The organism is Halorussus amylolyticus, assembly GCF_004143485.2.
Lineage (GTDB): Archaea > Halobacteriota > Halobacteria > Halobacteriales > Haladaptataceae > Halorussus > Halorussus amylolyticus.
The window spans coordinates 1-55,310 of record NZ_RXOB02000022.1; the positions used below are offsets into that span (position 1 = coordinate 1).

At 66.3% G+C, this 55,310-nt stretch carries 54 protein-coding genes, 2 tRNA genes and 1 pseudogene; 25 read left to right on the forward strand and 32 right to left on the reverse strand.

The features are described 5' to 3' along the window. Positions 1-336 (reverse strand): chemotaxis protein CheW (locus EKH81_RS16175; protein ID WP_162224656.1); only part of this gene is annotated, 336 nt, incomplete at its 3' end. Between the two features lie 113 nt (positions 337-449). Between EKH81_RS16175 and EKH81_RS16180 the strand changes: the two genes are divergently transcribed. The 6 genes from EKH81_RS16180 (at position 450) to EKH81_RS16205 (ending at position 6,187) form a co-directional block, all read left to right on the forward strand. After that, a complete protein-coding gene (locus tag EKH81_RS16180; protein WP_132059360.1) occupies positions 450-788 on the forward strand; it encodes a helix-turn-helix domain-containing protein in 339 nt (112 codons plus the stop codon). A 31-nt stretch (positions 789-819) separates the two neighbouring features. Continuing rightward, positions 820-1,101 carry a DUF7521 family protein gene (locus tag EKH81_RS16185; protein WP_132059359.1) on the forward strand — a complete coding sequence of 94 codons (282 nt, stop codon included), beginning with the start codon at positions 820-822 and terminating at the stop codon, positions 1,099-1,101. Positions 1,102-1,292: 191 nt separating this feature from the next. Then, complete coding sequence (locus EKH81_RS16190) at positions 1,293-1,916, forward strand: archaellin/type IV pilin N-terminal domain-containing protein (RefSeq protein WP_162224657.1); 624 nt, start codon at positions 1,293-1,295, stop codon at positions 1,914-1,916. A 67-nt stretch (positions 1,917-1,983) separates the two neighbouring features. Next, positions 1,984-3,204: a HEAT repeat domain-containing protein gene (locus EKH81_RS16195; protein WP_132060341.1), complete on the forward strand. Its 1,221-nt coding sequence runs from the start codon at positions 1,984-1,986 to the stop codon at positions 3,202-3,204. A gap of 66 nt (positions 3,205-3,270) precedes the next feature. Then, the gene (locus EKH81_RS16200; RefSeq protein ID WP_238392218.1) at positions 3,271-5,214 is read left to right on the forward strand and encodes a methyl-accepting chemotaxis protein; all 1,944 of its coding nucleotides are present in this window, start codon (positions 3,271-3,273) and stop codon (positions 5,212-5,214) included. Positions 5,215-5,320: 106 nt separating this feature from the next. Further along, positions 5,321-6,187: a CheF family chemotaxis protein gene (locus EKH81_RS16205; protein WP_132060343.1), complete on the forward strand. Its 867-nt coding sequence runs from the start codon at positions 5,321-5,323 to the stop codon at positions 6,185-6,187. 362 nt (positions 6,188-6,549) lie between these two features. Here the strand turns inward: EKH81_RS16205 and EKH81_RS16210 are convergent, their stop codons facing one another. The 5 genes from EKH81_RS16210 to EKH81_RS16230 all read right to left on the reverse strand — a co-directional run bounded on the left by EKH81_RS16210 (position 6,550) and on the right by EKH81_RS16230 (position 14,164). Beyond that, positions 6,550-7,959: a S8 family peptidase gene (locus EKH81_RS16210; protein ID WP_132060345.1), complete on the reverse strand. Its 1,410-nt coding sequence runs from the start codon at positions 7,957-7,959 to the stop codon at positions 6,550-6,552. 154 nt (positions 7,960-8,113) lie between these two features. Beyond that, complete coding sequence (locus EKH81_RS16215; RefSeq protein WP_132060347.1) at positions 8,114-9,043, reverse strand: NAD-dependent epimerase/dehydratase family protein; 930 nt, start codon at positions 9,041-9,043, stop codon at positions 8,114-8,116. A 9-nt stretch (positions 9,044-9,052) separates the two neighbouring features. Beyond that, positions 9,053-10,642, reverse strand: a complete 1,590-nt coding sequence (locus tag EKH81_RS16220; RefSeq protein ID WP_132060349.1) for an alkaline phosphatase family protein — start codon at positions 10,640-10,642, stop codon at positions 9,053-9,055. A 260-nt stretch (positions 10,643-10,902) separates the two neighbouring features. After that, on the reverse strand, positions 10,903-12,369 hold the full coding sequence (locus EKH81_RS16225) for an oligosaccharide flippase family protein (RefSeq protein ID WP_132060352.1): 1,467 nt from the start codon (positions 12,367-12,369) through the stop codon (positions 10,903-10,905). A gap of 1 nt (position 12,370) precedes the next feature. After that, entirely contained in the window at positions 12,371-14,164 is a 1,794-nt protein-coding gene (locus EKH81_RS16230; protein WP_132060354.1) for a glycosyltransferase family protein, read from the reverse strand. A gap of 232 nt (positions 14,165-14,396) precedes the next feature. Between EKH81_RS16230 and EKH81_RS16235 the strand changes: the two genes are divergently transcribed. From EKH81_RS16235 to EKH81_RS16255, 5 genes and pseudogenes are all read left to right on the forward strand, one after another. Then, complete coding sequence (locus tag EKH81_RS16235) at positions 14,397-14,663, forward strand: AbrB/MazE/SpoVT family DNA-binding domain-containing protein (protein ID WP_132060356.1); 267 nt, start codon at positions 14,397-14,399, stop codon at positions 14,661-14,663. 2 nt (positions 14,664-14,665) lie between these two features. Next, a complete protein-coding gene (locus EKH81_RS16240) occupies positions 14,666-15,058 on the forward strand; it encodes a PIN domain-containing protein (RefSeq protein WP_132060358.1) in 393 nt (130 codons plus the stop codon). A gap of 114 nt (positions 15,059-15,172) precedes the next feature. Continuing rightward, positions 15,173-16,018, forward strand: a pseudogene (locus EKH81_RS16245) (ubiquinol-cytochrome c reductase iron-sulfur subunit); the annotation flags it as partial. Between the two features lie 284 nt (positions 16,019-16,302). Further along, positions 16,303-16,518: a type II toxin-antitoxin system HicB family antitoxin gene (locus EKH81_RS16250; RefSeq protein ID WP_132060360.1), complete on the forward strand. Its 216-nt coding sequence runs from the start codon at positions 16,303-16,305 to the stop codon at positions 16,516-16,518. A 132-nt stretch (positions 16,519-16,650) separates the two neighbouring features. Beyond that, positions 16,651-18,045 (forward strand): M20/M25/M40 family metallo-hydrolase, encoded by a 1,395-nt coding sequence (locus EKH81_RS16255; protein ID WP_238392219.1) that lies wholly within the window; start codon positions 16,651-16,653, stop codon positions 18,043-18,045. A 31-nt stretch (positions 18,046-18,076) separates the two neighbouring features. On the opposite strand, the gene EKH81_RS16260 is transcribed toward EKH81_RS16255, so the two are convergent. The 3 genes from EKH81_RS16260 to EKH81_RS16270 all read right to left on the reverse strand — a co-directional run bounded on the left by EKH81_RS16260 (position 18,077) and on the right by EKH81_RS16270 (position 19,848). Then, positions 18,077-18,150 (reverse strand) — tRNA-Thr (locus tag EKH81_RS16260). Positions 18,151-18,167: 17 nt separating this feature from the next. Further along, complete coding sequence (locus EKH81_RS16265; RefSeq protein WP_132060364.1) at positions 18,168-18,647, reverse strand: GNAT family N-acetyltransferase; 480 nt, start codon at positions 18,645-18,647, stop codon at positions 18,168-18,170. A gap of 1 nt (position 18,648) precedes the next feature. Continuing rightward, positions 18,649-19,848 carry a phosphoglycerate kinase gene (locus EKH81_RS16270; RefSeq protein ID WP_132060366.1) on the reverse strand — a complete coding sequence of 400 codons (1,200 nt, stop codon included), beginning with the start codon at positions 19,846-19,848 and terminating at the stop codon, positions 18,649-18,651. Between the two features lie 330 nt (positions 19,849-20,178). Between EKH81_RS16270 and EKH81_RS16275 the strand changes: the two genes are divergently transcribed. From EKH81_RS16275 to EKH81_RS16295, 5 genes are all read left to right on the forward strand, one after another. Continuing rightward, positions 20,179-21,489 carry an ABC transporter substrate-binding protein gene (locus EKH81_RS16275; RefSeq protein ID WP_132060368.1) on the forward strand — a complete coding sequence of 437 codons (1,311 nt, stop codon included), beginning with the start codon at positions 20,179-20,181 and terminating at the stop codon, positions 21,487-21,489. Between the two features lie 161 nt (positions 21,490-21,650). Next, positions 21,651-22,235 carry a class IV adenylate cyclase gene (cyaB, locus tag EKH81_RS16280; protein ID WP_132060370.1) on the forward strand — a complete coding sequence of 195 codons (585 nt, stop codon included), beginning with the start codon at positions 21,651-21,653 and terminating at the stop codon, positions 22,233-22,235. A 103-nt stretch (positions 22,236-22,338) separates the two neighbouring features. After that, complete coding sequence (locus EKH81_RS16285; RefSeq protein ID WP_132060372.1) at positions 22,339-23,550, forward strand: methionine adenosyltransferase; 1,212 nt, start codon at positions 22,339-22,341, stop codon at positions 23,548-23,550. Positions 23,551-23,880: 330 nt separating this feature from the next. Further along, positions 23,881-25,074: a tRNA sulfurtransferase gene (locus tag EKH81_RS16290; RefSeq protein ID WP_132060373.1), complete on the forward strand. Its 1,194-nt coding sequence runs from the start codon at positions 23,881-23,883 to the stop codon at positions 25,072-25,074. A gap of 381 nt (positions 25,075-25,455) precedes the next feature. Continuing rightward, on the forward strand, positions 25,456-25,911 hold the full coding sequence (locus EKH81_RS16295; RefSeq protein WP_132060375.1) for a DUF5804 family protein: 456 nt from the start codon (positions 25,456-25,458) through the stop codon (positions 25,909-25,911). 60 nt (positions 25,912-25,971) lie between these two features. Here EKH81_RS16295 and EKH81_RS16300 read toward each other — a convergent pair whose 3' ends face one another. Continuing rightward, positions 25,972-26,949 carry a PLP-dependent cysteine synthase family protein gene (locus EKH81_RS16300; protein WP_132060377.1) on the reverse strand — a complete coding sequence of 326 codons (978 nt, stop codon included), beginning with the start codon at positions 26,947-26,949 and terminating at the stop codon, positions 25,972-25,974. A 185-nt stretch (positions 26,950-27,134) separates the two neighbouring features. On the opposite strand from EKH81_RS16300, the gene EKH81_RS16305 reads away from it, so the two are divergent. Further along, complete coding sequence (locus EKH81_RS16305; protein WP_132060379.1) at positions 27,135-27,506, forward strand: thioredoxin family protein; 372 nt, start codon at positions 27,135-27,137, stop codon at positions 27,504-27,506. On the opposite strand, the gene EKH81_RS16310 is transcribed toward EKH81_RS16305, so the two are convergent. Both EKH81_RS16310 and EKH81_RS16315 read right to left on the reverse strand, forming a co-directional pair. Further along, the gene (locus EKH81_RS16310; RefSeq protein ID WP_132060381.1) at positions 27,503-29,632 is read right to left on the reverse strand and encodes a CHAT domain-containing protein; all 2,130 of its coding nucleotides are present in this window, start codon (positions 29,630-29,632) and stop codon (positions 27,503-27,505) included. The two genes, EKH81_RS16305 and EKH81_RS16310, sit on opposite strands and share 4 nt — an antisense overlap. 9 nt (positions 29,633-29,641) lie before the next feature. Next, positions 29,642-30,400 carry a DUF7504 family protein gene (locus EKH81_RS16315; RefSeq protein ID WP_132060383.1) on the reverse strand — a complete coding sequence of 253 codons (759 nt, stop codon included), beginning with the start codon at positions 30,398-30,400 and terminating at the stop codon, positions 29,642-29,644. A gap of 143 nt (positions 30,401-30,543) precedes the next feature. Here EKH81_RS16315 and EKH81_RS16320 point away from each other — a divergent pair, with 143 nt between their 5' ends. Then, entirely contained in the window at positions 30,544-30,687 is a 144-nt protein-coding gene (locus EKH81_RS16320) for a rubrerythrin-like domain-containing protein (RefSeq protein WP_132060385.1), read from the forward strand. 39 nt (positions 30,688-30,726) lie between these two features. On the opposite strand, the gene EKH81_RS16325 is transcribed toward EKH81_RS16320, so the two are convergent. Further along, positions 30,727-32,892, reverse strand: coding sequence for a thioredoxin domain-containing protein (locus EKH81_RS16325; protein ID WP_132060387.1), 2,166 nt, complete (start codon positions 32,890-32,892; stop codon positions 30,727-30,729). Between the two features lie 72 nt (positions 32,893-32,964). Continuing rightward, positions 32,965-34,920 carry a CocE/NonD family hydrolase gene (locus EKH81_RS16330; protein WP_238392220.1) on the reverse strand — a complete coding sequence of 652 codons (1,956 nt, stop codon included), beginning with the start codon at positions 34,918-34,920 and terminating at the stop codon, positions 32,965-32,967. Between the two features lie 466 nt (positions 34,921-35,386). Between EKH81_RS16330 and purD the strand changes: the two genes are divergently transcribed. The 3 genes from purD (at position 35,387) to EKH81_RS16345 (ending at position 37,732) form a co-directional block, all read left to right on the forward strand. Further along, on the forward strand, positions 35,387-36,679 hold the full coding sequence (gene purD, locus EKH81_RS16335) for a phosphoribosylamine--glycine ligase (RefSeq protein WP_132060389.1): 1,293 nt from the start codon (positions 35,387-35,389) through the stop codon (positions 36,677-36,679). Between the two features lie 141 nt (positions 36,680-36,820). After that, the gene (locus tag EKH81_RS16340) at positions 36,821-37,165 is read left to right on the forward strand and encodes a DUF7344 domain-containing protein (protein WP_132060390.1); all 345 of its coding nucleotides are present in this window, start codon (positions 36,821-36,823) and stop codon (positions 37,163-37,165) included. A 51-nt stretch (positions 37,166-37,216) separates the two neighbouring features. Further along, positions 37,217-37,732 carry an acyltransferase gene (locus tag EKH81_RS16345; RefSeq protein ID WP_132060392.1) on the forward strand — a complete coding sequence of 172 codons (516 nt, stop codon included), beginning with the start codon at positions 37,217-37,219 and terminating at the stop codon, positions 37,730-37,732. A 3-nt stretch (positions 37,733-37,735) separates the two neighbouring features. Here EKH81_RS16345 and EKH81_RS16350 read toward each other — a convergent pair whose 3' ends face one another. The 4 genes from EKH81_RS16350 to EKH81_RS16365 form a co-directional block, all read right to left on the reverse strand. Next, positions 37,736-38,239, reverse strand: coding sequence for a hypothetical protein (locus tag EKH81_RS16350; RefSeq protein ID WP_132060394.1), 504 nt, complete (start codon positions 38,237-38,239; stop codon positions 37,736-37,738). Between the two features lies 1 nt (position 38,240). Beyond that, positions 38,241-39,026, reverse strand: a complete 786-nt coding sequence (locus EKH81_RS16355) for a mechanosensitive ion channel domain-containing protein (RefSeq protein WP_132060396.1) — start codon at positions 39,024-39,026, stop codon at positions 38,241-38,243. Then, the gene (gene dacZ, locus EKH81_RS16360; protein WP_132060398.1) at positions 39,026-39,841 is read right to left on the reverse strand and encodes a diadenylate cyclase DacZ; all 816 of its coding nucleotides are present in this window, start codon (positions 39,839-39,841) and stop codon (positions 39,026-39,028) included. The genes EKH81_RS16355 and dacZ overlap by 1 nt, the downstream gene beginning before the upstream one ends. A gap of 487 nt (positions 39,842-40,328) precedes the next feature. Beyond that, positions 40,329-40,413, reverse strand: a tRNA-Leu gene (locus tag EKH81_RS16365). Between the two features lie 82 nt (positions 40,414-40,495). On the opposite strand from EKH81_RS16365, the gene EKH81_RS16370 reads away from it, so the two are divergent. Beyond that, positions 40,496-40,819, forward strand: a complete 324-nt coding sequence (locus EKH81_RS16370; protein ID WP_132060400.1) for a transcription initiation factor IIB family protein — start codon at positions 40,496-40,498, stop codon at positions 40,817-40,819. Between the two features lie 37 nt (positions 40,820-40,856). Here EKH81_RS16370 and EKH81_RS16375 read toward each other — a convergent pair whose 3' ends face one another. The 6 genes from EKH81_RS16375 to EKH81_RS16400 all read right to left on the reverse strand — a co-directional run bounded on the left by EKH81_RS16375 (position 40,857) and on the right by EKH81_RS16400 (position 46,000). After that, complete coding sequence (locus tag EKH81_RS16375) at positions 40,857-41,921, reverse strand: sensor histidine kinase (protein ID WP_132060402.1); 1,065 nt, start codon at positions 41,919-41,921, stop codon at positions 40,857-40,859. Positions 41,922-42,044: 123 nt separating this feature from the next. Further along, positions 42,045-42,536 (reverse strand): phosphopantetheine adenylyltransferase, encoded by a 492-nt coding sequence (locus EKH81_RS16380; protein ID WP_132060404.1) that lies wholly within the window; start codon positions 42,534-42,536, stop codon positions 42,045-42,047. A gap of 60 nt (positions 42,537-42,596) precedes the next feature. After that, a complete protein-coding gene (locus EKH81_RS16385) occupies positions 42,597-43,220 on the reverse strand; it encodes a winged helix-turn-helix domain-containing protein (RefSeq protein WP_132060406.1) in 624 nt (207 codons plus the stop codon). 66 nt (positions 43,221-43,286) lie between these two features. Continuing rightward, the gene (locus EKH81_RS16390) at positions 43,287-44,369 is read right to left on the reverse strand and encodes a glutamate--cysteine ligase (protein WP_132060408.1); all 1,083 of its coding nucleotides are present in this window, start codon (positions 44,367-44,369) and stop codon (positions 43,287-43,289) included. Positions 44,370-44,456: 87 nt separating this feature from the next. Continuing rightward, positions 44,457-45,092 (reverse strand): fibrillarin-like rRNA/tRNA 2'-O-methyltransferase, encoded by a 636-nt coding sequence (locus EKH81_RS16395; RefSeq protein ID WP_132060410.1) that lies wholly within the window; start codon positions 45,090-45,092, stop codon positions 44,457-44,459. Then, on the reverse strand, positions 45,089-46,000 hold the full coding sequence (locus EKH81_RS16400; protein ID WP_132060412.1) for an NOP5/NOP56 family protein: 912 nt from the start codon (positions 45,998-46,000) through the stop codon (positions 45,089-45,091). Before EKH81_RS16400 ends, EKH81_RS16395 begins: the two co-directional genes overlap by 4 nt. Before the next feature lie 68 nt (positions 46,001-46,068). Between EKH81_RS16400 and EKH81_RS16405 the strand changes: the two genes are divergently transcribed. After that, positions 46,069-46,440, forward strand: coding sequence for a hypothetical protein (locus tag EKH81_RS16405; protein WP_162224658.1), 372 nt, complete (start codon positions 46,069-46,071; stop codon positions 46,438-46,440). Positions 46,441-46,567: 127 nt separating this feature from the next. Beyond that, a complete protein-coding gene (locus EKH81_RS16410) occupies positions 46,568-46,735 on the forward strand; it encodes a DUF7331 family protein (RefSeq protein ID WP_162224659.1) in 168 nt (55 codons plus the stop codon). Positions 46,736-46,780: 45 nt separating this feature from the next. Here EKH81_RS16410 and EKH81_RS16415 read toward each other — a convergent pair whose 3' ends face one another. The 8 genes from EKH81_RS16415 to EKH81_RS16450 all read right to left on the reverse strand — a co-directional run bounded on the left by EKH81_RS16415 (position 46,781) and on the right by EKH81_RS16450 (position 54,245). Then, entirely contained in the window at positions 46,781-47,863 is a 1,083-nt protein-coding gene (locus EKH81_RS16415) for a GNAT family N-acetyltransferase (RefSeq protein WP_132060416.1), read from the reverse strand. A 28-nt stretch (positions 47,864-47,891) separates the two neighbouring features. Further along, a complete protein-coding gene (locus EKH81_RS16420; RefSeq protein WP_238392221.1) occupies positions 47,892-48,872 on the reverse strand; it encodes a polysaccharide deacetylase family protein in 981 nt (326 codons plus the stop codon). Beyond that, positions 48,865-49,926: a non-hydrolyzing UDP-N-acetylglucosamine 2-epimerase gene (wecB, locus tag EKH81_RS16425; protein ID WP_132060418.1), complete on the reverse strand. Its 1,062-nt coding sequence runs from the start codon at positions 49,924-49,926 to the stop codon at positions 48,865-48,867. The genes EKH81_RS16420 and wecB overlap by 8 nt, the downstream gene beginning before the upstream one ends. Further along, positions 49,923-50,075, reverse strand: coding sequence for a hypothetical protein (locus EKH81_RS16430; RefSeq protein WP_162224660.1), 153 nt, complete (start codon positions 50,073-50,075; stop codon positions 49,923-49,925). The genes wecB and EKH81_RS16430 overlap by 4 nt, the downstream gene beginning before the upstream one ends. 142 nt (positions 50,076-50,217) lie before the next feature. Beyond that, positions 50,218-51,564 carry a nucleotide sugar dehydrogenase gene (locus EKH81_RS16435; protein ID WP_132060420.1) on the reverse strand — a complete coding sequence of 449 codons (1,347 nt, stop codon included), beginning with the start codon at positions 51,562-51,564 and terminating at the stop codon, positions 50,218-50,220. Next, the gene (locus EKH81_RS16440; RefSeq protein WP_202935180.1) at positions 51,561-52,562 is read right to left on the reverse strand and encodes a Gfo/Idh/MocA family protein; all 1,002 of its coding nucleotides are present in this window, start codon (positions 52,560-52,562) and stop codon (positions 51,561-51,563) included. Before EKH81_RS16440 ends, EKH81_RS16435 begins: the two co-directional genes overlap by 4 nt. Then, the gene (locus EKH81_RS16445) at positions 52,552-53,640 is read right to left on the reverse strand and encodes a DegT/DnrJ/EryC1/StrS family aminotransferase (RefSeq protein WP_132060422.1); all 1,089 of its coding nucleotides are present in this window, start codon (positions 53,638-53,640) and stop codon (positions 52,552-52,554) included. The genes EKH81_RS16440 and EKH81_RS16445 overlap by 11 nt, the downstream gene beginning before the upstream one ends. Next, complete coding sequence (locus tag EKH81_RS16450) at positions 53,637-54,245, reverse strand: acyltransferase (protein WP_132060809.1); 609 nt, start codon at positions 54,243-54,245, stop codon at positions 53,637-53,639. The genes EKH81_RS16445 and EKH81_RS16450 overlap by 4 nt, the downstream gene beginning before the upstream one ends. A 497-nt stretch (positions 54,246-54,742) precedes the next feature. On the opposite strand from EKH81_RS16450, the gene EKH81_RS16455 reads away from it, so the two are divergent. Then, positions 54,743-55,303 carry a DUF7344 domain-containing protein gene (locus EKH81_RS16455; RefSeq protein ID WP_132060424.1) on the forward strand — a complete coding sequence of 187 codons (561 nt, stop codon included), beginning with the start codon at positions 54,743-54,745 and terminating at the stop codon, positions 55,301-55,303. The last annotated feature ends 7 nt before the right edge of the window (positions 55,304-55,310 follow it).

The following is a 55,310-nucleotide window of genomic DNA, read 5'->3' on the forward strand; positions in this document are numbered from 1 at the left end:
GCTCTCGACGCTCTCGTCTACCGTCTCGTCGTGGAGGCTGATTACTTCGTCCACCGCATCGATGAGCCATCCCACGGTTCCGTCGCCGTCGGTTTCGAGGACGACCACCCGGTCGCCGGTCTCCGTTTCGTCCAAATCGAGTACCTTCTTCGGGTTGATGATAGTGGTCGTCGCGCCGCGAAGGTCCATCACGCCTTCGACACGAGGCTCGGCGTTCGGGAGCGGTGTCAGTTCGCCCTTGTCCACGATTTCATCGACGTGTGCGATGTCGATGCAGTATTTTCGGTCCTCGAGCCGAAATTCGAGGACTTGCACGTCGCCAACTGTCTTCGACATGGGTAGAACCTCCCGCGGCGGTCACTTATCTGTTCCGACGCCGACCAGTCCGTGTCGGCTGACTGGTCTCCTACGGTATCTTTTTAACGTCCCGTTATCAAACGCGATAACTGATGGAGTCCGTGGAGCTCCTCCGGGTGCTCGGCAACAAGTACAACGCCGAGATACTCCGGGCTACGAGCGACCCGAAATCGGCCCAGGAGCTGAGCGACGAGCTCGAAATCCCCATCGCGACGAGCTACCGTCGCATCGAGGAACTCACCGAGGCCGAACTCCTCGAACTGTCGGGTCGGGAGTTCTCCGAAGAAGGTCGCCGAACCAAGGTGTACCGCCGAAACGTCGAGGCGCTCGAAGTGTCGTTCGAGGAGACCACCATCGACGTGGACCTCGACGACCGCCCCGACGTGGACAACTCGCTCGCGGACGTGTGGCGCGACCTCAAGGGAGAGTGACCGTCGAACGTTCGCCACTGAACACGAAACCATGGAAACGATAGAACTGCTGTACGTCGTCTTCAGCCTTACCCTCGCAATCGCCGGTCTGTCGATGGTCGGACTCGCGATACGGGCGTACAACCGTACGTCCAGGCGAGCGATGTTTCATCTCTCGGTCGGCTTCGCGCTCATCGTCGCGGCCGCCGTCACCACGACGGTCAGCGCCTTCGCCACGGAGTTTCAGAACACGCAGATGCTGTTGTCGGTCAACTATCTCATCACCACGGTCGGCTATCTGTTCGTCATCTACAGTATCACGGGCGACCGGTAGCGGCAACTGATATCGAATCGACAGGTGTCGCGACCATATCGTCCTGATCGGCGGATTGACCCGTTCTCACGCTCGTTTCGAATAATATCACGTCTGATAATCGGTACCTTAGATTTATTAGGTAGGTTCGTTTCGTTCCGAATAGAGTCCGCAGTCAATGACGGATTGACGGCCGGACGGGAAGTGAGAACATGAAAGACAAAATCCAAGAACGCTTAAATAACAGAGGTCAGGTGGGTATCGGTACGCTCATCGTGTTCATCGCGATGGTGCTGGTCGCCGCGATTGCGGCGGGCGTGCTCATCAACACCGCTGGGTTCCTCCAGACCAAGTCCGAACAGACCGGGCAGGAGAGCAGTGCCCAAGTGTCGAACCGGGTGCAGGTCGTCAGCGGCTTCGGTAACGTCGCCAACGACGAGAAGGTCGATTACGTGAACCTGACGGTGATGCGCGGGTCGGGCGGCGACGACATCAACCTCTCGACCTCCACCATCGAGTGGATCGGTCCGAACGAGGCCAAGACCCTGACGGCGGGTGACCTCGAGGATTCGGTCGAAAAGCCCGGAGACGGTGATGAGGGCGACATCGACAAATTCAACGTCTCGGAAATCAAGGACACCGACGACTCCGCACCGGTGCTCAACAGCCAGGACGACCGCTTCCGCATCTCGATGAACGCCACCGCCATCGGCGGTGAGCGTCTCGGCGAAGGCCAGACGGTGGAGCTGAAACTCACCACCCAGTACGGTGCGGTCACCATCTACCGCGCGAACGTCCCGCAGTCGCTCTCCCAGGAGAGCGCAGTTACAGTCTAATCGGGACTCGCCCGATTTCGACCGAGTACCACCACGTTTTTTCTCGCGTCGATTCGATTGGACAGTCGTGACCTCGCTGTTCGAACTGGAGAAGTCGGGGGACGTCGACCAACTCACCTCGCTGTTGGCGAACAGCAACAGCGAAGCGGTCCGCCGACGCGCGGCCGAGATACTCGGCGACGCGGAAGGCCGTCGAGACGTCGTCGATAACGCGCTGGTGACGGCCGCCCAGGGCGACGACAGCGCGGGCGTCCGCGCGGCGGCAATCGACGCGCTCGACCAGCGACACGCGGTCGAGAAGCTCATCGCGGCGCTCTCGGGCGAGGAAGTGTCCGAGGAGGGTGCCGACTGGGCGCGCGCGGAGGCGCTGGTCGGGTCGCTGACGGCCGACCAGCCGGAGTTGCGGATGGCGTCGGCCAACGCCCTGGGCCGCCTCGGAAATCGCGCGGGGACGAAGGCGTTGGTCAAGCGACTCGGCGACCCCGACCCGCGGGTTCGCGCCCGGGCGGCCCGAGCGCTCGGACGCATCGGCGACCCGCGAGCAGTGTCGGCGCTCACACGGCGGCTCGACGACGACCACGTCGAGGTTCGGCGCGAGACCGCGGATTCGCTCGGACGCATCGGCGGCGAGGAGGCGCTCGACGCGCTCGTCGGCTTGCTGGACGACGAGAGCGAGACGATTCGGCGCATCGCCGCCGACTCGCTCGGCAACTTCGGGAGCGCGAAACCGCTCGACCCGCTCATCTCGCTCCTCGACGACGACATCGAAGCGGTTCGGCGAGCCGCGGTGTTCTCGCTCATCGAAATTCTCTCGAACGCGCCGGGCCAGCAGAGCCACCAGCTCCGCCAGACGATGGTCGAGAAGCTGAGCGCGAACGACCATCGGAGCGTGGTCGATTCGCTCGTGGACATCCTCGAACAGGGAACGCAGGCCCATCAGCGCCGAAACGCGGCGTGGCTCCTCGGTCGGGTCACGAGCGACGAGAACCGCGAGGCGGCGGTCGAGGCGCTGGTCGCGGTCCTCGACGACAAGGACGGAATGACCTCGCAGTTCGCGGCGACGAGCATCGCCAACGTAGGCGGCGAAATCGCGGAGGACGCCTTACTCGACGTGCTCGACGACCCCGAAGCCGATTCCGACGCCAGAGCGAAGGCGGCGTTCACCTTGGGTAAGGTCGGCGGCGAGCGCGCCCGCGACCGACTCGACGGTCTCATCGACCGGACCGACGACGAGGAGGTTCGAAAACGCGCGTTTTCGGCGCTTTCGAAGCTCGGCGGGCGGGTGTAGCCGAAGTTATCGCGCGTGAAATTTGCGTAAAGCTTTATATCCAGTTAGTGTCTCTTTCCGCCAAAGATGGTCAGGGCCAGGCTCGCGAAAATTTTAACGAGCGTCCGACGGGACACCAATCCCACCGAACGACAGCGGAACGTGACGTTCGATGGGGGTACCCAGACCGACGGCGTCTCCGTGTCGGCTGGCGAAACGGTCACCCGGGCGGACCTCGCGGACGCGTATCGAGAGACGAGTGTGAGCGACGACATCCGTCAGTCACAGGCTGTCCATCTCGGGCAGATGCTCGACGACCCCGAAGGCGTCACGGACGACGCCGCCGACCTCGGCCGACGCCACGCCGACGGCGACGTACCGCCCGCGGCGTTCGCGGCCACGTACGGTGCGGGGGTCGAGGCGCTGGTGGAATCGGCGTTCGAGCGACTCGAACACCGACTTGGTGCGGGCAACGAAGCGGTCGCCGCGGAGCTTCAGCGTGCGGAGGAGGAACTTCAGTCGGATATCTCCGCGACGTTCGCCGATATGCGAACCGGACTCGACGCCTACGGCGTTCCGACCGGTGACGGCGACGACGAAGAGGAACTCAACGTCGACGACGACGACCTCCTCGATGGCATCGGCGTGCCGGTGTTCATGCTCGACACTCAGCGCGAGGAGGTCGCAGCGTGGAACAGCGCGCTCGAAGACCTGACCGGGGTTCCGTCCGAAGAGGCGCTCGGAACTGCGAACGTCAGCGAGTCGTTCTATCCCGACGGTCGGCGGGTCGAGACGCTCGCGGACAAGGTGGCGGCCGCACCCGAATCCGCCGACGTCGAGTACGACGTGGGCCGGGCCGACACCGAGCGGACGCTGTACACCGACGAGAGTACGATGATCGCGAGCGACGGCGAGGAGCGCAAAATCGAGTTCTCGGCGATGCCGCTGTACGAGGGCGGCGAACTCATCGCGGTAGTCGAGACGGTGCGGGACCGGACCGAAGACGTGCACAGACAGGAGGGCGTGACCTCGCTTGTCGAGGAGCTAATCGGCACCCTGACCGCGATGGAGATGGGCGACCTCTCGGCGCGAGCGACGTTCGAGGACGAACACGACGTGGTGGACGACTCGCTGGTCGAGGTCGTAGACCAGGTCAACGCGATGGCGAGCCAGTTCGAGACCCTGTCCGAGCGCGTCGGCCAGAAGGCCGACGAGCTCGAATCCGAGGTCGAGAGCGCGGCCGAGTCGGCCCGCGTTATCGACGAGCGCGTCGAGGAGCAGACCGACCAGCTCTCGGCGGTCGCCACGCAGATGGAGAATTTCTCGGCGAGTATGCAGGAGGTTGCAGCGAGCTCCGACCAGGTGGCGTCGGCGGCCGAGCAGGCGAAAGCGTCGGCCGACAGCGGACTGGAGTCGAGTCAGGGCGCTCGCGAGGCGACAGACGACGTCATCGAGATGAGCGAGGACCTCGTGGGGACCGTCACCGAACTCGAATCCCAGATGAACGAAATCGAGGACGTGGTCGAGGTCATCGCGGAGGTCGCCGACCAGACGAACTTGCTCGCGCTCAACGCCAACATCGAGGCCGCCCGCGCCGGAGAGGCCGGAAGCGGGTTCGAAGTCGTCGCCGACGAGGTCAAGCAGTTAGCGAACGAGACCCGCGAGCACACCGAGGAAATCGCGAGTCGCATCGAGGAGATACAGTCGCAGGCCAACGAGACCGTCGTGGCGGTCGAGGAGTCGAACGACCAAGTCAAGTACGCGGGTGACGAAATCGAGGACGCGCTCGTCGCGCTCGAAGAAATCGCCGACGCGGTCGAGGAGGCCGCGACCGGCGTCACCGAGGTCGCGGAGGCCAACGACGAGCAGGCCACGAACGTCGAGGAGGTGATGGCGACCGTCGAGGACGTGCGCGACCAGACGCGGGCGGTCGAATCGGCGACCGACGAAATCGTCTCCGCGACGCAGAAGCAGACCGAAGCTATCCACGAACTGTCGGGCCGCGTGGACGAGATGCGAGACGAGACCTGAACGTCGCCGGTTCCATGACCGCTCTATCGAACTTCGAGTGCCCCGAGACGAGTCCCGGCGGTGACGTCCCCGAGGGGAACGCGCTGCGGAGAGCCAGATATCACGCATGAGTGAAGGCGAGTACAAAATCACGGACACGCAGGGTCGGTTCCTGCAGGTCGTAAAAAAGGGCCGGAAGCTGAACGACCCCGACTGGACCAGCGGCCGCATTCTGCTGTCGAACAAGCGACTGGTGCTGGCGGGAAACAGCGGCAAGCGGAACATCCCACTGTCGAGCCTCGACGGCCTGAAGGGGCGCTACGACGTGAACCAGGCGGTCGCGAGCGTCTCGGACTACCTCAGCATCGAGTTCGACAACAACGTCGTGCTGCTGGCGACGAACATCGACATCGAGGAGTTCGAGACCGACGTGTACGGCGCGCTCTTAGACCAGAAGATGATTCTGACCAAGCACCCCGCGGTCGAGGGGGGCGTGGTGCAGGACACCGACTGGGAGAAAGCCCGCATCAAGATTTCCGAGGAGGCGGTCAACGTCGCTATCGCGTCGGGCACGTTCGTCGGCATCGAACTCGACGACATCGGGTCGGTGAACCGGGCGACTCGAACCGTGCAGGGCGAGCAGCGAACCGTCCTCGAAGTCGAGCACACGCAGGGCGAGACCAGCGTCCAGACGTACATCTCGGGCCAGACCCGGCGGTGTTCGCTCTTGGAGTCGCTCCTCCGGAAGGGCGAGCGAAAGAGCAAGGGCGGGGTCGAACTCAACGAAATCGAGAAGGAGGTGCTGATGGCGCTCTACTCGGGCGTCTCGCCCTTCGAAATCCCGGACTTTCTCGGGATGGACGTAGACGAAGTCGAGAGCATCTTCGACCGCCTCATCGAACTCGACGTGCTGGAGGAGGTCCGAAAGCGGCGCGAAGTGAGTTTGAAGACTCGCGGGCGCAACATCGCCAGCGAGTCCATCAACGACAAGTGACCACGTTGGGGAATGTGGTTTGTCGCTTCTAGACCTCTCGGCATTGATTCGGGCCTGCGTTTGTGACCGGGAATTTGCCGCACTCCTCGTAGCGTTGAAGCGACTGGGTTCTAACGACGAAGCGACTGGGTTCTAACTTCGAAGCTACCTACTCCCGGTGCCTATGAGAACCGCACCGCACCGCACCGCACCGCACCGCACCGCGCCCCGTTCCTCCCCGCGGGCGTCTGCGCTCGGTCGCCCGCACCGCAGACGCGACCGAGCGCAGACGCGGCGCGTCCCGTGGTCGGTGACAATTCACGAAACCGAAGTCAAGACGGTCTACGAGCAAAAATAGCGGCTCAAGAACGAAGCGCCCGACGTTATCGAGCGCGCTTCACCAGTCGGCGGAGGTCGAGGTGGCCCGCGCCGTGGTAGAGTTCGCCGCCGGGGGCGTCCTGTGCGGTCTCCTGAATCAGCGACTCGACCTCCTCGACGCTCGCGTCGGGCCGGAGCGACCGGACGAGCGCCACCGCGCCCGTCACCTGCGGGGCCGCCATGCTCGTTCCGGCCTTCCAGCCGTACCCCGGTTCGACCTCGCCGTCCGCTTCCTCGATGACCGTCGAGAGCACGAGGTCGTAATACCAGCCATCGACTTCGTCCACCGCGTCGGGGTCGTAGTTGCCGCCCGCCGCGCTCACGTCCACGCCCGTGCCGTAGTTGGTGTAGTTCGCGGGGTGGGCCGTCGGCTCTTCGAGCTTTTTGAGCGCCTTGTCTTCGCGGTTCTCCTGCTCGTCGTCCCAGAGGAAGCCGATGGGGCCGGTCGCAGAGACGCCGAAGACGCCTTCGACCTCTGTCGGAAGGCTGAGCACGTCCTCCGGGGTCATGTCCACCCCGGCGTTGCCAGCCGAGTTGACGACGACCATTCCCTGCGACCGGGCGTAGGCGGTCGCGGCCTCGTACGACTCCTTGATGGCGATGACGCCGGGGTCTGCGGGGTCGAGCGGCGGGTAGCCGAGACTGAGGTTCGCGGCGTCACACCCCTTGTTCGCGGCGTCCACGATGGCCGCGAGTACGTCACCGCTCACGCCTTCCACGCCGGAGAACACCCGGTGGGCGACGACTTCGGTTTCGGGCGCGGTGCCGAGGACGCCGTCGTCGTCGGCGTTCGTCGCCGCAACCGTACCGGCGACGTGAGTGCCGTGGTCGCCCGCGCCGTTCGGCCGGAAGTCGTAGGGGTCGGTCGTGAAGTTTGCCGAGAGGTCGGCGTTGACGACGTCTGCGAGGTCGGGGTGGCCGTCGTACACGCCGGAGTCGATGACCGCGACTCGGCTTCCCTCGCCCTTCGTGGTGTCTTGGACCGTCCGGCGGTTGTCCGGACGCTCGCTCAGGTCGCCGACGCGCTGGGCGCGCTTGTCCCATTGGAGTTCGGTGTTGAGCGGTTCGCCGCTGTCCCACGCCGGACCCTTGCTCCCCTCGCCGCTCGCGTTCTGCTCTTTGACCGGTCCGCCGCGGGGTGTTTCGTCGTGTTGGTAGACCGCGATGTCGGGCGTCGTCGAGGCCGCGCCCGGAACCGCGTCCGGGTCGCCGCGCGCCGCGAGCAGGTCGATTTCCGAGATATCGTGGACGATTTCCACGTCGTCGGGGACCTCGCTCTTCGAGACCTCGGTCAGGTCTACGAGAAATCGCGTGTTCTTTCCGCCGCTCGCACCGACCTGTCCGCTGACTAACGCCGCGGTACCGACTGCGCTGCCCGCTGCTTTGAGGAACGTCCGCCTGCTATGTTTTGGCATTACAGAATACATATTCAATTTAGTACTATGTAAGTGTTTGTCTATCGGCTAATAAATAGAATACAACGTCTTTAGGAGTTTATTCGAACGCTAAAAATTCGGTTTCCAACTGCGTCGGGACGCCGTTCGAGACGCCGCCGGAAATCGTTGCAGGCTACCTGCGTCCCTTCGTCTCGGCTAACTTCCGAAGCCCTTCTTCCAGCGACACCCGCGGCTCGTACCCCAGCACCTCCCGCGCTTTCGAGACGCTCGCCTCGCTGTGGCGGATGTCGCCGGGTCGAGCCTCGACGTGTTCGATGTCGGCGTCGGTTCCGGTTACGTCCACGACCGTCTCGGCGAGTTCGTTGACGGTCACACTCGCGCCGGTTCCGACGTTGAACGCCTCGCCCACGCGGTCGGTCGTCGCCGCGAGCAGGTTCGCTCGGACCACGTCCGAGACGTGGACGAAGTCGCGAGTCTGCTCGCCGTCGCCTTCGACCGTAATGGGGCCGCCCTCGCGGGCCTGCCGGAAGAACGCGCTCACGACCGCGCTGTACTCGGTGTTCTGGCGCGGGCCGTAGACGTTGAAGTACCGGAGCGGCACGGTTTCGAGACCGTAGAGGTCGTGATACCGCCGGGCGTAGTGGTCGAGCGCGAGTTTGTCGATGCCGTACGGCGAGGTCGGGTCCTTCGGGTCGCCCTCGCGGACCGGCACCGTCTCGGGGTGGCCGTAAATCGCGGCCGACGACGCCAGGACCACGCGAGCGTCCTCCTCGCGGGCCTGTTCCAGCAGGCCGACGGTCGCGTCGGCGTTGATTCGGTGGCTCGTTCGCGGATTCGCCACCGACTCCTCGACGCTGACCAGCGCGGCCTCGTGAAACACGAGGTCAGCGCCGTCCATCGCATCGGCGAGGAGTTCGGGGTCGCGCACGTCGCCCGTTATCAGTTCCGCGCCCGCAGGGACGTGCTCGCGCGACCCGCCCGAGAGGTCGTCGAGTATCCGAACGTCGTTGTCGGCCGCCAGCGCCTCTGCGATGTGGCTCCCGATGAAGCCCGCGCCGCCCGTAATCACCACGCTCCGGCCGGAAATCGGTGTTTCCTCCATCGGTCCCGATTACTCCATGTACCCCAGTCCCTGCAGGCGCGACTCCACGTCGTCGAAGTCGGCTTCGACCGCGTCGTCGGGTCCCGACTCGCCGTAGGCCCGAGACTCGACTCGGCGGTTCGCAGCCGCCGAGTCGGGCGCGAACACCTCCGAGAGGACCCGCCCGTCGGCGTTCTCCGGGACCGCCTCGCCGACGCTATGGAGGAGGGTCGGGGCCACGTCTGCGACCGTGGCCTCGTCGGGCGTGCTCGCGGCTTCGATGGACGGTCCCCACGCGAAGAACACGCCGTACTTGCGGTGGCTCGCGGCCATCTGACTCTCCCTGAACACCGAGTCGGTGAGCGAGTTCCCGGACAGATACCCCGCCTCCTCGTCGGCCCGAATCACGAGGTCCGGACCCTCGGGGTCGGTCTCGAACACCTCGTCGCCGTCGGAGACGTTCAACACCGGGTCGCCGGTCTGGGGGTCGGTCAGACCTTCGAGTCGGGACCGAATCTCGGCCTTGACCGCCGGAATCTCGTCGGGCGCGACCACTCCCGCCTCGAACCGCTCGGTGTCGTTGACGAACAGATTCCCCGCGCCGTGGGTGAACGCCACCGTCTCGGAGAACTTCACGTCGTAGAGTTCGTGGGTGCCGGGCACCTGCGAGGCGAGCGACTCCACGAGTTCGTCGGGCAAGTGGTCGTAGAGCGCCTTCTCGTCGATCCCCATCGACGCGATGGCTCCACGAATCCGGTCTTTGGTGAGACCCAGTTTTTCGAGGGTGCCCCGACCCGACCCGCCTTTCCGGGTGAGAAAGCCCTCGCGTTCGAGGAAGGTGTTGGTGTGGACGTACGTCTCGACCGGGCCGAAGCCGTGGTCCGAGACGACGAACAGATTCGCGCCGTGGTCTTCGACGTACGCCAGCACGTCGCCGAGCGCGTCGTCGAGTTCGCGGTAGTGGTCGAGCAGCACGTCCTCGTCCCAGATGAGGTGCTGGAGTCGGTCGGGCGCGGTGAACACGAAGAAAAAGAGTCGCCAGTCGTCCTCGTCCATCAGGCGGTGGAGAAGCTGTTTCCGGGCGTCGAGCAGGTCGTCGAGCTCGTCGAGGAACCCCTCGCGGTTCTCGCGGTACTCCTCCCACGACAGCCCGATTTGGTAATCGGGAATTTCACTCTCGATTTCCTCGCGGAGTTCGGGCGGGTGGGTGAACCCCTCGCCGATTTCGGGGGTCATCATCCCGGTGACGAGCGTGCCGTCTATCTCGTCGGCGGGGTAGGTCATCGGGACGTTGGCGACCACCGAGGGACCGAGGATGTCCCAGAGTTCGGGCTGAGACACGTCGTTGCTCGTGTTCATCCGATTCGTGTAGTCAGACTGGACTCCCCGGAACGAGTAGACGCCGTGCTTGTCGGCCCACGTCCCGGTGGCGATGGTGGGCCACGCGAGCGCGGTGGTGGGCGGCATCGTGCTTTCGAGCGGTCCCGACGCGCCCTCCTCGACGAGGCGGCCGAAGTTGGGCAGTTCTCCGTCGGCGACCCACTCCTCGACCAACGGCCACGGTACCCCGTCGAGTCCGAGAACGAACGCTCGATTCGGGTCTGAAGATGTCATCGACATGTATGTACTACGGGCGAATCGCCCGACTCGCAGAATCCGAGGGCCGGGACGGCCTTTGTTATGGCCCGTCTGCGTCGTCGCTCTCGCCGTGCGAACCGCGTTACGCTCGGTCTGTCCGGGTCGTAGGCGGCCCTTTCGTCCGGAGTCGAATCCGGCGCGCGGGTCGCTCGTTTGGGACACTTCACCCGACCCAATCGCGGCGCGTCGGCGCGCCGACGCGCCGCGATTGGGAATCCGGTTCGAATCCGAGACGCCGACGGTCAGGAGAGAATCGCGGAGACCCGCCGGGGGTCGAGCAGGCCGCTCGCGACCGAGAGCCCGGCCCACACCGCGATTCCGAGCGGGATGGCGGTCGCGACCGCCACCGCCCCGGTGGTGGCGGTCAGCGCGGCGTACACCGCGACCGACATCCCGGCCGTGATTCCGACCGTCGCGACGAGATGGCGGACGAGTCGGCCGAGCGACAGCGAGAGTTCGCTGTGGATGACCCAGACGTTCACGCCGGTGTAGCCCGCGAACGTGACCACGGTCGCGGCCGCCGCGCCCACCACGCCGAACGCCGGGATGAGGACCAGATTCAACAGGAAGTTTGCGACCGAGGTGGCCGCCTTCGCGTAGGCCCGCGAGCGCGCCCGGCCGAGGAAGTCGAGCGCGTCGCTCGTGATGAACGACACCGCCTGCAGGACGACGTAGGCCGAGAACACCTGCAGGGCGGGCGCGGCACCCGCGTACCCCTGCCCGAACACGAGTCGGACAGCGGGGTCGGCGACCAGCACCATCCCGGCGGCGGCGGGCACGTACAGCAGGAGGGTGTGTTCGAGCGCGGTCTCGTAGATGCGGGCCGCGCGCTCGGTCTCGCCCGCGGCCTTCTCCTCGCCGTAGGTCGGCGAGAGCGTGAATCCGAGCGAGGCGGCCGGGGTCTGGACGAAGTCCACGATTTGCTTCGCGAGGTAGTAGTGACCGACCGCGACCGGCGTCATGAAGTAGCCGACCAGAATCGTGTCCACGCGCTTGTCGAGGACGTTCGCGCCCCGAGTCGCGGTGAGGGGAACGCTGTACTCGAGGACGCGCCGGGAGAGGCCGGGTTCGGGTTCGTCGGCGGGGTCAGTGTCACGGTAGCACTTGACGTACAGCAGGCCGAGTCCGAGCGCCGCCCCGAGGGCGTAGCCCGCGACGTAGCCTATCATCGCGCCGACCGCGCCGCCGACGACCGCGACGAACGCCACCGTGAGACCGAGTCGAGCGGCCGCGCCGGTCGCCTGAATCGTCGCGCTGTTGGTCACTCGGTTGTAGCCCTGAAACACCACCTGCGAGAAGGTGAACAGCGAGTGGACCACGATGTAGCCCGCCCCGACCGCGAGCAAGGGGCCGATTTCGGGCTGGCCGACCAGCGCCGCGATTCGGTCGCCGAACAGCGCGAACGCGCCAGCCACGAGTCCCGCTGCCGCGAGCCGGTAGGCGAACGCGGCCCGGAGGATGTGGGGAAGCTGTCCGGGGTCCTTCTCGCGGTACTCGGTCACGTACCGGGCGGCCGACTTACCGATGCCGAGGTCGGCGAACAGTTGGGCGACCCCGAGGACCGCGACCGCGCCGCCGACCAGCCCGAACTCCTCGCTCGTGAGCAGGAATCGGGTGAGAACGAGCGTGAGCAGACCGCTCGCTCCCATGTAGATGATTCGCGCGCCGAACGTCGCTTTGAGGCCGCGAGAGACTCGTTTCAGGTCCATCTCAGGCGGTCCCGTTCACGAGGTACGTCTGGACGTCCCGGTTCGCGTGGACCCGGTTCAGGCCGGGCGTCGAGTCCAGCGACTCGAATCCGCGCTCGGGGAATCGCAGTCCGCGATACACCTCGACGTCCTGCTGGCGGGTCGCGTCGGTGACCGTGAGGTATCTGCCCGGTAGATTGTCCGCGAGGTACGCCCCGGTGAAGTTCTCGCCGGTCGCGTTCGTGTTGGCGTAGAGGCTCCCCGAGGTCGGTGCACTCGCCCTGCTCTCCTCGTAGCCCATCGTCGCGTCGGCGAACCGCTCGCCCGTCCCGCGAACCCCGAGGAACGGCGCGTCTCCGGCGTATTCGAAGGCGTTGGCGTAGCCGGTCGTCTGGGCCTCGGTGACGTGGCTCGACCCCTGATACATGTACGGCGAGGCGTACACCGTCGGCACCGAGAGCGCGAGCATGACGACGAACGCGACCCCGACGACCGCCTTGGCGGTCGTCGGCGAGAACCGACCCGCCAGCGTATCGAGACCGCGAGTCAGCGCGACCGCGCCGAGGACGGTCCCCAGCACCATCACGAACCCGAGCTGTCGGAAGTGGAGTCCGGCGTAGCTCACGAACAGGAACGCCCCGAACAGGCCGAGCAGGGGTATCAGTCCGAACCCGAAGTACCGGACGAACGCGCGCTGGTCGGGGTCTTCGACCGTCCCGCGGAACCCCGCCAGGACGACCAGCGCGGTGAGTCCCGCGAACACCGTGCTCACGAGGAACAGCTTCAGGAAGATGATTCCGACGCTCCCACCGATGGTGGACAGCGAGACCGCTTGGGCCCCCACGTCGCTCCCGATGTCGGCCCCGCCTTGGACCATCTCGACCAGCGCGGTCGTCGCCCCGGAGGCCCGCTCGTGGCGGGGTGCCCACAGCAGGAACGCGCCCCCGATGACGGCGGTCTGGAACGCGACGAGGCTGTGGTCGGCGGCCGTACCGCCGACCCACCGCGCGAGAAGCTGAAGCGCCAGCACCGACCCGAACACGACGAGGGCGTTGGCGGCCTGTTGTGGGTGGACTAACACGATTGCGACCGACGCGAGCGCGAGGAGCGCCCCGGTCGGCGTTCCCACGAGCAGGCTCCCGCGGTCGGTCCCGGTCACGTACCGCGCCAGCAGGTACAGCACCAGCGGGAAGAACAGGATGGCCTGAGAGGTCGGATGCGCCATCTCGAACACGCTGATGTTGTTTATCGGCAGGAGGAGGAACGCCGACAGCGCCGCGACCGCGCTCGCGCGACGGTCGCGCGTGAGCGCCCACGTCGCGAGCGGGACGAACAGCAGGAACACCGCGGTGAACGCCATCACCATCACCAAGAGCGCGCGGGTCAGGGGCATCCCGGTCACGTCGGCGAGAAACACCGCAATCGTGTGCGTGCCGGGGTAGAGGAACTCCAGTATCGAGAGCCTGCCCGCCGCGATGTCCTTCGCCCACCCGAGGTGGGTCAGCGAGTCGCCAGCGCCGTAGAAGTAGTACGACCGGACGACCGGCAACGAAGCGATGGCGAGCGTGGCCGTCCCGCCGAGGACGAGCGCGAGTCGGCGAACCCCGCCGCGAGACCCGAGACCGACGAATACGGCGACCGCGAGGGCGACCCCGGTCCCGACCCAGAAGCCGAGCGGCGTCCCGGCGTAGATTGAGAGTTCGTACGCCTCCGGCGGCGACCCGCGAGCGACCAGTACCGCCGCAGCGAGCGACACGAAACCGACGAGAAGTGCGCCTTTCTCCCGACTCCGGGAGACGTGCGTGTCCGAATCCATATGTAATCAGGGCGTCCGAGTCGGACGCGTAGCTACCACGAAACGTCCCCGCGTCGGGGTTTTGTTATGGGCCGCCTGAAGCCGAGTAGGGCGACGAAAAGACGCGCAGAGTGGGGTGGCGTTCTTTGGGCGAAGCCCCGCGTAACTCGGACGGAACGTCGTAACCGACCGCGTGAAAAAATCCGAATTTACGGGAAGATTTTAGAGTGTTCCCGCCGAATCGGTTCGTGTCATGTCGAAATCGACGGACGAACGGGGCCGAATCTACCTCCCGAAGAACGTCCGAGAGCGATTCGGCGACCGGTATCGAATCGTCGAACTCCCGAGTCACGTCGCGCTGTTTCCTGTCGATGAGGACCCACTGGACGGACTTCGGGCCGCCGTGGGCGACGCGTTCGAGGACGCAGACGGTGACGAAATGAAACGCCGAGCGCGCGAAGCGCTCTCACGAGAGATTCGAGACGAAGCCGAGAATCGCTCGCAGGAGCGCGGAGAGTGACCGTGCACGTCGAAACGGACTTTCTCACCGCGCTGGTGAAAGACGACGACTGGCTCCGCGAGTCCGCGGTTCGTTCGCTCGAAGAACGCGACGACATTCACACGTCGATTCTCGCCTACGCCGAGGTTCTGGTGTTGTTCTACGACCGCGAGAACGCGGAGTACGAAGTCGACCCGCCGCGAGCCATCTCTAATCTACTCGAACTCGTTCCCATCGTGCCGAACGAACACGAAGACGCGGTTCTCGCGGCCGCGGCCTTCCTCGACGAGTACGATATGACGCCGTTCGATGCGCTCCACGCCGGGGTCGTCACCACGGGCGAGGGACGCGTTCTCTCCAGCGAGCAGGACTACGACGCAATCGGTCTCGACCGCACCCCGTTAGAGTCCGACTGACGTGTCTCGGAACCGTCGCGTTCGGTCGCCCCGAACTCCTTTTAGCTCGGAACCCGTTCCACCTCTGGGGGAGAAAAATGGGAGTGACTACCACACACAACGGGGGGAACGACCGTGGCGGCTGAGGACGACAAGTACCCGCCGGAGTCGGGTCGCCGACAATTCGTAAAGGGAGTCGTCGGGAGCGCCGCACTCGCGGGTATCGGCACCGCGAGCGCCGCCACCATCAACTCCGCGACCGAGCCATCTGGCGCGGGCGGCGGCATCATCCAGTACTTCGGCGTCGAGAACACCGACGGTCCCGCACCGCGGTCGATGCCACAGGTGCCGATTCAGATAGACGACGAGGGGTACCTGCAGGGTCTCTGGCCCGAGGCCAGCACCGAGATGGTTCAGGGCCAGGAGGTCACGCTCGCCGAGACCCAACTCGGCGGCATCACCTACACGAGCGAGTGGTTCCAGTACTGCGGCGTCCAGACGTACCCCGGAGTCGAACCTGACGCCGACCAGGACAACTACTTCAGATACACCGAATCGCCGCCCTACGAGTGGCAACAGGAGGAGGTAGAGGGCGGCGACCAAGTCCACGTAGACGACTTCGCCGACTACGAATCGTGGGGCAACGAAATCGGCGACAGCGGCGTCGGCAAGCCAGCGATGGCGACGTGGCGGTCCCAAGACGTGCCCGCGAGCGGGACGCTCCCGGTCCAAATCATCCGTTCGCCTCGGGTCGAGCAGATGGCGCGGAACGACGAGTGGCTATCGGCCAGCACCCAACAGGGGTTCATCGCGAACCTCAACAAGTGCACGCACTTCTGTTGCGTGCCCGCGTTCAAGGCGTACGCCGACAGCGCGCAGTTCGGAGGTGCCGACAGAATCTACTGCCAGTGCCACCAGTCGGTGTACGACCCGTTTAGCATCGTTCAGGAGTCGTTCGTCGCGCTCCCGCGACCCGATTGGCAACAAAGATTTTGTATCTACGGTGAACATCGAAACACGTTGAAACGAACGCTGCTCGCAGTCGTCGCCCGCGTCAAGCGCCTGTTCGGGTCGTCGGCTTCCGGTCCCGACGAGGGGGCTACCGACCGAGACGCAGGTCCGGACCTGTTCGAGTGCGACGGCTGTGGCGTCGTCTTCATCTCGCGGCCGTCGGAGTGTTCGAACTGCGGCGGCGACGACTTTTCGAATATCGGGACGTTCCAGTAGACGGAAAATCTATCGTAATGCCGATGAAGAATAGTGGTATGGGAGTTCAATATCGTAATCCCGATAGAGAGACTATTGTCGTCACCAAGAGCGACGACTGGTACGTCGCCAAAGACGAGGACTCGGGAATTGCGAGTCAGGGGAAGACCAAATCTGAAGCTCTGATGAACCTTGCCGAGGCTCTTGAATTGGCAGAGTGTCCTGTTCCGGACGAGGACGATGTAGAAGAAGCGTCCACAGCACCGTGGCTGTAGTGGTAAGGCACGTATTCCTCGACGAGATGGACCGGATGAGTTGACCGATTGGTGACCGAGACGATTAACCCGAAACCCTAGGTTTCCGGTTCGGGAAGCTTGATGCGCGCACTCGCCGTGTTTACACCAACCGTGACCACCGACGCCGCGACAGACTACGTTCGCGACCACCGAGACGACTTCCTCGACGACCTGTTCGAACTCCTCGAACAGCCGTCCATCAGCACGACCGGCGAGGGAGTCGGCGAGTGTACCGACCTCGCCGAACGCCTCTGTGAGACCTACGGCTTCGACTCGACCCAAACCGTCGAGACCGACGGCCAGCCCGCGATTATCGCGCACGCCGACGCCGACGAGGGGGCCGACGAGAAGCCGACCATCCTCCTCTACGGCCACTACGACGTTCAGCCGGTGGACCCCGACGAGTGGACCACCCCGCCGTTCGAACCGACGATTCGTCCCGGACCCGACGGCCGCGACCGCATCTACGCCCGCGGCGCGGGCGACAACAAGGGCCAGTGGTTCGCCCACCTCTGTGCGGTTCGGGCGCTCCGGGAGACGACCGGCCTGCCGATGAACGTCACGCTCCTGCTCGAAGGCGAGGAGGAAAACGGGAGTCCGAACCTCGAAGCCGTCGTCTCCGAGCACGCCGACGAACTCGCCGCCGACCTCGCGTACGTCGCCGACGGTCCCATCGACGCCTCGGGGCGGCCCCACGTCCTGATGGGCGCACGCGGGATGCTCTACGTCCAACTCGACGTGACGGGTCCGAACCGCGACCTCCACTCGGGCAACTTCGGCGGCCCGGTCCCGAACCCGGCGTGGGAGTGCGTTCGGCTCCTCTCCTCGATGAAAGACGAGTCGGGTCGCGTCACCATCGAGGGCTTCTACGACGACGTGCGACCCATCACCGACCTCGACCGCGAGGCGCTCGAGGCGATGCCGTTCGACGCCGACGCCGTGATGGACGAACTCGAAATCGGCGGCTTCGCCGACGGTCCCGGCGACTCCTATCTCGAAAAACTGCTCTACTACCCCACGCTCAACGTCGCGGGATTCACCAGCGGCTACGGCGGCGAGGGGACGAAGACCATCCTCCCCTCGAAAGCGCAGGTCAAGATGGACATGCGACTCGTCGCCGACCAGGACCCCGACGATATCTTCGAGAAGTTCCGCGACCACGTCGAGACTCACGCCTCCGACGCGCTCTCAGTCGAGGTCACGAAACACGGCACGATGGACCCTCAGCGCACGCCACTCGACCACCCGGTCCGCGAGCCGGTGCTGGCGGCGGTCGCAGACGGGTGGGACGACGACCCTATACTGAAGCCCACGCTCGGCGGGTCGCTCCCGACCGCGGTGTTCGCCGACCACCTCGACGCGCCGGTGGTCGTCGTTCCCTACGCCAACAGCGACGAGGACAATCACTCGCCCGACGAGAACCTCGCGCTGTGGTGTTTCGAGAGCGGAGTTCGGACGACTGCGGCCCTGCTGGCGCGACTCGCCGACGAGGAGTACGGACGGTGACCGACGGCGGACTGGCGAAAATCGAGTCCGAAGCCAGGGGTGGGATTTGAACCCACGAACTCCCGATTACAAGTCGGGTGCTTGAACCGCCCAAGCTCCCCTGGCGCATGCGTCCGTTTTCGCTACTCCTTTGTGAGCGTATCGTTTTCGGACCGTTTTTCCATCTCGGTTCGGTGCGGACGATAGTCGTGTCGCCGGTAGAATCGCCGGGCGTCGGCGTTGTCGGCCATCACGTCGAGCGCGACTACCTCGGCCCCCGCGTCGGTCAGCGACTCCTCAGCCGCCGCGAGCAGCGCCGACCCGATTCCCTTGCCCCTGCGGTCGGGCACGACGTAGATGTTCTGGACGAGACCCCTGGTAGTGTCCTGTTCGTACGCCCCCGATTCGAGACCGAACGTCACGAACCCCGCAATCGACTCGTCCCCGCGTGCGACCAGCAGTTCGTCGGCGACCGCCCGCCGAGCGACCGCGTTCCGGACCGTCTCGCGGTTGGGGTCGGCGAGGAGGTGGGACTCGAACGCGCGCTGGCCCTCGGCCAGCGCGACCCAGAGGTCCGCGACCTCGTCCGCGTCCGCGAGGGTCGCGGCTTCGACGCCGACCATCTCAGTCCCGCAGGACCTCAACCGCCGGGAGGTCGTCGCCGGTCAGCATGGCGAGCGCCGCGCCGCCGCCGGTGCTCACGTGGTCGAACCCCTCGATTCCGAACCGTCGAATCGCGGCCGCGGTGTCGCCGCCGCCGACGATGCTGTACTCGGCTTCGGTCGCGGTCGTGAACAGGTCGCGGGTGCCGTCGGCGAAGGTGTCGTCCTCGAACACTCCGGCCGGGCCGTTGAGAATCACGGTTCCCCGTCCGGAAATCACCTCGCCATAGGCCGCGACCGTCGCCCCGCCGACGTCCATCGCGGCCTCGCCGTCTCCAGGCGGGAGGTCGGCGAGCGCGAGTTCGTGGCGGTCGCCGTCGCGCTCGACCGCCACGTCCTCGGGAAGCCGAATCCGCTCGCCGTACTCGACGAGCAGGTCGGCCGCGCGGTCGATTTCGTCCCAGTAGCCCTGCTCGTACACGAAGTCGGCGGAGGCGTCGCCGAGGTCCACGCCCTCGGCGAGCAAGAAGACGTTGGCGACCACGCCGGTCGTTAGCACCGTGTCGGCAAGTCCGCGTTCGAGGACGCTCTCGACGACCGCCATCGAGTCGGGCACCTTCGCACCGCCGACGACGTAGGTCCGGGGTTCGGGCGTGCCCTCGATGTCGCCGAGCACGTCGAGTTCGCGCTCCATGACGCGGCCCGCGTACCCCGGTAGTCTGGCGGGAAAGCCGACGAGCGAGGGTTGGGACCGGTGGGCGGCCGCGAACGCGTCGTTGACGTAGGCGTCGAGAACCGGAACGAGGCGGTCTACGAGCTGGGTGGCCCCGGCTCGCTCGGGCGAAAACTCCATGTACTCCTCGCTGTAGAAGCGGGTGTTCTCCAGCACGACCGCCTGGCCGTCGTCGAGGCGCTCGACCGCTCGGCGCGCGTCGGCCGAGAAGGTGGCATCGACGTATTCGACCGGCGCGCCGAGGAGTTCGCCGAGGCGCTCGGCGTGCGGTCCGAGACCCTCAAACTGGTCGCCCCCCGGTCGGCCCTGATGGGCGAGCACCGCGACCCGGCCGCCGCGTTCGAGTAGCTCCGAGAGGGTATCGACGTGGGCGCGGAGTCGGGCGTCGTCGGCGAGGCCCCCGTCGTCGGTCAGCGGACTGTTGATGTCGATACGCACTCCAAGCGTTGTCCCTTGGACGGCGAGGTCGTCAAGGGTCTGAATCGGCATGTGTGTTCCTGCAACAGCGGGACGCATATATGTGTCGAGCCGTCGAAAAAATCCGTATTCGCCTTCGAGTGAATCGTCGCACACGAAGCGCGCGACCAAGCGCGCTCGGTGCGAGAGCGTCTTTCGTCGAGACCGCGCGCAGCGTTCGCGCATCTCGTGTCAGTCGAGCGATTCGTGGGATGAGCGCAGTCGTTCGACGGCATGAACCACCGAGCATCGGAGAATTACACTTTTTCCGATATAAGTATCGACGGAATCTTGGCTCCAAGTCGCCAACCCAAACACTCGGACAGGGATATACTTATAACATATGGCCCAATATGAGGGGATATGTCATACCATACGAGACGGCGTGACGTGTTGAAAGGTGTCGGCGTTGCTGGCGCAGTCGGCCTCGCTGGCTGTATGAACGGTGGCGGTGGCGGCGGTGGCGGCGACAGCGGCCCCGACATGCTGACGGTCATCGGGTACCCCGAGAGCGGGATTCAGCTTTTCCGCGACTATTACAGCGAGTCCGACGGCTCCGAGGACATCCTCATCCCCGACGGCCTGCAGGACGCCTCGCTCCCCGGGCAGGTCGGCAACGACATGGAGAACGTCACGGGTACCGCACCCGCGGCGGGCGGCCCGAATCAGGAAGCGTTCGAATCGCTGTTCGAAGACGCGTACGACTCCAGCCCCGGCGTGTTCACGTCCCAGTCGTACGACTCGGCGGCCGCGCTCATCCTCGCCAACGTCGCCGCGGGCGAGAACAGCGGCGAGGCCATCAGAGACCAACTCCGCCGAATCGCGAATCCGGACGGCGACGAGTACGGTCCCGACCAACTCGTAGACGCGGTCGAAGCGGTCGCGAACGGCGACAACATCAACTATCAGGGCGCGTCGAGCGCCGTGAACTTCGACGAGAACGGCGACCCCGCGTCCGCGGCGTACTCCATCTGGGAGTTCGGCGGCCAGGACGCCGAGTCGGTCGAGATAGACGAGACCCAGACCTTCGAGGGCGAGAACCCCGACGGGTCGGGCGACATGGCCGACGAGTCGCCCGGCGGCACTGGGCGGGAAGTGGATCTCGGGATTCTCCTGCCGGAGACGGGCGACCTCGCTTCGACCGGCCAGCCCATGATTCGGGCGGCGGAACTGCCAGCACAGCAGGTCAACGATTCGGACCTCGACATCGAGGTCAACGCCCAGTTCGAGGACACGAACACCTCGCCAGACCAGGGTGTCAGCGGTGCCGAGTCGCTCATCAGTTCGGGCGTCCCGGCAATCTGTGGCACGGCGTCGTCGGGCGTCAACGTTCCCGTCTGCGAGGAGGCGCTGATTCCGAACGAGGTCGTCGGCTGTTCGCCGTCCAGTACCGCGCTCTCGGTCACGAACCTCGAAGATGACGGCTACATCTTCCGGACCGCACCGAGCGACCAGTTGCAGGGTCGGGTCATGGCGCAGGTCGCCGCCGAGCGACTCGAAGCCGAGACCGCGGCGGTGCTGTACGTCAACAACGACTACGGTCAGCAGCTCTCTGAGCGGTTCAGCGAAGTGTTCGAGGACGAGTTCGACGGCGAAGTGTACGACCAAATCAGCTTCAACATCGGCGAATCGTCGTACAGCTCCGTCGTTCAGGACGCGCTTTCGAGCGGATAATCGTCCGCTTCGGACTCCTCGGAGTCCACGGCGCGCGGCGTCGCCTCTCACCGCGATTTTCTTCTAGACTCGATGGCGCGTAGCGCCGCCGAGAATTCGGGCCGCGAGTCGAAGTCTCGAAAGCGCAACCACGAAACCCCCGCGCCCCGAACCACGAGTCGATGTACGAAGTCGAAGTGAAGGTCCGCGCCGACCACGACGACGTCCGAGCGCGTCTCGCCGACCTCGGCGCAGACCCCGTGAACCGCGTGATGCAGTCCGACATTTACTACGACGCCCCGCACCGCGACTTCGCCGAGACCGACGAGGCCCTCCGGGTGCGCGAGGAGACCGACGCCGACAGCGGCGAGACCGTCACCCGACTCACCTACAAAGGCCCGCTCGTGGAAGCCGAGTCGAAGACCCGCCGAGAGGTCGAAACCGCGGTCGGCGACGCCGATACGGCGGCCGACATACTCGACGCGCTCGGCTTCGAGGCCGCCGCAACCGTCGAGAAGGAGCGCCAGCGGTTCGCGCTCAACGGCTACACCGTCACCCTCGACTCGGTGGCGGGACTCGGCGAGTTCGTGGAGGTTGAGACTGAAGCCGAGGGGGGATCAGAGGCCGAGACTGCCGGGGAGTCGGTCGCGAACGCGCGCGAGGGCGCGTTCGCGGTCCTGCGCGACCTCGACCTCGACCCCGGCGACCAGATTCGGACCTCGTACCTCGGTCTCCTGCTGGCCGAGGAGTCGGACGGAACTGAATGACCGACGGCGCGAACCCCCCCCCCCGACCCATAACTGTCAGTAATTACTCGCAGTGTATCTCTTTTCGCAAGTTATAGAATCCAGCACCGGGAACGAATAAACAATGACCGAACGGAACATTCGCGTCGAACCCATCGACCGGCCAGCGGTCGAGGACCAGGAGATAGAAATCGTGGAGCGAAAGGGTCTCGGACACCCCGACTCCATCAGCGACGGCATCGCAGAGAGCGTCTCGCGGGCGCTGGCCCAGGCCTACCTCGACCGAATCGGGAAGGTCCTCCACTACAACACCGACGAGACCCAGCTCGTCGCGGGCCGGTCGAATCCCGAGTTCGGCGGCGGCGAGATGATAGAACCCATCTACCTCCTCATCGTCGGGCGCGCGACCAAGGAGTACGAGGGCCAGACGATTCCGACCGGCACCATCGCGCTCGAAGCCGCCCGCGACTATCTCGGCGAACACTTCCCCGAACTCGAATTCGGCACCGACATCGTCGTGGACGTGAAGTTGGGCGAGGGGAGCGGCGACCTAAAGGAGGTCTTCGGCGAGGAGGGTGCGACCGTCCCGATGGCGAACGACACGAGTTTCGGCGTGGGGCACGCCCCGCTTACCGAAACCGAGCAAATCGTGTTGAACGCCGAACGCCGCCTCAACGGCGAGTTCGCCGCCGACCACCCCGCGCTCGGTCCCGACGTGAAGATTATGGGCAAGCGCGAGGGCGACAGCATCGACATCACGGTCGCGGCCGCGATGATAGACCGCTACATCTCCGACCGCGGCGACTACGACGCCGAGGTCGAAGCCGTCCGCGAGTTCGTTCGAACGGTCGCGGCCGAGTACACCGACCGCGACGTGACGGTGTACGTCAACACCGCCGACACCGAGGGCCAGACCGAGGAGAGCATCTACCTCACGACCACCGGCACGAGCGCCGAGATGGGCGACGACGGTTCGGTCGGGCGCGGAAACCGCTCGAACGGTCTCATCACACCCAATCGCTCGATGTCGATGGAAGCGACGTCGGGCAAGAACCCCGTCAACCACATCGGGAAGATTTACAACCTCCTCAGCACCGAAACCGCCGAGCGAGTCGTCGACGAAGTCGACGGGATTCGAGACCTCCGGATTCGACTCCTCAGCCAAATCGGCCGCCCCATCGACGAACCCCACGTCGCCGACGCCGAGGTCGTGACCGAGGACGGCGTGGCTATCTCCGACATCGAGGACGACGTGGTCGCCATCGTGGACCGCGAACTCGCCGACGTGACCTCCATCACCGAGCGCGTCATCGACGGCGAACTCAGCACGTTCTGAGTTCACCCGCCGATTCGGCAGGGCCGGAGATTCCACCTCGGCGCGCGCTGGTGCGGTCACGCGGTTTGTGGCCGCACCATCATTCGCGCGAGGGATGAGGACCGCAGGCCGACGGCCGAGGACCGCAAGAGGCTGGGGAGGTGTGAGGCCTACGGGTGCGGTGTTGTGCGGTCTCATATGTACCGGGAGTAGCTAGCCATCACTCACTATCCTGTTCTCTCTCACTCAGAATCTCATTCTCTCCAATACATACACCGCTGACCCCACAAACCACTACAGTTTCGCGTCACAATCGAAGCCCGTTTATCCACCTCGCATCTACCCACGACCATGACACCGCCGGGAGCCGATACGGTCCTCGTGCGTCACGCCGACGTGGGCGTCAAGAGCGGGACGGTCCAGACCGCGATGGAGCGACGGCTTCGGGACAACGTGGCGGCCCTGCTGGAGGACCGCGACATCGACGCGACGGTCGAGCGCCGGTGGTCGCGCCTGCTCGTCCACGCCGACGCCGAGACGGTCGACGCCGCGACTGACGCCGCGACCGACGCGTTCGGCGTCCAGTCGGCCAGCGCCGCCGTCGTGGTGACACCCGAGCGCGACGCCATCGTGGACGCGCTCGCTCGGACCGCCCGCCGCGCAGTTGAGGACGGAGACGTGAGCGCGGGCGAGTCGTTCGCGGTGCGCGCCCGGCGCGCGGGCGAGACCGACGCCCACCCGTTCACGAGCAAGGACCTCGAAAACGAGGGCGGCGCGGCCGTCTTCGAGGAACTCCCCGACCCCGAAGTCGATTTGGACGACCCCGACCGGACTTTCTCGGTCGAGTGCCGCGAGAAGGAGGCGTTCGTGTTCACGGAGAAGCGACCCGGCCCCGGCGGCCTGCCGCTCGGGAGTCAGTCGAAGGTCGTCGCCCTCGTCAGCGGCGGCATCGACTCGCCCGTGGCGGCGTGGGAGATGATGAAGCGCGGGTCGCCAATCGTGCCGGTCTACCTCGAGCTCGGCGACTTCGGCGGTCCCGACCACGAAGCGCGCGCGATGGAGACCGTCCGGCGACTCGCCGACTTCGCTCCGAACTTCGACACGCGGACGTGGTGCATCCCCGCGGGCGACGCCATGACCCTGCTCGACGAGGCGGTCGGTCCCGCCAGAATGCTGGTCTACCGCCGATTCATGTACCGGGTGGCCGAGCACGTCGCCGAATCGGTCGGCGCGGCCGGAATCGTGACGGGGGAGGCCATCGGTCAGAAGTCCTCCCAAACTTCGCGAAACCTCGGTACGACGAGTCGAGCGACCGACCTCCCCATCTTCCGGCCGCTCCTCACGATGGACAAGCCCGCCATCACCGAGCGCGCCAAAGAAATCGGCACCTACCGCGATTCGACGATTCCGGCGGGCTGTAACCGCATCGCGCCCGACTACCCCGAAACGAACGCCACGCCCGAAATCGTGGGACGCGCCGAACCCGACGGGCTGATGGAACGCGCCGAGAACGCCGTCGAGAATGCGACGTTGGTAGATATCTGAGGCATAATTCTGCTTCATTTTCAGCCTCTCTCAAGCAGACGTGACGCTTCCGCCCGGCGCGCGCTGGCGCGAGTTCATCTCGCGCCACCGTCGCGCGAGGGACGAGTAGCGCAGGCCGAAGGCCGAGCAACGCAGGAGGCTGGGGAGGCGTGAGGCTGGCGGTCGCGGTGCTGTGCGGTCGCATATGTACCGTGCAAGCTAGCGGCCTCCGTTGACGACGTGCTTTTGTCGGCCGATAGCTCTCAGCGAAGCAATTATGCAGTTGCCCGCGCCTCAGGTCACACTTTATCGGCATGCTCGATTGACCACTACCCACATCACGCTACCGAACGCGCATCGCGGAACGAAATCGCTTTACCGGACACGCACCTCCCCAGACGTGTGACTCGGGTCTGTCTCGTCGGGTCGGCGGGCGTCGATTTACGCACCGAACTCGTCTCTCGCGAAACCGCCCGCGAGGCGCTCTCGACCTACGCCCTCCGGGAGCCGTTCGCCAACTCGCTCGCGGTCGAGACCATCAGCCTCGGGGCCGCGGTGTCGCTCTGCAACGACCTGAACTGGTATCTAGTCCGGTTCGCCGACGACGCGCTCGTCCTTGAACCGAGCGTCAGCGAGACCGAATGGCTCTCCCGAAGCCTCGCCGAAGCGGTCCGCGACGGCGACGTGGACGCCGCCGAGACGGGCGAGTACCTCAAAGTGTACGGCGTGACCGACGACGCGGAACTGGTCGAACCGATGTACCTCTCGCGGCGCGACGGCGAGATTCCCGAATACGACCTCCGAGACGTGGCCGACACGGTGGTCGTGCGCGTGACCCAATCGGAGTTCCGAGGGTAGGGTTTTCGCGAGTAGGGTTTTCGCGGGTCGTCTCCTGCGGGAAGGCAGGTCCGGACAGCGCTACTCGAACATCCCGGTCGAGAGATAGCGTTCGCCGCTGTCGGGGAACACCGTCACCACGAGCGGGCAGTCGTCATAGCCGTCCGAAACCCCGCCATCAGACGCCACGAGTTCGCCGAGTTCCTCGGGAACTTCCGGGCAGTTGAGTTCGGGTTGGGCGAGTCGCTCGGCGACTCGCCGGGCCGCGACCGACGCCGCGCCCGACGACTGGCCGACCAGAATCCCTTCCTCGCGGGCGAGTCTGCGTGCCTCGGCCTCAGCGTCCTCCAGCGCGACCGTCTCCACCGAGTCGAGCAGGTCGGTGTCGGTCAGGTCGCTCACGAACCCCGGACCCATCCCCTGATAGTCGTCGTCGCCCGCCTCGCCCGTCGAGAGCACCGGATTCTCCTCGGGTTCGACCGCGACGACCTCCATCTCGGGGAACTCCTCCAGCAGGCGCTTTCCGGTCCCGGTGATGGTGCCGCCGGTGCCGACCGCCGCGACGAAGGCGTCTATCTCCCGGCCCTCGACCTGTTCGAGAATCTCCGGGCCGGTCGTTCGGTAGTGGGCCTCGACGTTCGCGGGATTCTCGAACTGGCCCAACTGGACCGCGCCGGTCTCGGCCGCGAGCGCGTCGGCGCGCTCGCGGGCGTCGGTCATCTTCCCGTCCACGAGCTCGACCTCAGCGCCGTACGCCTTCAGCAGTTGGCGGCGCTCGGGCGACTTCGAGGCGGGCATCACGATGGTGAGGTCGTAGCCCCGCGCGGCCGCCACGACCGCGAGACCGATGCCGGTGTTGCCGCTGGTGGGTTCGACGAGGCGGTCGCCCGGCGAAATCTCGCCCGCGCGCTCGGCCGCGGCCACCATCTCGCGCGCCGGGCGGTCCTTTGCCGACCCGCCGGGGTTGAACGACTCGACCTTCGCCGCGACGGTCGCGCCCTCCGGGGAGGTGACCCGGACGAGCGGCGACCCCACGGCGTCGAGGATGGATTCCTTCATTGGCTCCTGATAGGGACGGAGCATATAAACGAATGGCGGCCCGTGGCAGGACCTGCCGGGACTTTTCCCTGCCGGGATTCCTGCCTCCCGGCGCTCCCACCCGCCTCCGCGCCCGACACTCGAAGTTCGTGGACGATTTCGCCGTAGCCTATGGGGTTAAATCCGTCCGGGAACAAGCCCCCGGCATGGAAACGACCCGACCGAGCCAGACGTGGGACGCCGAGGCCCACAGCGAAGTCGTGAGCGCCATCGAATCCGGAATCGGCGAAGTGACCTACAAAGTGTGGGGTGCCGACTGGTGTGGCGACTGCCGGGCGGTCATGCCCGACTTCTTCGCGGCGCTCGACGCCGCGGGCGTCCCCGATGACGAAATCGAGACGTACGAAGTGGACGAGAACAAGCACGGCGAGGGAACCGACGAGTACGACGTGACGCTCATCCCGACCATCATTGTCGAACGCGACGGCGAGGAAATCGCCCGGTTCGAGGAGAGCGAAGACGTGCCCGCCGCGACCTACGTCGCCGACCGACTCCTCGAATCCGACGTGCTGGCCTAATTCTCGATTTCGTCGGCGAACAGTTCGTCGCTCCACACCAACTCCCCGTCGACCACCAGCGGCGAGCGTTCGTCGGCGAACGTCTCCCGAAACCGACCCGCGGTGAGGTCGAACGACGCCACCGGACCCGCCGACAGGTAGTACGTCTCCTCGTCCTGAATGAAGGGGTAGCTCATCGACCCCACCGGATACGCTCGCGTGGTGTAGCCGATTGGCGTCACCGTCAGGTCGCCCTCGACTGCCGAAATCTCGTAGAGATGCGGGCTTCCGTCCGCGCACTGAGCGACCGCCACGCCGGGGTCGCCGAGCGCCACGTAGTGGTGACCGATGGCGGTGTACGACTCGACTATCGAGAGCGCGCCGCCGACCGTAAATCCGTAGTTGAGCAACCGCGCAAGCGTCTCGCCCACTTCGTCGGCCCCGGCGTTTCCGACGTCGCCGAGGCTCACGATGGACGCTCTCGCGCCCGCTTCCACGAGCGCCCGGCCCTGGTTGTGCGACCGACACGCGTTCAGCAGGGCGACCGTCGCGCCCGTCCGGTCGAGCGTCTCGGCGTCGAGGATGCCGTCCGCGCACTCGAACCCTCGGCCGTCGATGTGGCCGATGAAGTGGAACAGGTCGGTGTCGGCCGCGAGCAGGTCGCGGAGTTCGGCGCTCGTGACTTCGAACTCACAGTCCACGTCGAACGGCACTAATTCGCGGTTGCCGTACAGATTCGAGACCGCGTCCCACTCGTCGCGCATCGCCTCGCTGTTGCAGACCACAGTGACCTGTATCACGCCGTCGGTCGGGGTCGCGGGACCGCGGAAGGCGTCGGCGAGCAGTTTCGTGCCGTGGACGGGCGTGCCCTCGCCGACCCACCCCTTCTCGATTGAATCGCCATCGGGGAGCGGGACGTACTCGCCCCGGTCGGGGACCCCACGGAGCGCGTCGTCTCCGACTTCGTCGCTTTCTCGACCTGTCTCGTTCCCACCTCCGCCGCGTTTGAACGATTCGATAGCGTCGGCGGTCGGTCGCGTGCTCGCGCCAGCGCCCGCGGACGACGCTCTGGTCGGGGCTTCGACCCGGACCACCGAGAGGTCGCTCGCCACGACCGGCAGGAGTTCGAGACACTCCGGTGACGGGCGCACGTGGACGGTCCGGTCCCACGTGGGGATTGCGTCCTCGACTGCTTCGAGGGGAACCGACAGGTACGCTTCGAGTCGGTCGCCCATCGGGGCGTCGTGCAGGGCCTCGAAGTCGAGGTCCACCGCCGGATTCGATTCGACCAGATGGCGCTCGTGGAGGTCCGCCGAAAAGTAGCCGTCGAGTCTCGCGACGCAGTCGAGGACGAACACCTGCTTCAGCACCCGAGCCACTTCGTCCTCGAACCCCCGGAGTGTGTCGAGTCGGTGCGTGAACCCCGATTCGGTCGTCAGCCGCGGCGTCGTCCCGGGGACGACCTCGGCCCCGAGGTAGTACGCCAGCGGCACGAGCGGGTAGAGCGCCTCGTACTCGGGCGGGACGCGAATCGTCACGCCGCTGTCGGGCGGTTCGAGACCTTCGGGAATCGAGAGTTCGTCGCCGAGTTCGAGTCGCGGCGGGTGGCCCCGGAGCGTGGCCCACGACCGCTCGCTGGTCGGTGTCTTGAGCGCCGACCCGAACGCCGAAATCGCGTCCATCGCGGCTTCGGGGTCGTCGGGGACCGTAATCGTCGCGGCTGGCGACCGGTGGTACGACCGCGCGCCGACCCGAACCCGAGTCGGCCCGCCGAACGCGATTCGGGTCGAGTCGTCACCCCACCCGACCCGGAGCGACGAATCGACTCGGAGGTAGAGTTTGACCGGGGTGCCCACGAGTTCGACCAGATACTCGTCCGGACCGAGTTCGAAGCCGTCGCTCGGATTTCCCTCGCGTATTTGGTCGCCGGTCGCGGCGTCTCGGACGGGTATCGGGGCGACTCTCGGCAGGGTCAGTTCCCGAGTCACGACAGCGCGGGCGGCCGACACCGGGTACGCGAACTCGGCGGTGTCGGCGGGCGTCGGCGACACCTCACTCGGCGTGTGAACGACGAACCGGCGGTTCTCTATCCGGTCGACGATTTCGACCCCAGTTCCGGCGTCGAGCGGCGCGAATCGGAGTCCCATGTCGTGAATTTACAGCGCCATCCAGTCGGTCGTCAGCCCGCGGTCGGGGGCGTGCCATCGCTCTTCTGCGTCGTGGTCGTGCTTGGCGGGGTCCACCGCCCGAATCTCGACCACCGCGTCGAACTCGGTCGCGAGCGACCGCGCGCGGTCGCTCGCGAACGGTTTCGGCAGGACGTAGTGACCCATCGCGTCGTAGTCGTCCACGTAGCCCGTGACGACCCGGAGACACCGCCGGACGACGCTCTCGTCGTAGTGTTCGAACAGCGCGTCGAGCGAATCGACGCCGACTCGAAGCTCGGCGGGGCGCAGGCCGCCGGCGTGCCGACCGAACGCCGCCATCGCCTCTGCGAGTTGGGCCTGCAGCCCCGCGAGCTGGGGGTCCACGACGCGAGTCTCCGAGACGCCGGGGAGTTCGGACGGGGAGTGGGCGTCGCCGGTAATCGACCGGGGCGGCGACGCGTGGTTGACGATTCGGGTCGTCTCCTCGAACGAGGTGGGCATCTCCTCGGGGTCGGGGAGTCGCTCGACCACGCTCTGGGGGCTCGCGTCGGTAATCGCGAGGAGCCGGTATCGCGGCTCGTCGGCGCTGCCGAGCAGGCTCGCGCTCGCGCACGTGAACAGGTGTCGCGGCGCGTCGCCGACCACGAGCAGATTACAGCCGTCGGCTTTCAGCCCGCGAAGCAGGTCGCGGAAGTCGGTGTCGGCGGCCGGGTCAGAGGGGTTGTGCTCGGAGCCGTCCCCCCGACGGTCGGAGCTCCGTGTGGTCATTCGGTGTACGGTTTCCGCGTCTCGGTGATAAACGTTCGTACCGCTCGGGACGCATCTGGAGAATACATATGTGGTTACATGTCTAGTAACCGCCCGTATCGAATTAGGGCAACGATTAATGCGGAGTTCGACGCCGACCGCGTATGGTCAGAACCGACTCCCACGAACCGACCCGAGCGACGTACGAATGCAGCGACTGCCTGCACCGCGAGCGAACCGAGGGCTTCCCCGGACTCTGTCCGGAGTGCGGCGGCGCGATGCGGAACATCGCGGTTCCGCGCGAGTAGGCCGCGCTCGTTCTCACGCGCACTCTTCTCGTCGTTCTCTCACTCCCGCGTCTCGGCCCAGTCGAGCGCCGTCGCGAGGTCGGTCTCGGGCGGCGAACACGCGAATCCTCGGCAGACGTAGGCGGTCGGCGCGTCCTCGCGTCGGTCGCGGTCTGCCCAAATCGGCGGCGCTTCGTCCAGACCCAGTTCGCTGAGCCACGCTGACAGGCCCTCGCCGGTCGGGGGCCGAACCGACAGCAGACGGGTCGGCAGGTATCGGTCGGCGAGTTCGTCGCGCCACGATTCGGGGAGGTCCTCGGCGGCGACGGTGACTTCGAGCGACCCGCGGGCGTAGCGGTCGGCCGCGAGCGCGAGCGAGGCGTGCTGGAGCGGGTTCGAGCGTATCGCCTGCCCTCGCGTTTCGAGGACGCGCTCGGCGATTTCCTCGAAGCTGTCGTCGGACTGGAACGCAGAGAGCGCGAGCAGGGTGTCGGCCGCCACGCCGAGACTGGAGGGCGTGGACTGGTCGTGCGGTTCCTGCGGTCGCGCGACCAGTTCCTCGCCGCGTTCGGGCGTGAAGTAAATTGTTCCGGCGTCGGCGTCCCAGAACTCCGCCTCGATTGCTCGCGCGAGGTCGAGCGCGAACCCGAGATGTTCGACCTCACCGGTCGCCTCGTACAGATTCAGCGCGCCTCGCGCGAGGAAGGCGTAGTCTTCGAGATACCCGTCGATTGCGACATCCTCACCTTTGAATCTGCGGAACAGTCGCCCCTCGTCGGCGTTCCAGAGGTGTCCGCGCACGAATTCGAGCGCACCCCCCGCGAGGTCGGCCCACCGTTCGCCGTCGTCCAGCACGAGCGCGCCCTCTGCGAGCGCCGAAATCATGAGGCCGTTCCACCCTGCCAGCACCTTCTCGTCGCGCCGGGGTCGGACCCGCTCCTCGCGCGCCTCGAACACCTGCCCGCGGGCGTCTTCGAGGCGGTCCCGAACCGTGGACTCGTCCATCTCGTACTCGTCGGCGAGTCCGGGAATCGTCTCGCTCACCGTGAGGACGGTCTTGCCCTCGAAATTCCCGGACTCCGTAACGCCGAACCTGTCGCAGAACAGGTCGGCAGCGACGTCGTCGGCGACGGCCTCGCGAATCTGGTCGGGCGTCCAGACGTAGAACTTCCCTTCTTCGCCGTCGCTCTGGGCGTCGAGGGTGCTGTAGAACCCACCGCGGGACGAGGTCCCGCGAGACTCCGAGTGCGACTCGGAGACCCCCTCGGGATGGGTCATCTCGCGCTCGATGAACTCGAATGTTCGGCACGCGACTTCGGCGAATCGCTCGTCGCCCGTGACCTGATACCCGGCGAGGAGCGCGCGCGGAATCTCGGCGTTGTCGTACAGCATCTTCTCGAAGTGGGGGACGACCCACTCGCGGTCCACGGTGTACCGGTGGAAGCCGCCGCCCAACTGGTCGAACAGGCCGCCGTCGGCCATCGCCGAGAGGGCTTCGGTCGCGACGTCGCGGTACTCCTCGTTTCCGGTCCGGTCGGCGGCCCGGAGAAGGAGGTGGACGCGCCCGGCTTGGGGGAACTTCTGGCCGGTGCCGAAGCCGCCGTGTTCGCGGTCGGCGCTCCGGACCGCGGCGTCGGCGGCGGATTCGAGCAGGTCGTCGCCCGGCGTCTCGCCGGGGTCGGGCACGGATTCGAGTTCGCTCTCGATGGCGTCGGTCCACTGGTCGGCCCGGCGGTCCATCTCCCGGCGGTCGTCGTCGTTGCTCCACGACCCGGCGATGTTTTCGAGCAGGTCGAGAAATCCGGGTTGGCCGCGCTTGGCCTCCTTCGGGAAGTAGGTGCCGACGTAGAACGGTCGTCCGTCTGGGGTGAGCCACACCGACAGCGGCCACCCGCCCCGGCGCGTGACGGCCTGACAGATGGTCTGGTAGATGCTGTCGAGGTCCGGGCGCTCCTCGCGGTCCACCTTGATGGGGACGAAGTTCTCGTTGAGGACTTCGGCGACTTCCTCGTCCTCGAAGCTTTCTTCCTCCATGACGTGACACCAGTGACACGCCGAGTAGCCGACCGAGAGGAAGATGGGCACGTCGCGCTCCTCGGCGGCGTCGAGCGCGCCGTCGTCCCACGGTTGCCAGTTCACCGGATTGTCGGCGTGCTGGCGGAGATACGGGCTCTCCTCCTCGTCGAGTCGGTTTCGGTCGGTGGGGTCTGTCTCGGAGTCGGTCATGCGTGAACCGAAGCGTTTCGGACACGTAAACTCGGGGTTCGGTATCGCGGTCGGACTACTCTCGTAGCCGAACTACTCCCGCGGCCGAACCGGGAGTTCGACGTGAGTCGGATGTTCCTTCTCGTGGTAGACCGTGTTTCGCGCGACCTCGTACTCCCTATCCCCGTACAGCGGTCCGCCTGTGTTGTGATTCACGTCGAATCGTGGGTAGTTCGACGACGAGATATCGAGTCGAATCCGGTGGCCCGCCCCGAAGGTGTTCGCGGTCGGGTACGGTTCCATGTAGAACTCGTAGACTTCTCCGGGTTCGACGAAGTCGGGGTGGTCGCGGTAGCCCCGGTATCTGGCCCGGCAGATGGAGTCCGAGAGATTCAGCGCGAAGCCCTCGGGGAACTCCGGGGAAGGCGGGTATTCCTCGATGAGTTTCGCAGTGAAGTCGGTGTCGGCGGCGTCGGTCGAACCGTACACCCGGACTCGAATCGGTCCGGCGATTTCGACCGCCGATTCGAGCGGCGGCGTTCGGAAGACGAGTATGTCGTCGCGCTGTTCGAGCGGGCCGTAGGGGGCGCTCGCACCCACCGTCTCCTCGCCGGTACGCTGGTCGTAGCCGCCCTGCCCGGTGACGCTGTACCAGTGGCGCTTTTCGAGCGGGTACTCGAACAGCGACTCCTCGCGCTGTTCGAAGGTCACGTACGACGAGCAGTTGCCGCCGATGGTCGGCACCGGATTCCGGGGGTCGAATTCGTACGTCGTGGCCGAGTCGTCGGCGTCGGGACGCTCGCGCGCGAGCGTCCCGTCCGCGTGCGCGAAGAATCTCGTATACTCCGTGTCGGGAAGTGGCCAGTCGTCGGCGTCCTGCCACTCGCCGCCGTGGAAGATACGCTCTCTCTGTACTCGGCGACTGTCGCCGCCACTGTCGCCGTCACCACCACCGCCGCCCATTCGGAAGTACTCGACTGCTGGCTGGTCGGTCCACGTCTCCTCGCCTTTGAGGTAGTGTTCGAAGAACCTGAGCCGCGTCTCTTGGTAATCTTTCGTGGCGGCCTCGCCGAACTCGGCTTCGCCGGAGTACGTTTTGCCCCACGACTTCTCACCGGACCCGTGCGTCCACGGACCCATCAGGAGGAAGTGGTCGCTCTCCTTGCGGTCTGCGAGCGCCACGAAATTGTCGCAGGTCGCCTTCGCGTAGGAGTCGTACCACCCGCCCGCGTAGACAGTCGGCACGTCCGCGCTCTCCTCGCGGAATCGTTCGAAGTTGAGGCTCGGCGACTGCCACAGGTCGCTGTCTGCGTCCCCGGTCGTGAGGAAGTCGAACACCCACTCCTCGTAGTTCGGGATGTGCCGCAGGGGCGACTGACCGGGATGGAGCGGACCGCTTTCGAGGAGTTCGCCCGTGTCCACGTTGGCGAGGAGTTCTTGGACGCGGGAGTCTCCGAGCGCGCGCTTGGCGAACCCGCCGCCGTAGGCGAGCGCCCAGCACGCCCACCGGAGTTCGACCGCGCCGTTGTGTCGCAGAGTTGCTTTCCGACCGTTGGCCGCGCCCTGATTCACGAACATCGCGGCGAGTCCGTCGGGGTCCTGGGTGGCGAGCGCGGACTGGGTCCACGCCGCGTACGAGGTGCCGATGGTCCCGACCTGCCCGTCGCAGTAGTCTCGTTCGGCGAGCCACTCGACGGTGTCCGCGCCGTCTTCGGCCTCGTTCTTGAGCAGGTAGAATTCGCCCTCGCTCTCGTACCTGCCGCGCACGTCTTGGATGGCGACGACGTACCCCCTCCGAGCGAACCATCGGCCGTGCTTCTCGACCCGCGTCGGGTCGCGCTTGTCGTACGGCGTGCGTTCGAGGAGCGCGGGCTTCGGGTCCTCGATTGGGTCGCCCGTCTCGGGGTCGGCGGGCCGGTAGATATCGACGGCGAGGCGAACGCCGTCGCGCATCGCCACCGTCACGTCCATTCGGGCCGCCACCGCGTACTCCGAGTTCGAGGCGTGGTTCGTATTCGAGGCGTCTTTCATATCCGGAGCGTTTTCCATACCCTCTAACTTCGACAGTCGAGCAAAAAGCTATGTGAGCCGGAACCATGCGAATCAGTTTCGTGGGATGGAATCCGTGATTTCGACGTGAGAGATGAGGTGTCGAAGCAAGCCGAAGCAACGAGAGAGATACCAAAGAGACGACAACGCTAGCTACCTCCGGTACATATGAACACCGCACTGCACAGCACCGCGCCCTGTGCCTCCCCGCGTCTGCGTGAGCGAAGCGAACGCAGGCTCGTCGGAGCGTGCTCCGACGGCGTGCGCGGTCGGTCGCGCCGCCGTAGGCGCGACCGAACGCGCGGCGTCTCGCTGAACGACGCGAAGCGAGGCTCGTGGGAGCCCGGCTCCCACGGTGCGTCCCGTGGATTGTACCGCCTCCGAAAACACATCTAATACACACTCTTGCATACTTCCTCGATTCCCAAGAGCAACATTTACACTCCCATGCCTACTTCTCTCGACCATGACCGAGACAGTCCTGCTGGTCGGCGGCGGCGGGCGCGAACACGCAATCGCACGCGCGCTCGACGCGAGCGACGCGACCCTCTACGCCTGCGCGGGCAACCGAAATCCCGGTATCGCGGGCCTCGCAGACGGCTTCGAGACGCTGGAGACCACGAACCCCAAGGCAGTCGTCGCCTACGCCGAGGACGTGGGCGCGACTCTCGCGGTCGTCGGTCCCGAGGGACCGCTCGCGGCCGGAGTCGCCGACGCGCTCGACGACGCCGGAATCTACGCCTTCGGGCCGAACGCCGACGAGGCCCGCATCGAGACCGACAAGGCGTTTCAGCGGCGGTTCATGCGCGAACACGACGTTCCGGGATGTCCCGACTTCGAGACGTTCGACGACATGGAGGCCGCCTGCGAGTACATCGACGAGTACGACGGCGACCTCGCAGTGAAACCGGCGGGTCTCACCGGCGGGAAGGGCGTTCGGGTCACGGGCGACCAGATTACCAAGGAGGAGGCGAAGGCGTACCTCCGCGAGTCGGACTACGACCGCGTGGTCCTCGAAGAGCGCCTCGTCGGCGAGGAGTTCACCGTTCAGGCGCTCGTGGCGAACGGCGACCTCCGCGTGACTCCCGCAATCCAAGACCACAAGCGCGCCTACGAGGGCGACGAGGGGCCGAACACGGGCGGAATGGGAAGCTACAGCGATTCGGGACTCGCCCTGCCGTTCATGGACGACGAGGACTACGACGGGGCAGTCGAGGTGCTGAAGGCCACCGTCGAAGCCTTAGAGGGCTTCAAGGGCGTCCTCTACGGCCAGTTCATGCTGACCGCCGAGGGCGTGAAGGTCGTGGAGTTCAACGCCCGGTTCGGCGACCCCGAGGCGATGAACACCCTGCCGGTCCTCGACACCGATTTCCTCGACGTGCTGGTGGCGGCCCGCGAGGACGAGTCGCTCCCCGAACTCTCCTTCGCCCCGAAGGCGACCGTCTGCAAGTACGGGGTTCCCGAGGGCTACCCGACCGACCCGAAGGCGGGCGCGAAAATCGAAGTCACCGAGGAGAACGCCGGGGACGCCATCCTCTTTTACGCCAGCGTGGACGAGCGTGACGACGGCATCTACACCACCACCTCGCGCGCGTTCGCGGTCGTGGGCGTCGCCGATACAATCGCCGAGGCCGAGGAAATCGCCGAGGACGCGCTCGCGGTGGCTGGCGACGAGGGCCTCCACGTCCGCCACGACATCGGTACGGCCGACCTCGTCCAGCGCCGAATCGACCACATGGCCGAAATTCGCGGCGAGTAGTTCGTAGGGAGTAGCTCGCGACGAGCGAACCCGACGCTCGTGAATTGGGTCGCCTATCGGCCGCGAATCGCGGCCGATAGGCGACGCCTGTTCTCTCGAAGTCGAGACATAACAAAGGGTAGTTCGGCCGTTTTCCGGCCCATGCCAGACGGGGCTTCCTCCGAGTCGCTCACGACCGACCGGGTGTTCGATTTGCTCGCCGACGCCGAGCGTCGGCGAGCGCTCTCCGCGCTCCGGAGCGCCGACGGGTCGGTGCAGTTAGGCGACCTCGCGGCCGAAACCGTGGCGCGCGACGAGTGCACCGACCCCTCGACGGTGACGGCCGACGAGCGCGAGCGGACCGCGGCCGCGCTCCACCACAAGCACCTCCCGCGACTCGCCGACTCGGGGGTCGTGTGCTACGACCCCGCCGAGAGTCGGGTCGAACTCACCGAAACCGTCGAGGAACTGACTCCCTACTTCGAGATTATCGACGCGTACGAGTAATCCGAAGTCCGACCAACTACTTTCAAGACCGAACCCCGCGAAACTCCGGACGTGACCGACGAGACGCGCCGCCACGACCGCATCGAGCGCCACGCCACGCCGGGTCCCGGAAACTCGCTCCGGTCGTGGCCCGACGCCAAGCACCCGCTCCGGGTCGCGCTGAACTACGCGGTCATCGTCCTCGCGCGAATCTCGCCCAGTCTGAAGCTCAAAAATGTTCTCCTCCGGTCCATCGGCGTGACGGTCGGCGAGGGTGTCTCGTGGGGCCTCGAATCGACGCCCGACGTGTTCTGGCCCGAACTCGTCACGGTCGAGGACCACGCCATCGTCGGCTACGACGCGACCCTCCTCTGTCACGAATTTCTGCAGGACGAGTACCGAACGGGCGAGGTGGTCGTGGGCGAGCGCGCCATGATTGGCGCGGGCGCAATCGTGCTTCCGGGCGTCGAAATCGGCGCGGGTGCGAGCGTGGCGGCGAACTCGCTCGTGACTCGAGACGTGCCGCCTGGCGAGACGGTCGCTGGCGTGCCCGCCAAACCGATGGGGAGCGACGAATCGCCCGACTGACCGCTATTCGGTGTTTCGTCGGCTCACGAAGCGCCTGACGCCGAGTTCTACCGCGCCGAGGACGCCGATGGTGACGACTACGACCGGGCCGAAAAACAGCGCGTAGAGTCCGAGCGGGTCGGTCTCGCCCCGGACGTGGAGGAAAATGTCTACGACGAGCGTAGTCACGGCGAACAGTCCCGCGAGCGGGCCGACGAGTCGCCACCGGGCGTAGAGGTAGTACGGAATCGCGGCCTGCGCGCTCAGGACGACCACACCGGCCGAAATCACCAGCGCCCAGATTCGAGGCGTCGCGGTCGCCCACGCGCCGGTCGCGAACCGAGCGCCCGCCCACGCGGCCAGACACGCGGCGGCGTACCCGAGACCGCCGACGAGCGCGACTCGCGACGGCGCGGGCAGGCGCTCGCGGAGCACGTGCGGAACTGCGGTCGCGAGCGCCCCCGACGCGCACGCGACCGCGAGCGTGAGCGCGTCGCTTCCGAGGACGGGGTCGGGCGTTCCGGGCATCTCAGTTCCGGATGCGGACGACGCCCTGTTCGAACACTCGACTGTTGGGAACGATGTACTCCTCGCCGTCGCTCTCGATGCGGGTCACGAACACGTCCACCTCCTGGACGATGCCGCGGTCGTCGCCGACTCGAACTTCGTCGCCGATGCCGTACGGTTGGTTCAACAGGAGGTAGACGCCCGCGGCCGACGACCGCAGGAGGTCCCAGAACGCGACCGCTGCGAGGAGGACGGCCGCGAACACGTACGCCGCGAGGAGTATCAACAGCGCCACGGTCTGGACGCCGACCTGCCCGAACGCGACCAGCGCCGCGAGGTAGACGATGGTGTACTTGACAACTCGCGGGATGATGCCAACCTCGGGAAGCTTGACCGACCGGAGGCGCTCGCTGACGACCAGTTCGGCCTTGTCGGCCACGACGAAGCCGACGATGAACACGAGAATGGCGATGAACAGGTCGGGGATGAATCGGAGGACGCCCTCCCAGAACAGCCGCGCGTTCAGGAGTTCGGCGACGTTGAGCGCGATGAGGACCACCACGCCGTAGATGAACCACGAACTCAGTCGTGCGACCAGCGAGACGGTGTCGGTCCCGAGGCTCTGGGCGGTGCGCTCGAACGGCGTCCGCTCGACAGCGTCGGGGACTCCGGCGGCTATCAGGAGGCGCTCGTTCAGGCGTCCGATGACGTACCCCGCCAGTCCGCCGAGGAGGAGGATGAGGAGCGCGAGGACGTACGGAAATTCGTCGCGCAGGAGGACCGTCCAATCGACCTGCAGCGGCACCATCAGTACTCCTCCGGGTCGAGTTCGAGAATCAGTTCACCGCCCTTGAACGCTCTGACCATCCCGTCGCTTTCGGAGAGCACGATGGCGGTCGCGTTCGTTTCGCGGGTGATGGACCCCGCGGCCATGTGGCGCGCGCCGAGACCCTTTGGGATATCGACGCCCTCGGCGGAGGGTTCGAGATAGCGGTACGCCGAGACGATTTTCCCCGCGTCACTGATGACGAACGCGCCGTCGAGTCGCGAGAACTCCTTCAACATCACGTTCACGATGGGGTCGCCGACGTGGACGTGGGACTTCTCGAAGGGGTTGTACGACAGCGGGCGGGACTTGTTCATCACCTTGCCCGCGTCGCCCACGACGAACAGCGCGCCGACCGGCTTGCCCTTTTGGCCCTTCTTGCCGAGTTCGACGGCCACGTCGAACACGTCGCGGATGACGCCGGGGTCGGCCCGCGAGTTGGCGAACAGGTCGTAGACGCCCGACTGCATGGACTCGCTCGCCCGCGCTCGCGTGACCGTGTCGGTGCCCTCCTCGAACAGATTCGTGGTGCAGACCACGACGTCGCCGTCCTCGACCAGTCCGTGCTCCATCGCGCCCTCGATGCCGAACTTGATTCGCTCTTTCACGTTGTCGAACTCCAGCGGGAGTTCGACGAACGAGTCGGCACCCACGGTGTTCTCCACCCCCACGACCACGAGGTCAACGCCGGCGTCGATGTCGGCGTATCGGTCGTAGTAGGACCCGCTCGGCGAGAACAGGAAAATCGCGTCGGCATCCGCGACGATGTCCCCCAAGAGTTCGCTCGCGTCAATCATTACCCGAAACGACTCAACGACCGGAGAAAAGGTTTGCGGGGATATCTGTCGGCAGACCGTGTTTCCGACCCCTTCGATTCCGGTCTCACGGCCTCTGTTCGGTGTGGGTTCTGTTCATTGTTGACAATTCACAGGGAAGTCGTTCGCGGAGAGACATCGGAAGTCGCTTCCGGCGAGTATCTCCCGTCGGAGCGTGTTGTTCACGCTGAGAATGCGCGGGACCGGATTTGAACCGGAGCCAGAGGTTCCTGCTCACTGCGTTGCGCGGGCTGCCTCTGGCAGGGTTCAAATCCTAACCGATACGACTTTGCCGCTCACGTTTTTGCGAGCAGATGAACTGCTCGCTGTGGTGCTCGCGGCAAAAATGCGCGGGACCGGATTTGAACCGAAGCAAGACGGTCCGGGCATGCGGCGCTTCGCGCCGTTCCGGGCGTGCGACTTGCAGGGTTCAAATCCGCCCCTGCTCTTCGCTCACTTCGTTCGCTCATGCGCGGGACCGGATTTGAACCGGCGGACCCCTACGGGATAGCGTCCTAAGCGCTACGCCGTTGGCCTGGCTTGGCAACCCGCGCGCGCTCTGAGATTCCCGCGACGGAGACAAGAAACTGTCGTTCTCTGCGAGCGTTTATGTAGGATGGGACACTACCCTCGCGCGTGTATCGAGCGCGCGACCACGTCGAAAACGAGCGCTGGCTCGCCGAGCTGCAGCGAACCGCCGACCGTCTCGACCTCGACACTGCCGCCCGCTCGCGCGCGACCGACCTCTTTCTCTCGACCGTCACCGAGTGGGACGGCGACGAGAGCGACGACTCGAAGCGCGCGGTGGTCGCGGCCAGCCTCTACGCCGGGTCGCTCATCGCGGGCGACCAGCGCTCGCAGGGTGCGGTCGCCGACGCCGCCGGAGTCTCGCGGCTGACCATCCAACAGCGGTGGAAGACGCTCCTCGAAGAAGCCGGGCTTCAGCCGCCGTCGTGGTAGCGCGGTCACCGACCGCGCTCCCACGACTCCGGCCGACCTACGCTCCGAGTTCGACCCCTGTTACTTCGAATCGCGCTCCGCCCGACGCGCTCTCGGTCGCTTCGACGGTCCAGCCGTGGGCGTCGCTCACGCGCTCGACGATGGCGAGTCCGAACCCGGTTCCGTCCGCGTCCGACGAGAAGCCGTAGTCGAACACCTCCTCGCGAATCTCCTCGGGGATGCCCGGCCCGTCGTCCTCGACGTAGAAGCCGGTCGGGTCGTCGAGGTCTCCGACCGTGACCGTGACCTCGCGCCCGCCGTGTTGGATTGCGTTCCGCGCGAGGTTCTCCAGCAGTTGCTGGAGTCGGCTCTCGTCGGCTTCGACGACGCGGTCGGTCTCTACTCGGAGGTCGGCGTCGGCGGTCGCCACGATTTCCCACCCCTGTCGCGCCGTCTCCGCGAGACTGACCGGCGCGAGATTCGTAGTCGGTTCCTCGTCGCGCGCCACCAGCAGGATGTCGTCGATGAGCGCGCCCATCCGCTTGTGAGCGCGCGCGACCGTCGAGAGGTGGTCGTTCTCACACTCCTCTCTGGCGAGTTCGAGCCGTCCCCGAGCCACGCTGAGAGGGTTTCGGAAGTCGTGAGCCACGATGCTGGTGAATTTGTCGAGTCGCTCGTTCTGACGCTCTAGTTCGCGCTCGCGCTCTTTGAGTTCGTCATTTCGGCGTTCGAGTTCGCGCGCTTGGGTGATGGCCCGCGCTTCGCTGAGACCGATTCCGATGCCGCCAATCGACCCGAGCGCCAGCGCAATCGCTCGCGTTCCGGCCGTAAATTCCACCGTGACGCCGGGGTGTAGCACTCGAAGCATGATGAAGCCGTACATCACCCCGATTCCGCCGAGACACCACGCCAGCACGCGCGGGTACAGCCCCACGTCCAATTCGGATTCGGGGAGCCAGAACCCCACGTACAGAATCAGCAGGCCCGGAACGCTCGTCAGAACGTAGTCGATAGACGGAGCCAGAAGTCCGCCGCCGTCCGCGACGACGAACGTGGTTCGTCCTGCCGCAAACACGATAAACAGACCGCCGACCAGAGAGATACCTCGCGACCACCGGGTCATTCTCCGATAGTTTCTACAATGGCAATATATAAGTTAGGATTCCGCTCTCTCCTGGTAAAATATTCTTCACTTCGCGGTCATTTTTCTGCGCCGCGTTCGTGGACATCTTCGGGTCCGTCTCGTCTACTCGCGTGCGGCGGTCCGGCCCTCACGGTCGGGCGTGAGGTTGCCGTGTTCGTCGATTTTGCCGTTCACGATGCGGGTGCTGGAGATGATGTCGCCGTCCTCGGCGTGGACGTGCGGCACGACCTCGACTTCGAGCGGGTCGTGGCCGCGCTCGGCGCGAAGGTCGTTGATTCGCTCGGCACCGTCGGTCGTCTCGGGCGAGACCACGAGCGCGTCGAACTGCGGTTCAGTCGCGATGCCCGTGGGTTCGGTCAGCTCTCTGACCTCGAACTCCCGGCCGTGTTCGTCGGCGATGGCTCGGAGTTCGGCTTCGAGGTCCCGCTTGCGCTCGTCGAACGACCGGACGTATCGGTCCACGTGGCGGGTCTCCGGCGCGAGGTCGTCGCTCGTGAGTCCGACCGTCACGTCCCCGAGTTCGAACGCGCGCTCGAACAGCGCGCGGTGGCCGTCGTGGACCGGGTCGAAGGTCCCGCCCAGGGCAACCTTCATACCCCGGCGAAGGGCACCCCGCGGCTTAGTGCCTTCGGAACGGGGGCGTCGGCCGGGATTTCACTCGTCGTCGCGGTCGTCGTTGCGCTCCTCGTCGATGTCCTCGACTCGGATGCTCACCGGTTCGGAGGGTTCGGCGGTCTCGTCGGCGGGTTCGAGGTGGTCGTCGAGGTTGAACACGGTGTTGAGTTCGTCCTGAATCTGGCCGACGATGCCCGAGACGAGTTCGCTCGGCGCGATGGCGGTGTACTCGTAGGGGTTGTTGCCCGCGCCCTCGCTCTCGCGCTTGCGGCGCTCGACGTTCCCCTCGTCGTGGAGTTCGGCGAGCGACTCGCGGACCGTACTCGGATACAGGCCGGTCCCCTCGGCGATTTCCTCGCTCGTGCTGTGAGGGTGCTTGCGGAGGTACACGTAGATGCGCGCACGGGTGTCAGTGTCGAGCACCCACGACAGCAAATCCACGATTCCTTGGTCGAACTGGTCGACGGCCTTGTCGGCTTCCTCTTCGAGGCGTTCGCGCCCCTTGTCGAGTCGCTTACGACCCTCCTCGATTGGAACGTCCCGCTCGTCGGCGTCTCCGTCGTCTTCCCCCTCTCCGACCGCGACCGAGTCGGTGACTGTCTCGCTCTCGTCGTCCTCGACGGCGACATCCTCGTCTCGGTCGTCTGGATTCTCGTCGGACATGTCCTTTCTACGGGGACAAAAGCCGTCGCGGGGTAAAAACCTTGCTTACAGGTGAGTGAAAATCGGCTACGACTGTCCGACGAGGAGCGACTCGTAGAGCGCGCCCGCGCCCTCGGCCGTGAGAATCCGGCGCTGGCGGGACGCCCCGCTCTCGTCGTCGTACATCTCGCGAATCCCCGAGACGCCGAGTCGGTCACACTCCCGGTCTACGACCTCGCCGAGACCGATTTCGCCCTCGCGGTCCCGACGGATGAACGCGGCCTCGTGGCCGTAGCGCATCGCCCGCCACTTGTTCTCGTCGAGCAACTCCCGGCGATGGCGGTAGCCCGATTCGCCGTCGTCGTAGCGCTCGGCGAGGTCCATCACGAGCGCCCGGACGTACTCCACGAACGCCAGCACGTACTCGGGGTCGGCCTGCCCGTCGGGGCTTCGGACTTCGACCGTGCCGTGGCCTGTGTGGGGGCGCACGTCGTACCAGAGTTCGCCCCGGTCGTTGATGGCGTTCGTCCGGAGCATCGTGTCCTCGAACGCCGCGAAGTCGTCGTAGGAGTCGAAGTCGGTCGGCATCCCGGTGTTCGGGAGCGCCTCGAAAATCTTGGCGCGCGCCGACTGGAGGCCGGTGTCGAAGCCGTTCCAGTACGGCGAGTTCGCCGACAGCGCGAGCATCACCGGCAGGTACCACCGGAGTTCGTTGGCTATCCAGACCGCCTTGTCGGCGTCGTCAACGCCGACGTGAACGTGAAGCCCCGCGGTCGTGTTCCGGTGTTGGGGGTACTGAATCCGGCTGAGTTGCGCGCGGTATCGCGGCTTCTCGGCGTGTTCGAGTTCGCGCCACTTCGCGGCCGGGTGGAGACCCGCCGCCGCGATACGGTAGCCGCCCGCCTCGGCGTGTTCGACCAGCGCCGACCGGACCGCGAGCAGATTCTCGCGGGCCTCGCTCGGGCGGGCTATCTTCGGCGTCTGGGTCTCGATGACGCACTTGAACAGTTCGTGGTCGAGTCGCCCCTCCAGTATCTCGGGCGGGTCGCGGTCGTAGACGAGGTCGTCGGTCCCCGCGGTCGGGCGACCGTCGTCGTCCACGACGAAGAACTCCTCCTCGATGCCCAGCGTCCCCAACTCCGTGAAATTCGTAGCCGAACCCGAGTCCATCTCCCGGGTGTTCGCAACGGTCGGAGTAAATACTTCTGGAACCCGGCAAGCGCGGGCGGTTTCGGCCGCAGTGCCTCCTTCCTCGGACTACAGCGGCCGCGCCACCACGCCGAGGTGGTCGTCGTGATACGGTTCGAGTCGCTCGGTCTCCAGCACCTCGTAGGACTCCTCCAGGTCGGCGAGCGCGTCGGCGAACACGTCGTCGGGGTCGCGGGTCACGTCCTCGCTCCGGGCCTTGATGGCCGCCAGCAGGCGGCCGTCGTCGGCGAGGAACTCCCGGTTTCGAACCGCGACGCGGGCCTGCCCGCGAGTCGCCACGTCTTGGACGAGCAGGTCCACGTCGGACTCGACGACGTGGGCGTACGTCTCGGGCTTCCGGGCGTCCTTCAGCAGGGGGAATAGGTTCGGCCTGTCTTCGGCGACTCCGACCAGGTCGCGGACGGGCCGAGGTGCGAACTCGACTGCGTAGGTCGGGCCTCCAAAGTCGGCGACGTGGCTGACGGTGGTGCCGCTCGCCGCCCCGAGGTAGAGCGCGGTCTCACCGCCGGCGAGACCGGTGTCCAGCCCGAGTTCGACCATCGCGCCGAGCTTCGACCGCCCGGCGTCCCAGACTCGCCACCCCTCGTCGGTGGGTTCGCCGTACACAGGGTCGCCGCGGGTCGCGAGTCGCTCCCGGCCGTCGAACGTACGGCGTTCGACGCCATCGGGAAGGTCGGGAGTCATTCGCCCGCACCTCCTTCGTCGCCGTCACTTCCTTCGTCGCCGTCACTCCCTTCGTTGTCGTGATCCGTTTCGACGCCTCGAATCCGGTCGATTCGCTTCCGGAGTTCGGCGTCGAGTTCGGGCTTGCGGTCGCCCGAGTAGTAGTCCACCCGCGCCGCGATGGCGAGCTTTCCGGAGAGGGTCCGGGCCGCCGACCCGCGCTTTTCGGGGCGGGTCCCGCGGACGTATTCGTGGGTGAAGATGACGCCGTGTTTCGGCGACGACGCGTGGCCCTTGAGGTGGGCGAACAGCGAGTCCTCCGCGCCGAGGACCTGCACCGTCCCCGCGGGCTGTTTCGACAGCGCGTCGAGTCCGCCCGCGAGCGAAATGAGTCGGGCGGCGAGTATCGGCCCGGCCAACGCCGACAGGTTCGGCGCGACCTCGGGCGTCTCGCGCTCCACGAACGCTCGGAGCGCGTCGGACTCGTCGGCGAGGTCCGCGACTCGTCTCGCGAGCGAGACGAGTCGCTCCTCCACGGGCGAGGCGGGGTCGCGACCCGCGAGTTCGCGGGCGTACTCGATGCCCGTCCCGGCGTCGGGATACCGGCTTCCGGCCCACTCGGCCACGCGCTCTGCGAGTTCGTTCGCCTGCGCGTCGAGGTCGTCCATCGCCCGAATCGCGTGGACCAACTGCTGGTCGCCCGCCTGCTCGCGCTCGGCCGCGGCCTCGCGCGAGGCACGAACCGCCGCGTCGTGGAGCTTCGCGTAGTAGTCGGTCTCGTCGTCGGCAAACCCGGATTCGACCGCCTGTTCGGGCCAGTCGGCGGGCGCGTCTGCCCGCCCCTCCCGGATTCGGGCCGCGCCAGCCTCGGGGTCGTCGGGGCCGACCCCCTCGAACCACCCGGCGTCGGCGTGAGCGTCGTCGGTCATACCCGTGGCTTGCTCGCCATCGCGTTTAAACCCACGTCAATGGCTCCGCCCGAGATACTACTTTTCGAATGGAATTCGAACAGTTGGCAGCCACCCGCGAGATTAATATGCGCGGGAGAGAGTATCAGATGATACTCATGGTTGAACCCCGTGAAGCCGAGGAACTGCCGCGTCTCGACGACCAAGCCGCCGCAAAGACGCTCGGAGAGATAGGCGATTTGATGTTGGGTGACGCCGACACGGATGCTCTCCGAACGCTTTTCATGTGGAAGAGCGTCGCGGCGGAGAATATCCAACAGGACGACCACGACTCGAAACCACTGGCGGAGTTCAGCGACTACTCGACCGACGAACTCCGAGACGTACCGCTGGCGGAGGCGACGAGCGCCGAGAGCAGGCTTCGCCTCTTAGAGTACTATCTCGACCGGACGCTCGCGTGACAGTCTCGTCCCGGTCGAATCCGGCCGGTCGAAACCGCCCACATCGGCCGTCATGCTAACCCTTATCAACGTCGGGTCCCGAGTTCCGCATAGAGACCCACTTACCCAACCGCAGTGGGCACGTCCAATGACCTCGAAGTACGAAAGCGACAACAACCGCGACCGGAACCGCCCCGAAACAGACCGCTACGTCGCGTTCAGCGACGAACTCGGCGAAGTCGTCCTCTACGACACTCGGAACAACCGCGCGTGGATGAAATCCGACGCCGCGGTCGAAATCGCCGCGATGATTTAGGCCGTCGGAAGCGAGTCCTCCACTTCTCTCGCGCTCGCAGACCGATTACTGAACCAACTGATACGCGCGCTTGGCGACGTTCATCGCCGCGCCGGGCGACTCGACCACGTAGTACGGCACGAGGTCCGCGCCGAACTTCGCCTTGTACCGACACAGACGCTCGGTGTTCGCGCCCATCAGGTCGTAGGTCGTCACCGACTCGACCGGCGGGTCCTCAATGATGTCCTCGATGAGTCGCCAGTGGATGAGGCTGTTGACCGCGGTCCCCTCGTAGATGGCCTTCGCGCCGCCCTGCCAGAAGTAGGCGACGTCGTTCGAGTAGAGCGCGGTGATTCCCGAGAGATACTCGCCGTCGCCGTCGCGCGCGACGTACGCCCGCGACCGGTCGCCGAGCGCGTCGAACAGCTCCCTGACGTACGCCCACGTCTGCGAAAACGGCTCGTCCTGTTCGGCGTACCGACGCTGAGTCGCCCGGAACACGTCACGAGCGCCCGACAGCCCCTCGGTCTCGACGGTCACGTCGAGGTCCTCGGCGTCCCGAATCTCCCGCCGGAGGCTCTTGGAGAACGACTTGCGAACGTCCTCAGTGTCCCGACTTTCGAGGTCGAGAAAGTACGTGAAGTTGGGTTCGACCCCGAGGTTCCCCCACGAGTACGGCCTGGGGTCGGCGTAGTCGGCGTTACAAATCATCCGAAAGAGGGTCAGCCGCGAGTCCACGTCGAGTCTGTCGAGGACCGACTCGGCCATCGGCGACTCGACGCCCGCGCTGGCGAGTCGCTCGTCGAGACCGAGGTCGGTCCCGACCTGCGCCAACACCCCCTCGGTGAACTCCTGATTGACTTTCTCCTGCTTTCGTCGCTTGGGGCTGGTCGGCATCAGGATGGGTCCGAGTCGCGGGATGCCGAGTCCCGGCGGCGGCGACGTGACCGCGGTTCCGACCGACCTACGCCGGACGAAGACGGGCAGGAGCGCGATGGGCTGTTGGCCCTTGAAACCGCCGAACAGCTTCATCTCGGCGTCGGTGTGTCGCGCGACGACCTCCAGCGCCTCGGGCCGGTGGAACACCTCGAAGCCGTCGCTCGGTAGCGCCGATTCCCACTCCGACAAATCGAGTTGCTCGACTCTCATTCTCTTGGCTCTCCGGTAGCGTCGATTTTCACTTTGTTATCCCCCGCCTGTCGGTGCGTAGGTCGCCCCTGTCGTCGAGAGCCGGTTCGGCTCTCGACGGCGTGGCTCCTGCTGACTCGCCCCCTGCCGACTCGCTTCGCGGATGGTCCATCAGGTCGTAGTACTCGCCCGGCGGGCCGACCCACGCGCCCATCTCCAACGCTCGCTCGATGAGCCTGCGGTAGAGGTCGCGGTAGCCCGGAAAGTCGCTCTCGGTGAACAGGCGCGGATGCCACAGCACCGACATCACGGCGTCGTTCTCGTCGGCTTCTTCGAGCAGGTCCGAACACACCTCCCACGCCCGCTCGAACTTCGATTCGGGGTCGGGGAGCGCGGCCTCCATCAGCGTGAGCGGAAACACCACGAACTCGTCGCCGAACGGCCGGAGCGGTCGGTAGCCGTACTCGAAGCCGGACTCCGAACTCGACCCCGGACTCGCGTCGTAGCGCAGGCCGATGTCTCGGTGGTGCTCCCACGTCCTCGGCCCGCGATTCAGGTGGTGCTGGCGACCGCCCACCACCTCGTGGCCGAGCGCGGCCTCCAGCGCGACCTTCTCCATTCGAAGGCGGTCGGGGTCGTCGTACGAATCGTACGAACCGTGGAGTCCGACTTCCCACCCGCCGGTGCGGAGTCGTTCGAGGAGGTCGGTCATCTCGGGCGTCTGCACGTCGTACCGACCCGCGTGTTCGACCCAGTAGAAGGGGTCGAGCCAGTCGGCCGGGTCGCGTTCGAGAATGTGCCTCTCGCGCAAGAAGTAGAACGCCGACCGGACCCCGAGCGAGGCTTCGAGGTCCGTAATCTCGTCGAACTGCCACCACGGATTCACGCCCGGGACGAGCGACTTCAGTTGACCGGGGTCGCGGCGCTCGACGGCGTGGTAGAGTCCCTGCACCGACTTGTACGGTCGGTCAACGTCGTGAGTCAGCAACAGCGCGAACTCGCCGTCCACCGGAAGGCGTCCGTCAGACATCGTCCAGCAGGTCGGTGATGGTCGCCGCCGCGGTTCCGTCGCCGTAGGGTTCGGGCTTGTCGGCCGGACGTTCGGCGGTCGTGAGGGCTCGCCGGATGGCGTCGTCGTCCGCGCCGACGAGCGTGTTCCACCCGGCTTCGACCGTCTCGCGCCACTCGGTCTCCTCGCGCATCGTGACGCACGGCGTGTCGAGGAAGAACGCCTCCTTCTGGACGCCGCCCGAGTCGGTCGCAACCACGTCGGCCTCGTCCTGCAGGCGCACGAAGTCGAGGTAGCCCACCGGGTCGATGAGGGTGAGTTTCTCCGTCGCGTCGTCGTACATCCCGTACTCCCGCATCCGATTCACGGTTCGCGGGTGTGCGGGCAGCACGACCTCGCGCGAGTCGTCGGCGAGCGCGTCGAGAATCGCGGCGAGTCGCTTGGGGTCGTCGGTGTTGGCCGCGCGGTGGACCGTCGCCAGCACGTACTCGCCCGACTCGACGCCGAGTTCGGCGAGTATCGTCGAGTGGTCTTTCGCCCGGTCCCGCGCCCACAGCACCGCGTCGTACATCACGTCGCCCGCCTCGTGGACGCCCTCGGTGACGCCCTCGGCACGGAGATTCTCGACCGCCCGGCGCGACGGCGCGAACAGGAGGTCGGCGGCGTGGTCGGTCAGCACCCGATTGATTTCTTCGGGCATCTCGCGGTTGTAGCTCCGGAGTCCGGCCTCGACGTGGGCCAGCGCGGGGTCCATCTTCGAGGTCGCGATGGCGGCCGCGAGCGTGGAGTTGGTGTCGCCGTAGACGAGGACCGCGTCGGGGGTCTCGGCGGCGATTCGGTTCTCCAGTCCGGCCAGCATCTCGGCGGTCTGCGCGCCGTGGCTGTCGGACCCGACCCCGAGGTTGTCGTCGGGTTCCGGAATCCCGAGTTCGTCGAAGAACACGTCGGACATCTCCTCGTCGTAGTGCTGGCCGGTGTGGACCAGCACCTCGTCGTGACGCCGCCGAATCTCGCGCGAGACCGCCGCGGCCTTGATGAACTGCGGCCGCGCGCCGACCACGGTGAGGATTTTCATTCGTTCACCTCCGGGACTGCGGTTTCGACCCGTGCGCGAACGGCGGCGTTCTCGGCCGCGCCGAGAACGCCGCCGGGAGTGCTAGGGGTGGCGAGTCGGTCGAGCGAGCGATTCGAAAGCGCCGTCTCGTGGTCGTGTGCGTTCTTCATTTTCGAATTTGTCCGAATCCGTCGATTTGTGGTCTGGCGTGACGCCGAACTGCTCCGCGACCGACGCGCCCGCGAACGCGGGCGCGTCGGTCGCGCTCTCGCCGTTTCGTGGGTCCGCCGCGCGCTCCTCTGTCGGCCCATCTCATCCGCTCCCGATGGTGTACACCCGGTGGTCGGTCCCGTCCAAATCGAGGCTCCCCCTGCCGTCCACCACGACCATCGGGTCGAACCGCTCCCACTCGATTCGGTCGAACTCCTCGTGGGGCGTCACCACGACAGCGGCGTCCAAATCGCGGTCGGCAAGCGACTCCTGGGCGACCATCTCGGCGTCGAATCCGTCCGCGTCGTCGAGCATCGGATCCACCGCGACCACCTCCGCGCCCATCTCGGAGAGGTGGCTGGCGATGGGTCCGGCGGGAGTCGCGCGAGTCTCCTCGACGCCGGGCCGGTAGGTCAGTCCGAGGACCGCGACCGTGGCGTCCTCGGGGGACTTCCCCTCGGCGTCGAGTTCGCGGGTCAGCGTCTCGACTGTGAACCGGGGCATCGAGTCGTTGACCTCGCGGGCGGTTTCGAGCAGTCGCGTCTCGGCGTCGAACTCCCCGATGACGAAGTAGGGGTAGTACGGGATGCAGTGGCCGCCCACGCCCGGTCCCGGCGCGTGGATGTCGCAGAAGGGCTGGGTGTTGGCGGTCTCGATGGCCTCGTTCACGTCGATTCCGAGGTCGTCGGTCAGCGTGGCGAGTTCGTTCGCGAGCGCGATGTTCACGTCGCGGTACAGGCCCTCGAACACCTTGACGGCCTCCGCGGTGGTCGCGTCCGATGTCGTCAGCACCTCGTTGTCGGTGAGGTGGTCGTAGACGAGTCGGGCCGCGCGCGTGCTCTCGTCGTCTACGCCGCCGACGACCTTGGGGTAGGCCCCTCGGATGTCTTCGAGCGCGCGCCCGCTGGCGGTCCGTTCGGGGCAGAACGCGAGTCCGAAGTCGTCGTGGCCCGCCGCCTCCGCGAGTAGGGGCGCGAGCACGTCCTCGCAGGTCCGGGGCGGAACCGTACACTCCACCAGCACGAGGTCGCCCGGCGCGAGTCCGGACCCGATGTCGCGCGCGACCGACTTCAGGATGGAGAGGTCCGCCGACTTCTTCTCGGTGATGGGCGTCGGCACGATGACGACGTGAATCGAGGCGTCGGCCGCCGCGCTCGCGGGCGTGTCGGTCGCGCGAAGCGCGCCCGACTCGACCGTCTCGCCGACCAACTCGGGCAGGCCGGGTTCACGCTCGACGTGACACTCCCCGTCGTTGATTGTCTCGACGACCTCGGGGTTCACGTCCGCGCCGACAACGTTGCCCGACACGTCGGCGAACACCGCGGCCAGCGGGAGGCCCATCTTACCGAGACCGTACACCGCGACGGGGACCTGCCCCGAGAGGAACGCCGCGCGCTGGTCGCGCTCGGGCGCGTCGCTTCCGTAGAGTGCGCTGACCTGCAGGCTCACCGCGCGCTCACCTCGGTCTCCTCAGACTCGGGCGACCCGGACGCCGCAATGCGGTCGATTCGCTTGGCGACTTCGAGGACTCGAAGCCCGTCCTCGCCCGAGACCACCGGCTCGGTCCCCTCGACCGCGGCCGAGACGAACGCCGAGAGCTCGTTCTTCAGGGGTTCGCCCGTCTCGACCGTGGGCCGCTCCACGATGCTCTCGTGGCGGTAGCGCACGTCGCCGTTGTCCTCGATGTACTCGGGGAGCGAGTGGCGGTGAATCTCGACCGACCGGTCGATGTAATCGACGTTGACCCGGCAGTCCTCGGCGGTGATGGCGAGCGTTCGGACTCGCTCTTGGGTGACCCGGCTCGCGGTGAGCGACGCCACGGTGCCGTCGCCGAATCCGAGGTTCGCGGTGGCGTACTGATTGCCCCTGACGCCGTGAGCGTTCACGGCGTCGGGCGTCTCGTCCAGAATCGCGAGCACCACGTCGATGTCGTGAATCATCAGGTCGAGCACCGCGCTCTGGTCGAGCTGTCTGCCCTCCGGCGGCGGGCCGAGTCGCTGGGCGTCCACCGCGATGATGTCGAGGTCGGCCACGATGTCCGACAGCGCCCGGACGGCGGGGTTGAACCGCTCGACGTGACCGACCTGCACGGTCACGCCAGCCTCGTCGGCCCGGTCGAGGAGTTCGCGGCCCGTCTCGGCGTCCTCGACGAACGGCTTTTCGATTAGCACGTCTACCCCGTGGTCGATGCACTGGTCGGCGATTTCGGCGTGAAACGGCGTCGGAACCGCGACGGAGGCCACGTCGGCCGCGGTCAGCAGTTCGTCCAAGCCCATCGCGAGCGTGCCGTGGTCTTCGGCGACGTCGCGCGCGGCGTCGTCGTCCACGTCGTAGACGCCGACGAGGTTCGCGTTCGGAAGCTCGCTGTACACCCGGGCGTGGTGGCGGCCCATGTTTCCGACGCCGATGACGGCGGCGTCCGCGACGGAGGAGGATTCAGCGTTCATAGTCGAGTATTGCGGCGGCGATGGTTCTGAGATTCTGTTCGGTGACGTTCGGGTGAATCGGGAGCGAGAGCGCCTGCTCGGCGGTTCGCTCCGCGACCGGTCCGGCGTAGTCGGTGTCGGCGTAGGCCGACTGTTCGTGGATGGGCGTCGGGTAGTAGACGCCCGTGCCGACGCCCGCATCTTCGAGGTAGTCGGCGAGTCCGTCGCGGTCGTTCGCGCGAATCGTGTACTGGTGGTAGACGTGTCGCCTGTCGTCGGGTTCGGTCGGCGTCACCACGTCGGCGTCGGCGAGCGCGTCGGTGAGGTACGCCGCGTTCGCGCGCCGGGATTCGTTGTACGCCGGAAGCCGCTCCAACTGGACGCGACCGATGGCGGCCGCCATCGAGGTCAGCCGGAAGTTGTGGCCGACCCGTTCGTGCCGGTAGCCGCCCTCGGGCGGTCTGCCGTGGTTGATGTAGCTCCGGGCGTTCTCGGCCACGTCGTCGCGGTCGGTCGTCACCATCCCGCCCTCGCCCGTGGTCATGTTCTTCGTGGGGTAGAACGAGAAGCACGCCGCGTCGCCGAGCGACCCGACCGTCCGACCCCGATACGTCGCGCCGTGAGCCTGTGCGGCGTCTTCCACGAGCGCGATATCGTGGGTATCCGCGATTTCGCGTAGGCGGTCCATCTCGGCGGGAAGCCCGTAGAGGTGGACCGCGAGAATCGCGGCCACGTCGTCTTCCCGGCGAATCGCTTCCTCGACCGCGGTCGGGTCGAGATTGTAGGTGTCGGGGTCGATGTCCGCGAAAATCGGTTCCGCGCCCGCAAGCCGAATCGCGTTCGCGCTCGCCACGAACGAGTACGGCGAGGTGACCACCGCGTCGCCCGCGCCGATATCCAAGGCTTCGAACGCGGTGTGGAGCGCGGTCGTCCCGTTCGAGGTGGCGACCGCGTGGTCGGTCCCGCAGAATGCGGCGAACTCGGCTTCGAATTTGCGGACTTCGGGGCCGTCCGCGAGCATTCCGGATTCGAGAATCGCATCGACCTTCTCGCGCTCGCGCTCGCCGAGTTCGGGGTCCGCGATGGGAATCTCACTCATGCGATTTGATTCCCTCCGTCGAGCGGTTCGGGGAGCGGGCGATGCTCGGCGGGCGCGCCGATTGCGAGCGTCTCGGGCGGCACGTCGTCGGTCACGACGGCCCCGGCCGCGACGAACGACCCCTCGCCGACCGTCACGCCCGGCAAGAGAGTCGCGTTCGCGCCGACCGAGACGTGATTATCGAGCGTCGGGCCGTCGAGGTCTACGTCCTGCCGAATCGGGTACGGGTCGTTGGTGAGGACCGCGCGCGGGCCGACGAACACCTCGTCGCCGACGGTGGTGTCGGTCGGGACGTACACGCCGGTCTGGAGGCTGACGTGCGAGCCGATTTCGGTCGTCCCGTCGATGACGGTGTCGGTGCCGACCACCACGTCGTCGCCGATGGCGGTGTCCTCGCGGACGAGGACGCCGTGGCCGGTGGTGAAGTCGTCGCCGATTTCGACGTCGCAGTAGACGATGCTCCCCGACCGAATCGTCGCGCGGTCGCCGACCACTGGCGGGTCGGCGTCCTCGCGGTGACGGTGGCCGACCGTCGCGTCGGGCGCGACCTCGCAGTCGTCACCGAGTCGCGGGTCGAGCGAGCGTTCGGTGGGTGCGTCGTTAATTCGAGAATCGTCGGTACGCGAGTCGCTGGCGCGCGAATCGTCGGCGGGGTCGGTCCTAGCCACGGACGACCACCTCCGACGCACGCGCACGGGGAACCGAGCGAGTCGATAGCGGAATCATAGTGGGTCAGTCGATTTGCCCGGACGAACCGCCGGAGCGGACCGGGCGTTATCCCGACCATGCCCTGCGCGCCTCTTTGTTATACGCCGCTTGGGAGGTCGGTAGACGCCTCCTATCGGCGCGCTATCGGGTGGATACGGGCGGTGTGGGGTCGCTATCGACTCCGACGAATCGCGAACCTGACCGGTCGAACCGCAGAGACGATTCGGCGAGTCGGGACCGCGTACCATCGGATTACCCCCGAACAGTACGCGGGTAACAAAGTGCCAACGCTCCGATATCGAAGGTATGCGGCGGTCTCACCTGCGTTCATCCTTCCACTCCGGTGGCTCAGACGACGTATCGCCCGCGACGACCGGCCAGCAGCCACGGGGATATGTCCCGCGCTGAACAGCTCTCTCAGGACGAGGTGTTCGAGGTCCTCAAGAGTCCTCGCCGCCGGTACGCGCTGTACTACCTCCGGCAGGAGGGCGGCGAGACCGACCTCTCGGACCTGACCGAGCAGGTCGCGGCGTGGGAGAACGAGACCACGACGGCGGCGTTGACGACCGAACAGCGAAAGCGGGTGTACATCTCGCTCTACCAGACCCACCTCCCGAAGTTGGACGAGGCCGACATCGTGGAGTACGACCGCGACGAGGGCGTGGTCCGACTCGGCGACCGGGCCTCGGACCTGAATCTGTACCTCGGCGACGTGAGCCGCGAGGAGTTCCCGTGGGACCGCTACTACCTCGGACTCGTCGGCGTGAGTTCGCTGCTGGTCGCCGCGGTGTGGCTGAACATCTACCCGTTCGGCCTGATTCCGGGACTCGTCCTCGCGACCATCATCCTCGTCGCGTTCGGCGTCTCCTCCATCGTCCACTTTCTGAAGTACAGGCGCGGCGGCGAAGTCGGCACGCCGCCTGAACTCAGCAGAGCGAACGGACAAGAACACTGACGACAGA

Excerpts from the sequence above, each read along its gene's own strand:
- EKH81_RS16180 (WP_132059360.1), top strand. The coding sequence starts at position 450 with ATGGAGTCCGTGGAGCTCCTCCGGGTGCTCGGCAACAAGTACAACGCC.
- EKH81_RS16185 (WP_132059359.1), top strand. The coding sequence starts at position 820 with ATGGAAACGATAGAACTGCTGTACGTCGTCTTCAGCCTTACCCTCGCA.
- EKH81_RS16190 (WP_162224657.1), top strand. The coding sequence starts at position 1,293 with ATGAAAGACAAAATCCAAGAACGCTTAAATAACAGAGGTCAGGTGGGT.
- EKH81_RS16200 (WP_238392218.1), top strand. The coding sequence starts at position 3,271 with ATGGTCAGGGCCAGGCTCGCGAAAATTTTAACGAGCGTCCGACGGGAC.
- EKH81_RS16205 (WP_132060343.1), top strand. The coding sequence starts at position 5,321 with ATGAGTGAAGGCGAGTACAAAATCACGGACACGCAGGGTCGGTTCCTG.
- EKH81_RS16210 (WP_132060345.1), bottom strand. The coding sequence starts at position 7,959 with ATGCCAAAACATAGCAGGCGGACGTTCCTCAAAGCAGCGGGCAGCGCA.
- EKH81_RS16215 (WP_132060347.1), bottom strand. The coding sequence starts at position 9,043 with ATGGAGGAAACACCGATTTCCGGCCGGAGCGTGGTGATTACGGGCGGC.
- EKH81_RS16220 (WP_132060349.1), bottom strand. The coding sequence starts at position 10,642 with ATGTCGATGACATCTTCAGACCCGAATCGAGCGTTCGTTCTCGGACTC.
- EKH81_RS16225 (WP_132060352.1), bottom strand. The coding sequence starts at position 12,369 with ATGGACCTGAAACGAGTCTCTCGCGGCCTCAAAGCGACGTTCGGCGCG.
- EKH81_RS16230 (WP_132060354.1), bottom strand. The coding sequence starts at position 14,164 with ATGGATTCGGACACGCACGTCTCCCGGAGTCGGGAGAAAGGCGCACTT.
- EKH81_RS16235 (WP_132060356.1), top strand. The coding sequence starts at position 14,397 with ATGTCGAAATCGACGGACGAACGGGGCCGAATCTACCTCCCGAAGAAC.
- EKH81_RS16250 (WP_132060360.1), top strand. The coding sequence starts at position 16,303 with ATGGGAGTTCAATATCGTAATCCCGATAGAGAGACTATTGTCGTCACC.
- EKH81_RS16265 (WP_132060364.1), bottom strand. The coding sequence starts at position 18,647 with ATGGTCGGCGTCGAAGCCGCGACCCTCGCGGACGCGGACGAGGTCGCG.
- EKH81_RS16270 (WP_132060366.1), bottom strand. The coding sequence starts at position 19,848 with ATGCCGATTCAGACCCTTGACGACCTCGCCGTCCAAGGGACAACGCTT.
- EKH81_RS16275 (WP_132060368.1), top strand. The coding sequence starts at position 20,179 with ATGTCATACCATACGAGACGGCGTGACGTGTTGAAAGGTGTCGGCGTT.
- cyaB (WP_132060370.1), top strand. The coding sequence starts at position 21,651 with ATGTACGAAGTCGAAGTGAAGGTCCGCGCCGACCACGACGACGTCCGA.
- EKH81_RS16285 (WP_132060372.1), top strand. The coding sequence starts at position 22,339 with ATGACCGAACGGAACATTCGCGTCGAACCCATCGACCGGCCAGCGGTC.
- EKH81_RS16290 (WP_132060373.1), top strand. The coding sequence starts at position 23,881 with ATGACACCGCCGGGAGCCGATACGGTCCTCGTGCGTCACGCCGACGTG.
- EKH81_RS16300 (WP_132060377.1), bottom strand. The coding sequence starts at position 26,949 with ATGAAGGAATCCATCCTCGACGCCGTGGGGTCGCCGCTCGTCCGGGTC.
- EKH81_RS16305 (WP_132060379.1), top strand. The coding sequence starts at position 27,135 with ATGGAAACGACCCGACCGAGCCAGACGTGGGACGCCGAGGCCCACAGC.
- EKH81_RS16310 (WP_132060381.1), bottom strand. The coding sequence starts at position 29,632 with ATGGGACTCCGATTCGCGCCGCTCGACGCCGGAACTGGGGTCGAAATC.
- EKH81_RS16315 (WP_132060383.1), bottom strand. The coding sequence starts at position 30,400 with ATGACCACACGGAGCTCCGACCGTCGGGGGGACGGCTCCGAGCACAAC.
- EKH81_RS16320 (WP_132060385.1), top strand. The coding sequence starts at position 30,544 with ATGGTCAGAACCGACTCCCACGAACCGACCCGAGCGACGTACGAATGC.
- EKH81_RS16325 (WP_132060387.1), bottom strand. The coding sequence starts at position 32,892 with ATGACCGACTCCGAGACAGACCCCACCGACCGAAACCGACTCGACGAG.
- EKH81_RS16330 (WP_238392220.1), bottom strand. The coding sequence starts at position 34,920 with ATGGAAAACGCTCCGGATATGAAAGACGCCTCGAATACGAACCACGCC.
- purD (WP_132060389.1), top strand. The coding sequence starts at position 35,387 with ATGACCGAGACAGTCCTGCTGGTCGGCGGCGGCGGGCGCGAACACGCA.
- EKH81_RS16340 (WP_132060390.1), top strand. The coding sequence starts at position 36,821 with ATGCCAGACGGGGCTTCCTCCGAGTCGCTCACGACCGACCGGGTGTTC.
- EKH81_RS16350 (WP_132060394.1), bottom strand. The coding sequence starts at position 38,239 with ATGCCCGGAACGCCCGACCCCGTCCTCGGAAGCGACGCGCTCACGCTC.
- EKH81_RS16355 (WP_132060396.1), bottom strand. The coding sequence starts at position 39,026 with ATGGTGCCGCTGCAGGTCGATTGGACGGTCCTCCTGCGCGACGAATTT.
- dacZ (WP_132060398.1), bottom strand. The coding sequence starts at position 39,841 with ATGATTGACGCGAGCGAACTCTTGGGGGACATCGTCGCGGATGCCGAC.
- EKH81_RS16375 (WP_132060402.1), bottom strand. The coding sequence starts at position 41,921 with ATGACCCGGTGGTCGCGAGGTATCTCTCTGGTCGGCGGTCTGTTTATC.
- EKH81_RS16380 (WP_132060404.1), bottom strand. The coding sequence starts at position 42,536 with ATGAAGGTTGCCCTGGGCGGGACCTTCGACCCGGTCCACGACGGCCAC.
- EKH81_RS16385 (WP_132060406.1), bottom strand. The coding sequence starts at position 43,220 with ATGTCCGACGAGAATCCAGACGACCGAGACGAGGATGTCGCCGTCGAG.
- EKH81_RS16390 (WP_132060408.1), bottom strand. The coding sequence starts at position 44,369 with ATGGACTCGGGTTCGGCTACGAATTTCACGGAGTTGGGGACGCTGGGC.
- EKH81_RS16395 (WP_132060410.1), bottom strand. The coding sequence starts at position 45,092 with ATGACTCCCGACCTTCCCGATGGCGTCGAACGCCGTACGTTCGACGGC.
- EKH81_RS16400 (WP_132060412.1), bottom strand. The coding sequence starts at position 46,000 with ATGACCGACGACGCTCACGCCGACGCCGGGTGGTTCGAGGGGGTCGGC.
- EKH81_RS16405 (WP_162224658.1), top strand. The coding sequence starts at position 46,069 with ATGGAATTCGAACAGTTGGCAGCCACCCGCGAGATTAATATGCGCGGG.
- EKH81_RS16410 (WP_162224659.1), top strand. The coding sequence starts at position 46,568 with ATGACCTCGAAGTACGAAAGCGACAACAACCGCGACCGGAACCGCCCC.
- EKH81_RS16415 (WP_132060416.1), bottom strand. The coding sequence starts at position 47,863 with ATGAGAGTCGAGCAACTCGATTTGTCGGAGTGGGAATCGGCGCTACCG.
- EKH81_RS16420 (WP_238392221.1), bottom strand. The coding sequence starts at position 48,872 with ATGTCTGACGGACGCCTTCCGGTGGACGGCGAGTTCGCGCTGTTGCTG.
- wecB (WP_132060418.1), bottom strand. The coding sequence starts at position 49,926 with ATGAAAATCCTCACCGTGGTCGGCGCGCGGCCGCAGTTCATCAAGGCC.
- EKH81_RS16430 (WP_162224660.1), bottom strand. The coding sequence starts at position 50,075 with ATGAAGAACGCACACGACCACGAGACGGCGCTTTCGAATCGCTCGCTC.
- EKH81_RS16440 (WP_202935180.1), bottom strand. The coding sequence starts at position 52,562 with ATGAACGCTGAATCCTCCTCCGTCGCGGACGCCGCCGTCATCGGCGTC.
- EKH81_RS16445 (WP_132060422.1), bottom strand. The coding sequence starts at position 53,640 with ATGAGTGAGATTCCCATCGCGGACCCCGAACTCGGCGAGCGCGAGCGC.
- EKH81_RS16455 (WP_132060424.1), top strand. The coding sequence starts at position 54,743 with ATGTCCCGCGCTGAACAGCTCTCTCAGGACGAGGTGTTCGAGGTCCTC.